Here is a 56042-nt window from a genome sequence, read left to right as displayed (position 1 = left end):
GTGCTGGGTGCGATGTGCGTACTCTCGGTGCTGGCGTTGGGGTTCTGCATCGGGCTGGGGGAGCGCAGCTACGGATTCCTGGCGCTGACCCTGCTTTCGCAGGCATTGTTCCTCGCGCTTGCGGGCGGCGAACTGCGCAGCATCGAGGTCTTCGGCCATGCGTTGGGTGCGGACCCGCGGATGTCCCGTATAGCCGGCATGCTGTCGGTGATCGCCAGCAATACCTTCCTCGCCTTCTATCTGGATCTGGCGCATTGGAGCCCCGTTCTCGCGCGCGTGCTGCGCGCGTGCAACGTGCTGCTGGGCGGCCTGATGCTCACTTCCCTGGCGAGTACCAGCCTGCTGGTTCCCCGCGCGGGCAATCTCATATTGCTGGTGGCGACAGCCTGCGTACTGCTGGCTTGCGTCCGGGGTGCGTTGCGCAACGAGCGCCCGGCGTTCTTCCTGCTGCTGTCATGGCTCCCGATGATCTCGCTTACCGCCGCGCGCGTGGGCGAACTGCTCGGCTGGTGGGTGGGGCCCGCCTGGCTGATACATGCGTTCCCGCTCGGCTTCGCGCTGGCCGGTCTGGTACTGACGGTCGGCCTGGCCGACAAGATGCAGCAGTTGCGCCGCGACCGCGACCGCGCCAGTCGCATCGCCGCCGTCGACATGCTGACGGGCGTGCTGTCGCGCACCGCGATCATCGAGCAACTGCAGCGCGAAGTGGACCTCGCACACGTGCGTGGCACGCCGCTGTCGGTGGTGTTCTTCGATATCGACCACTTCAAGCGGATCAACGACGAGCACGGCCACCCGGTGGGCGACCAGAGCCTGCGGCTCGTGGCCACCCGTACCCGCGGGAAGCTGCGCAAGCATGATTTCCTCGGGCGCTACGGCGGCGATGAAATGCTGGTGATCCTGCCCGGCACCGCACTTGATGACGCGCTGACCGTGGCCGAACACCTGCGCGAAGCAGTGAACAACCGGCCGTTGACCATCGACGGTCGCGTGATCGATACCAGCCTCAGCCTGGGCGTGGCGCAGTTGGGCGTTGGCGAAACCTTTGAACGCCTGCTGGAGCGCGTGGACACGGCGCTGTACTCCAGCAAGTCCGCAGGCCGTGATCGCGTGACAGGCGACCTTTCCCCGCAACCCGGAGATGCTTGAGTGAACCAGGAAGCCGCCGCCGTACGTTTTCCCGTGGAGCAACTGCAGATCGGCGATCTGCTGCTGATGCTGGGCAAGAGCCAGCTGTCCAAGCTGATCGCGTGGTTCGGGGACAGTCCGTACAGCCATGTGTCGCTGGTATCGGACAACGGCCTGCTGATCGAGGGCATCCGTCCGGCAGTCCAGGAAAGTCCATTGGCCGCCCGGCTGTCGCCCGGGGGACCGGTGGTCTTCGTCGACGCCTATCGGTCCTTGGCCGCCGACGGCACGCCGTTGGGCGTGGATGATCGCGCGACGGTGCTCCGCCACGCGCGCTCGTTGATTGGCACGACGTTCGCGCAGGACGACCTGGTGACGATCGGTTTGCTGGTTGCGCTGCGGGGCAAGCCGCGGCACCTGCCGGTCTGGTTGCGCTGGCTCATCCGGGAGGCCACCGAGCATGCGATCCGCGCCGATTCCGGCAGGATGTTGTGCAGCGAGTTCGCGTATCGGGCCTTTGCCGACTGTGATGCGCTGCCGGCGGGCCGCCTCGCACGCCCCATCGTGCCTGGCGAGCCCAGCGACCTGCCGTTCCCCGATGTCGACTATGGAAAACTGCAGGAAGAAGTACGGGAAATGCTCAAGCCCAAGCACAAGACGCTGGAGCAGAATGCAGTTGGCGCCGAGACTGTCGTCGGGGCGTTGCCGGTCTGGGATACGGTCGATGCATTGGAACTGGACGATCCGGCGTTGGATGCATCCATCGCCGCCCTGCGTTCGCAACTGGGCTTGACGCATGCCGGAGCGGATACGTTCAAGGCGTCTGACGCGCTGCTTGAGGCCGCCTGGCCCGATGTCGGCCGGCCGAATCCCAAGCTGGTCCGCCCGCGTGATCTGGCGGACGGTCCCGCCAGTCGTTTCCTCGGTCGACTCTAGCCGCCTCGCGCGAGGACGAGCCGGGGATCGATGCGGATGTCGAACCGCGCCCCCTGAAACAGAGGGCGACCGCCGGTCGTGGCGCGTCGCAACGCGCCCGGGTGGTGAACGTTGGCGTCTACTTTCCGCGTTCGAGGACGAGCAGGGGATCGATGCGGATGTCGAACCGCGCCCCCTGAAACAGAAGGCGACCGCCGGTCGTGACGCGTCGCAACGCGCCCGGGTGGTGAACGTTGGCGTCTACTTTCCGCGTTCGAGGACGAGCAGGGGATCGATGCGGATGTCGAACCGCGCCCCCTGAAACAGAGGGCGACCGCCGGTCGTGGCGCGTCGCAACGCGCCCGGGTGGTGAACGTTGGCGTTTACTTTCCGCGTTCGAGGACGAGCAGGGGATCGATGCGGATGTCGAACCGCGCCTCCTGAAACAGAGGGCGACCGCCGGTCGTGACGCGTCGCAACGCGCCCGGGTGGTGAACGTTGGCGTCTACTTTCCGCGCTCGAGGACGAGCAGGGGATCGATGCGGATGTCGAACCAGTTCATCCCCCAATGCAGATGCGGCCCCGTCGCGCGCCCGGTCGCACCGACGGCACCGATCACCTGGCCCGGTTCCACACGATCCCCCACCTTTACGTCGATGCGCGACAGATGCAGGAAGTTGGAGCTGATGCCATGGCCATGGTCCAGCAACAGCGTGCCGCCGGTCAGGTAGAGGTCGGGGGCGGCGAAGGTCACCACGCCACCGGCGGGCGCCTTCACGGGCGTGCCGTTGGGGGCGGCGATATCCATGCCGGAGTGCCCCGCGCCGGGTTGGCCGTTGTAGACGCGGGCATTGCCGAAACGACCGCTGATGCGGCCCTGCACCGGCCACTGGAAGGGCAGGGCGAAGTCGGCGCGCTCGTCGTCGCGTGCGCGCGCCGCGGTGACCAGTGCCTGTTCGCGCTGGATGCGTGCGGCGATCTCCGGCGGGGGATTGACCGTCTTGGGCGGCACGCCGTTGACGTTCTCCACCGGCCAGTCACGCCGGGTCACGGTGATGTCGACCGATTCGCTGCGGCCGGAGGGCGTGGTGACCGAGACCTGCAGCGGGCCGGTTTCATCGCGGCCCACGCCAAGCACCACGGTGCCATAGCCCGTCGTGCGCAGCAGACGGTCGCGATACCGCACCTGGCTGCCCGGCGGAACTTTGCCGAACACCAGGGAACCCTGCGACACGCTGGCCGGGAACACCACACGCTCTTCCTGCGACACGGGAGCGGCGGGCGCTGCATCCTGCGCTGCGACCAGGGGAATCCAGCCGGCGCAGACAGCGGCGAGCAGCGCCGCGACCGCCAGCTTCAACGCGCGAACTCGAGGCGCTGGCCTACGGGTGTGCCCACCAGGTGTTCGCCGTTCCAGACCATGCGGCCATTGACCCACGTGGCGCCGACGCGGGAACGGAACGTGCGGCCTTCGAACGGCGACCAGCCGACCTTGGACAATACGTCCTCACGCTTCACGGTGAACGGCTCGTCATCGATCAGCACGAGGTCGGCGAAGTAACCCTCGCGCAGATAGCCGCGCTCCTTGACGTCGAACAATTGCGCGGGCGCATGCGCGAACTTCTGCACCACGCGGGTCACGTCCATGCGGCCTTCATGCACCAGTTCCAATGCGGCGACCAGCGCGTATTGCACCAGCGGCAGACCGGACGGTGCCTGCGCGTACGGCTTTTCCTTTTCTTCCAGCGTGTGAGGCGCGTGGTCGGTGGCCAGCACGTCGATGACATCGTCCACCAGCGCCTTGATCAGCGCCTCGCGGTCGCTGGCGTCCTTGATGGCGGGATTGCACTTGATCAGGTTGCCCAGCGCCGCATAGTCGGCGCGGTCGAAGCGCAGGAAATGGATGCAGGTTTCGGCGGTGATGCGCTTGCGCGCGCCGTCCGCATGCACCAGCGGGCCGGGCGTGAACAACGCCAGTTCGTCGGCGGTGGAGATGTGCAGCACGTGCAGGCGGGTGCCGTGCTTGCGTGCCAGCGACATCGCCAGGCGGGTCGACTTGATGCAGGCCTCGCGGCTGCGGATGTCCGGATGGTGCTCGGCCGACAGGGCATCGCCGTACCTGGCCTGGAACGCGGCCAGGTTGGCGTCGATGGTCGGCGTGTCCTCGCAGTGGGTGATGATCGGCGTGGGCGCCTCGCGGAAGATCGCGTCCAGTGTGTCCGGGTTGTCGACCAGCATGTTGCCCGTGGAGGCGCCCATGAACACCTTGATGCCGGGCGCGGTCTTCGGGTCCAGGGTGCGGATCGCGTCCAGATTGTCGTTGCTGGCACCCATGTAGAAGCCGTAATTGCCCCAGGCGCGGCCCTTGGCGCGCTGGTACTTGTCCTCCAGCGCCGCGGCGTCCAGCGTCGGCGGGCTGGTGTTGGGCATGTCCATGAACGTGGTCAGGCCTCCCGCCACGGCCGCTGCCGATTCGGTGGCCATGTCGCCCTTGTGCGGCATGCCGGGTTCGCGGAAATGCACCTGGTCGTCGATCATCCCCGGCAACAGCCAGCGGCCGGCGGCATCGATGACGGTATCGCCGCCCCGGGGCACGATCTCGGCGGCGATGCGGGCGATGCGGCCATTCTCGAAGCGCAGGTCACCCTCGGTGACGCGGCCTTCGTTGACCAGGCGGGCGTTGACGATGACGGTGGCGGGCATCAGTGGTTTCCTGTGCAGGAGTGGGGGAGGTCGGCGCCGTCCCGGGCAGGGACCGGGTCATAGCCACCGGGGTGGAGGGGGTGGCAGCGGCCGATCCGGCGCACCGCCAGCCAGCCGCCCTTCAGCGGACCGAAGCGACCGATGGCCTCCATGGCGTACTCCGAACAGGAGGGCACGAAGCGGCAGCGAGGCCCCAGCAGCGGACTGATGAAGCGCTTGTAGCCCTTCAGCAGCAGGATGAGCAGGCGGGCGAGCATGGCCCGATGATACCGCGTCGGGTTGCCGCTGCCTCCCGGGTAGGCTATAAAAGCGCGCTTTCCCGATGCTCGGGAAGAACAAGGAAGCGCTGTTCGTGGCTGCAAAGAAACCTGCGAAGAAGGCCGCCAAGGCCGCCAAGAAACCCGCTCAGACCGTCGCCAAGAAGCCTGTCGTGAAGAAGGCTGTCGCCAAGAAACCGGCCCCCAAGCCGGTGGCCAAGAAGGCGGCGCCGAAGCCTGCTGCCAAGAAGCCAGTCGCCAAGAAAGTGGCGCCGGCGAAGAAACCGGCCGCCAAGCCGGTGGCCAAGAAGGCGGCACCGGTCAAGAAAGCGGTTGCCAAGGCAACCAAGCCCGCAGTTGCCAGGAAGCCTGCGCCTGCACCGGTCACCAAGGCGCCCGTCGCCAAGGCGGCTCCAGTGAAGGCGCCGGCCAAGGCCGCGAAGCCCGCTCCCAAACCCGCACCGAAGCCCGCACCGAAGCCGGCTCCGGCAAAGTCCGCCCCCACCGCGGCTGCGACCAAGACTCCCGTGCCGGTTCCCGCCCCCAAGGCGGCTGCCCCGGCCCCGGCGCCCGCCGCCAAGGTTCCGTCCCCCCCGAAGCCTGTGCCAGTCCCGAAACCGACTACCAAGAACGCCAAAGCCTCTACCTCCGTCGAAGCCCCCGTGAGTCCCCGTCCCGCCGCCACCCGTCCCGTGGGCAAGGTTGCGGTGGCCGTGGCTGCCCGGCCTGCGGCGCCGGTCGTGCGCGGCAAGGTGAAAGAAGTGCCCTACAAGACCGATGAAGCCACCGGTCGCCCGATCGTGCCGACCGGCTACAAGCCCTCGCCTGACGAGGAGTACATGAGCACGCTGCAGTTGGAGTACTTCCGCCAACGTCTTCTGCAGTGGCGTGCCGACCTGGTCGAGGAATCCAAGCAGACCATCGAGAACCTCAAGGATGAAGTCCGCGACATCGGCGATGAGGCCGAGCGCGCGACCCGCGAGACCGAAAACTCGCTGGAACTGCGTACCCGTGACCGCTACCGCAAGCTGATCGGCAAGATCGACAGCACGCTCAAGCGGCTCGAGGGTGGCGACTACGGCTACTGCGTCGATACCGGCGAAGAAATCGGCCTGGATCGCCTGGAAGCTCGTCTGACCGCCGAGCGCACCATCGATGCCCAGGAACGCTGGGAACACATGCAGAAGCAGCAGGGCGACTGAGCCCGGCTTCGTCCGCATACTGAAAACCCCGCTTCGGCGGGGTTTTTTGTGGTCGGCAGAAACGCTGCCGGCTACTGCAGGTCGCGCAGGTCCAGCCGCCGCAGCCTCGGCGCCTTCCACGCGGTGAACCCGGCGACGGACAGGATCGCGAAACCGCCCACGATCACGGCAGGCACCAGCCCCAGCACTCTTGCCATCGTGCCGGCGTAGAACGCGCCCAGTTCATTCGACGAACTGACGAAGATGCCATTGATCGACGACACCCGCCCGCGCATCTCGTCCGGTGTGGACAGTTGCAGGATGGTCGAGCGGACCACCACGGAAACGCCGTCGCACATGCCGTAGAACAGCAGGATCCCCGCCGACAGCCAGAAGCTGCGCGACAGGCCGAAGGCGATGACGCTCAGGCCGAAGCCGGCCACCGCGAACAGCAGCACCCGCCCCGCGTGCTTCTGCAGCGGATGGCGCGCCAGCCACAGGCCGACACAGACCGAGCCCGCCGCCGGCATCGCGCGCAGGATGCCCAGGCCCTCGGGTCCGTAGTGGAGGATGTCGTGGATGAAAGCCGGCAGCATGGCCACCACGCCACCCAGCAGCACTGAAAACATGTCCAGCGCCATGGCCCCCAGCATGATCTGGTTGCCCAGTACGAAGCGCCCGCCCTGCGCGATGCTGGCGAACACGGGCAGGCTGACCGCCGGCGGCCCCGGTTCTTCCACGCGTAACCGCGCGAGCACGGTGGCCGCCATCAGCGCGAACACCACCGCCATCGCATACGACAGCGTCTTGCCACCAAAACCGACCAGCAGCCCGCCCAGCGCGGGGCCGGTGACCAGCGCGGCCTGGAAGATCACGCTGCCCAAACCTGCGGCACGCACGAAGTCCTCGCGCGGCAGCACTTTGGCGAACAGGGCGTTGTAGACCGGACTGAGGAACGAACGCGCCATGCCGGTCAGCGCGATGGCCGCGTAGATGGGCCACGTCCCCTGGAAGGGCAGCCAACCCGCAGAGACTGCCACCAGGATCACCGCCGTGGTCGCCAGTGCGCCGCAGGCGACCATGCCGATCCGTCGTCGTGGCAGGTGGTCGACCAGATAACCGGCGAACGGCGCCACGCAGAAGAACGGCAGGACTTCCGCCAGCCCGACCAGGCCCAGCGAGAATGGATCGCGGGTCAGTTCGTAGATATGCCAGCCGACCGTGACCGCAACGATCTGGTACGACAACAATGCGCAGATGCGGTAGGCCAGTACCGCGGAGTAGCCGCGGTTGCGCAGCAGCGAAAAGGCGGAGCGGGACCCGGCTTCGCTCACTTTGCGTTGGCGGCCGTCTCGCGGATGAAGGCCAGCAACGACGCCAGGCCGTTGCTGCGCGTGGGCGAGAGATGCTTGGCCAGGCCGATGTCGGCGATGTAATCGGGCGTGGCGGCCAGGATTTCGTCGGCCGACCGCCCCGAATACACGCGCAAGGCCAGGAAGATCAGTCCGGACACGATGGCCGAATCACTGACGGCATGGAAATCGAGCTTCGCCGCGTCGCCCTCGGGCACGATCCACACCATCGACTGGCAGCCGAGCAGGCGGTGTTCCTCCCGTTTCCACTCATCCGGGAACGCAGGCAGCTTGCGGCCCAGGTCGATCAGGTACTGGTAGCGTTCGGACCAGTCGCCGAAGAAAGCGAATTCGTCCTTGATGGCGGCTTGTGCCTCGGCGGCGGTGGGTTCGAGCGGGAAGATCGTGTTGGTCATGGAGATGGAGGAGCCTGGTTCAGAAGCCCCTCTCCCATCGGGAGAAGGGTTGGGGTGAGGGTGCGGCGGCGTCCGTCAGGTGCCGGCGTCCTGACTTCGCCGGACCCTCATCCGGCGCTTCGCGCCACCTTCTCCCGTCGGGAGAAGGGAACAGCAGTTCACGCCCGCTTCCAGCGCACGCCCTGCGGCGTGTCTTCCAGCAGGATGCCTTCGGCCGCCAGCTGGTCGCGGATGGCATCGGAGCGGGCGAAGTCGCGGGACTTCTTGGCGGCCGCGCGCTCGTCGATCAGCGCCTGGATGCGCGCATCGTCATCGGAGGATGTGCCGCGGGCGAACCATTCGGCGGGGTCCTGCTGGAGCAGGCCGAGCACGAAGCCGGCGCCGAGCAGCTCGCCTTTCAGGCGCTGCCGATCCTCTGGCGTCGTCGCCTTGCGGGCATCTGCGGCGATGCGGGCGACTTCGGCCAGCGCTTGCGGCGTGTTCAGATCATCGCTGAGCGCCTCCTCGATGACCTGCGGCGTGAGCGGCACGACTTTGATCTCGCCCAGGTCGCGCAGCGTGCCGTACAGCCGGTCCAGCGTGTTCTTCGACTGCTCCACGAGTGCGTCCGACCAGTCCAGCGGTTGCCGGTAGTGCGCGGAAAGCAGCGCGTAACGCAGCGCTTCCGGCGGATGCTGCTGCAACAGGTCGTGCACCTTCTCGATGTTGCCCAGCGACTTGCTCATCTTGGCGCCGCCGAAGTTGAGCATGCCGTTGTGCAGCCAGAAACGCGCGAACGTCTTGTGCGAACCGTCGGCGTGCTTGTGCGCGCACTCGCTCTGGGCCACTTCGTTCTCGTGGTGCGGGAACTGCAGGTCCACCCCCCCCGCATGGATGTCGATGGTCTCGCCCAAGTGGGCGGCAGCCATCGCCGAGCACTCGATATGCCAGCCGGGGCGACCGATACCCCACGGTGATTCCCAGCCCGGCAGATCCGGGGTGGACGGTTTCCACAGCACGAAATCACCGGGGTCGCGCTTGTACGGCGCCACTTCCACGCGCGCGCCAGCCAGCATCTCTTCCGGATCGCGCCGCGAGAGCTTGCCGTACTCCGGGAAGCTGCCGACCGAGAACAGCACGTGGCCTTCCGCAGCGTAGGCATGACCACCCGCGATCAGCTGTTCGATCATCGCGATGATGTGCGGGATGTGCGCCGTGGCAGCCGGCTCGATGTCCGGGCTGAATTCACCCGTCACGCCCAGGCCCGCCATGTCCTGGCGGTAGGCATCGGCGTAGCGGTCGGTAATGGCCGAGATCGCCACGCCGAGTTCCTTCGCCGCCGCATTGATCTTGTCGTCCACGTCGGTGATGTTGCGCGCGTAGCGCAGCGCGCCATAGCGCCGGCGCAGCAGCGCGGCCAGCACACCGAACACGACCGGCCCGCGGGCGTTGCCGATATGGACGTAGTTGTAGACGGTGGGCCCGCACACGTACATCGTGGGGACGGGGCCGAGAGGTTCGAATTCCTCGACCCGGCGGGTGAGGTTGTTGTGCAGGCGCAGGGTCATGGAAGCGGGGCAGGGGAGAGCAGGTCGATTCTACCTTCTGTGCCGGGATGGGGGGTCGGTGAGGCTGCTTGGCGCCGATGTTCAGCCCCACTCAAGGCGCGGTCCCTAAACTGTGACACCGGGATACCACTTTCAGGCCACATGCACCGCCTCCGCTCCGCCCTTTTCCTGTCCTGCCTGCTGTTCGCCATGTCCGCCATGGCGCAGGAGCGGGTAATCCCGGCGGAGAACGTTCGCCTGGACTATGCGCAGGTATTGAGCGTGGAGCCGGTGTACCAGACCCTGCGGGCCAGCCGCACCGAGCAGCGGTGTGACGAAGTGCCGGCGCCGAAGCCCGAGCAACCGGTCGAGGAAGACAGTCGCTGGTCCAGGGTGGTCAGCTCCGTGCGCGGGTGGTTCGGCGGTGACGAGGCCGCGGAGCCGCCGGTGGCGCCGCCGGTCCCGACGGTGAAGGTCAACTGCCGCATGGTGCCCGTCGAGCGCGAGTTCCAGCGGCCCATCGCCTACGATGTGGACTACATCTACAAGGGCGTGAAGTACCGTTCGCGTCTGGCCGAGGATCCTGGCAATCGCCTGCGCATCCGCGTTTCCGTGGCGCCTTACACGTCACCGCTGCAGTCATCGGCCAGCACGCCCTGATCCTGCGCCCGCCGAAAGAAGTCTTGCGCCGCGCCGCAGCACATGCGAGCATTCGCGCCCATGAAGATGAACGCACACGCCCATGCTGACAGCGCGGCCCGCCAGGCCTCGAGCATGACGTCGCGTGCGCGTCGACCGGAATCCTGCATCTAGCTGGGTCCCCCGGACGTTTTCGCCTGTTCACCGGAACCCAGCCAGAGGCTGGGTTTTTTCGTTTCTGAAACCCGTTTTGCCACATTCCCGAAACCAGGATGCCGTAATGAAGCACTTCTTGAACACGCAGGACTGGAGTCGCACCGAGCTGGACGCACTGCTGACGCAGGCCGCGCTGTACAAGCAGCACAAGCTGGGCGACGCGCTGAAGGGCAAGTCGATCGCGCTGGTGTTCTTCAATCCGTCCATGCGTACCCGCACCAGCTTCGAGCTGGGCGCGTTCCAGCTGGGCGGCCATGCCGTGGTGCTGCAGCCGGGCAAGGACGCATGGCCCATCGAGTTCAACCTGGGCACGGTGATGGACGGCGACACCGAGGAACACATCGCCGAGGTGGCCAAGGTGCTGGGCCGCTACGTCGACCTGATCGGCGTGCGCGCCTTCCCGAAGTTCGTCGACTGGGCCTACGACCGCGAGGACATCGTGCTGAAGTCCTTCGCCAAGTATTCGCCGGTGCCGGTGATCAACATGGAGACGATCACCCATCCCTGCCAGGAGCTGGCCCATGCGCTGGCGCTGCAGGAACACTTCGGCACCTCCGACCTGCGCGGCAAGAAGTACGTGCTCACCTGGACCTACCACCCCAAGCCGCTGAACACCGCGGTGGCCAACTCGGCGCTGACCATCGCCACGCGCCTGGGCATGGACGTGACCCTGCTGTGCCCGACGCCGGACTACGTGCTGGACGAGCGCTACATGGGCTGGGCCGAGCAGAACGTGGCCGAAAGCGGCGGCTCGCTGACCGTCAGCCACGATATCGACAGCGCCTATGCAAGCGCCGATGTCGTCTACGCCAAGAGCTGGGGCGCGTTGCCGTTCTTCGGCAAATGGGAGCCCGAGAAGCCGATCCGCGACCAGTACAAGCACTTCATGGTGGACGAGCGGAAGATGGCGCTGACCAACAACGGCGTCTTCAGTCACTGCCTGCCGTTGCGCCGCAACGTGAAAGCCACCGACGGCGTGATGGACTCGCCGCAGTGCATCGCCATCAATGAGGCCGAAAACCGCCTGCACGTGCAGAAGGCCATCATGGCCGCGTTGATCAAATAGGGCCGGCCTCGGTCCGCCGCTTCGACACGACACACCCACCCGGTGGGCCAAGGCCCACCCTACGAGACTTCAAGATGACGACCCCCCACGAATCCAAAGACATCGTCCTCGCCTTTTCCGGCGGCCTCGACACCAGCTTCTGCGTGCCCTACCTGAAGGAGCGCGGCTGGAACGTGCACACCGTGTTCGCCGACACCGGCGGCGTGGATGCCGAAGAGCGCGCCTACATCGAACAGCGCGCCGCCGACCTGGGCGTGGCCAGCCACGTCACCGTCGATGGCGGCCCGGCGATCTGGGACGGCTTCGTCAAGCCGTTCGTGTGGGCGGGCGAGGGCTACCAGGGCCAGTACCCGCTGCTGGTGTCCGATCGCTATCTCATCGTCGACGCCGCGCTGAAGCGCGCTGCCGAGTTGGGCACGAACGCGATCGCGCACGGCTGCACCGGCATGGGCAACGACCAGGTGCGCTTCGACCTCGCGGTGAAGGCCAGCGGCGACTACCGCATCGTGGCGCCGATCCGCGAGATCCAGAAGGAACACACCCAGACCCGCGCCTACGAACAGGCCTATCTGGAAGAGCGCGGCTTCGGCGTGCGCGCCAAGCAGAAGAGCTACACCATCAACGAGAACCTGCTGGGCCTGACCATGTCCGGTGGCGAGATCGATAAGTGGGATGCCCCCGGTGAGGGTGCCCGCGGCTGGTGCGCGCCGCGCGCCGAGTGGCCGGTGGAACCGTTGCGTGTCACGGTCGGCTTCAAGAACGGTGAAGCGGTCAGCCTCGACGGGCAGGCCATCGGCGGCGCCGCATTGCTGGCGAAGTTGAACGCGCTGTTCGCGCCGTATGGCGTGGGCCGTGGCGTGTACACCGGCGACACCGTGATCGGGCTGAAGGGCCGCATCGTGTTCGAAGCCCCGGGCCTGATCTCGTTGCTGGCCGCGCACCGCGCGCTGGAAGAGACCGTGCTGACCAAGCAGCAGAACCGCTTCAAGCCCGAGATCGCGCGCAAGTGGGTGGAACTGGTGTACGAAGGCTTCTACCACGACCCGTTGAAGGCCGACCTGGAAGCGTTCCTGCAGTCCTCGCAGGCCACCGTCAACGGCGAGGTCGTGCTGGAAACCCGCGGTGGTCGTGTGGACGCGGTGGCGGTGAAGTCCCCGCACATCCTCAACGCCAAGGGCGCGACCTATGCGCAGTCGGCGGACTGGGGCGTCGAGGAGGCCGAAGGCTTCATCAAGCTGTTCGGTATGAGCTCGACCCTGTGGGCCGAGATCAACCGCTGACCGGAACGTGTCGATGAGCGCCATGCGCGTCAGCACGGACAAGGCGGAACTGGACCTGCCGTTGATCCATCGTTTCCTTTCGACCCAGGCTTACTGGAGCCAGGGCATCCCGGAGGAAACGGTGGCGCGCGCTGTCGCAGGCTCGCTGTGCTTCGGCGGTCACGTCGAAGGCGTCGGGCAGGTGGCGTTCGCGCGGGTCGTTTCCGACTTCGCGACATTCGCCTACCTGGCCGACGTATTCGTGCTGCCGGAACATCGTGGTCGCGGCTACAGCAAGCAGCTGGTCGCCGAGATCATGGCGCACCCGCACCTGCAAGGGCTGCGCCGGTTCATGCTGGCGACCTCCGACGCGCACGGTCTGTACGCGCCGTACGGCTTCGTGGCGCCGGCCAAGCCGCAGACGCTGATGGAAGTGTTGCACCCGGATATCTACGCCGAGACGAAAACCGCATGACTTTGCTTGCAACCACGCTCAAGCACCTGGAAGCGCTGGTATCGTTCGATACCCGCAATCCGCCGCGCGACATCGGCACGGACGGCATCTTCGACTACCTGCGCGCGCAGCTGCAGGACTTCCGCATCGAGGTGACCGATCACGGCGCTGGCGCGGTGTCGTTCTTCGCCGTGCGCGGACAGCCGAAGCGCGTGTTCAACGTGCACCTGGACACGGTGCCGTCCTCGCCCGCGTGGAGTGCGAGCCCGCACGTGCTGCGCATCGAGGGCGATCGCGCGATTGGCCTGGGCGCCTGCGACATCAAGGGTGCTGCCGCGTCACTGGTCGCTGCCGCGCAGGTGACAAAAGGCGACGCCGCGTTCCTGTTCACGACGGACGAGGAAGCGAACGACGCGCGCTGCATCGCCGCCTTCCTCGCGCGCGACCATGGCTTCGGCGAGGCGATCATCGCGGAGCCGACGCGCTGCGAGGCCGTGCTGGCGCATCGTGGTATCAGTGCCGTCCGCATGGCATTCAAGGGCCAGGCCGGGCATGCGTCCGCAGAGAACGCGCTTTCGCTCAGCGCCCTGCACAACGCCATGCGCTGGGGTACCACGGCACTGGATTTCGTGCAGGACCAGCACCACCTGCGTTTCGGCGGGCTGACCGGCCTGCGCTTCAACATCGGCCGGGTCGAAGGCGGCATCAAGGCCAACATGATCGCGCCCAGTGCGGAGGTGCGCTTCGGCTTCCGCCCGCTGCCGTCGCAGGACATGGACGAATTGCATGCGACCTTCCGCAGCTTCGCCAATGCCGATGCGCTGGCCGAATACGAAGAGACCTTCCGTGGTCCGTCGTTGCCGTCCGGCGATGTCGCCCGTGCAGAGGAACGTCGCCTGGCTGCACGGGATCTTGCCGATGAACTCGGCCTGCCGATCGGCAACGCAGTCGACTTCTGGACGGAGGCGTCGCTGTTTTCCGCCGCCGGTCTGACCGCCTTCGTCTATGGCCCCGGCGATATCGCCCAGGCGCATACGGCGGATGAGTGGGTCTCGCTGGAGCAGTTGCAGCGGTATGCCGACAGCATCGCCAGGATCCTCCAGTAACGCGTAGGGCGGCCCCAGGCCCGCCATAGATCGTCAACGACGGTGGGCCAAGGCCCACCCTACGAAAGCAAGAGACATGGAATCCAACAAGCAAACCCGCCAGACCATCATCCGCCTGCTGTCCAGCATGGCCAGCGCGAAGGAGATCTCGCAGTACGTCAAGCGCTTCTCGCAGCTGGATGCCAAGCGCTTTGCCGTGGTCAAGGTCGGCGGTGCGGTGCTGCGCGATGATCTCGAAGCGCTGACATCGTCGCTCACGTTCCTGCAGGAAGTCGGGCTGACGCCCATCGTCGTGCACGGCGCCGGCCCGCAGCTGGACGAGGAGATGAACGCTGCCGGCATCACGAAGCAGACTGTCAACGGTCTGCGCGTCACCACGCCGGAGGTGCTCGCCATCGTGCGCAAGGTGTTCCTGCAGCAGAACCTGGCCCTGGTCGAGGCGCTGCAGCAGGTCGGCGCGCGCGCCACGTCGATTGTCTCCGGCGTGTTCGAGGCCGAGTACAAGGACCAGGCCACCTACGGCCTGGTCGGCGACGTCACCCGCATCAACCAGGCGCCCATCGAGGCCAGCCTGAAGGCCGGCTCCATTCCGGTGATCGCCAGCATGGGCGAGACCATGGGCGGGCAGATCCTCAACATCAATGCCGACTTCGCCGCCAACGAGCTGGTGCAGGTGTTGCAGCCGTACAAGATCATCTTCCTCACCGGAACCGGTGGCCTGCTGGATGCGGAGGGCCGGGTGATCGATTCGATCAACCTGTCCACCGAGTACGACGAGCTGATGGCGCAGCCGTGGATCAACGGCGGCATGCGGGTGAAGATCGAACAGATCAAGGATCTGCTGGACCGTCTGCCGCTGACCTCGTCGGTGTCGATCACCAAGCCGGCGGAACTGGCCAAGGAGCTGTTCACCCACAAGGGCTCAGGCACGCTGGTTCGCCGTGGCGAGCGCGTGCTGCGCTTCGAAGGCTCCTGGGACGGCGTGGACCTGCCACGCCTGCGCACGCTGATCGAATCCAGCTTCGGCCGCACCCTGCTGGCCGACTATTTCGAACGCACCACGCCATACCGCGTGTATGTCAGCGAGAACTATCGCACTGCCCTGATCCTGACGCAGGAGGAGGGCTTCGCCTACCTGGACAAGTTCGCCGTGCTCGATGACGCGCAGGGCGAGGGGCTGGGCCGGGCTGTCTGGCACGTGATGCGCGAAGAGAATCCGCAGCTGTTCTGGCGTTCGCGCCACAACAATGCGGTCAACATCTTCTATTACGCCGAGTCCGATGGCTGCTACAAGCAGGAGAAGTGGAAGGTGTTCTGGTACGGCATCGAGGATTTCGGCGACATCGAGCGTTGTGTGGTCCATTGCCGCACGCGACTGCCGACGCTGAAGGATTGACATGGCGAACGCCTCTCTTCCCGCCGCGTGGCAGCAGGTCCCCGTCCTGATGGGGCGCCATGCGCGTCTTGAGCCGATGTCGCGTGATCACGTCGATGGCCTGCGTGCTGCATTGTCGGGCGATGCCCTGGCCGCGCTGTGGTTCACGCAGGTGCCCAAGGCGGCGGACGCGGCGGCCTACGTCGACACGGTGCTGGCGGCGCAGGCCGACGGCCGCGTGCTGCCCTTCGTGGTGCGGGATGCGGGCGGGCGCGTCGTCGGCAGCACGCGCTTCTACGGGTTGGAAGCCGACGTTCCCAAGCTCAGCATCGGCTACACCTGGTATACGCCGGAAGTGCAGCGGACCGGCGTCAATACTGAAGCCAAGCTGCTGCTGCTCACGCACGCATTCGAGACGTTGGGCTGCATCAGCGTGGTGTTCGAGACCAGCTGGTTCAACCACCGTTCGCGCGCCGCGATCGCCCGGCTGGGCGCGAAGCAGGACGGCGTGCTCCGCAACCACAAGCGCCACACCGACGGCTCGCCGCGCGACACTGTCGTCTTCTCGATCATCGATGGCGAATGGCCGGCGGTGAAACGCAACCTGCTGGCCAAGCTGGCCCGGCACGAACAGGATTCCCCATGAGTACCCCCAAGACCGTCGGCATCGTCGGCGCCCGCGGCCACACCGGCGCCGAGTTGATCCGCCTGATTGCGCGCCATCCGCACCTCGAACTGGTGTTCGTGTCCTCGCGCGAGCTCGACGGGCAGAAGGTCAGCGACCATATCGAAGGGTTCACCGGCGAGTTGCGCTACGAGAGCCTGAGCCATGAGCAGGTCGGCGCGAAGGGTGCCGACGCCGTGATCCTGGCGCTGCCCAACGGCAAGGCGGCCGAACTGGTCGCGGCCATCGATGCGCAGGCGCCCGACACCGTCGTGGTCGACCTGTCGGCGGATTTCCGCTTCGACGAGCGCTGGTACTACGGCCTGCCGGAACTGACCCGGCAGAAGTACGCCGGCCAGAAGCGCATCAGCAATCCCGGCTGCTACGCCACCGCCATGCAGCTGGCGATCGCGCCGCTGCGGGACCGGCTGGCCGGACCGCCGCAGTGCTTCGGCGTGTCCGGTTACTCCGGCGCGGGCACCACGCCATCGGACAAGAACAACACCGACCTGCTTCGCGACAACCTGATGCCGTACGCACTCACCGACCACATGCACGAACGCGAGGTCAGCCGCCAGCTCGGCGTGCCGGTCGAGTTCATGCCGCACGTGGCGCCGCATTTCCGCGGCATCACCATGACGGTCAACCTGTGGCTGCAGCAAGCGGCGAAGGTGGAAGACATTCGCGCGCTCTATCGCGAACGCTATGCACACGAACCGCTGATCCATGTCCTGGACGACGCGCCGTGGGTCAGCCGCATTGCCGGCAAGCATGGCGTGGAGATCGGTGGATTCACCCTGGCACCCGGCGGCAAGCGCCTGGTCGTGGTGGCGACGCTCGACAACCTGCTCAAGGGTGCGGCAACGCAGGCGATGCAGAACCTCAACCTCGCGTTCGGGTTCGGAGAATTGGAAAGCATTCCGCAGGAGACGATGGCATGAGCGAGCTGTTGTGGCAGAAGCCCGGCGTGGCGGTGGATGCCGAGATCCAGCGCTTCCTGGCCGGCGACGACGTGGTGCTGGATCGCGAGTTCTTCCTGCACGACATCCAGGCGAGCACTGCGCATGCGGAAGGCCTGCAGCGCATCGGCATCCTCTCGGGCGACGAACTGGCGGGGCTGAAGCGCGAACTCGCGGTGCTGGCGGATGACTTCCGCGCCGGACGCTTCGTGCTGGACGAGCGTTTCGAGGATGGTCACTCCGCCATCGAGGCGAGGCTGACGGAGCGCCTGGGGGATGCCGGCCGCAAGATCCATACCGGCCGCAGCCGCAACGACCAGATCCTGGTGGCCACGCGGCTGTGGCTGAAGGAGAAGCTGGCCCGCGTGGCGGTGCTGTCGCGCGAGATCGCCAAGGTGGCGCTGGACCGCGCGCAGGTCGAGCGCGACCTGCCGATCCCGGGCTACACGCACATCCAGCGTGCCGTCGTCTCCTCGGCCGGCATGTGGTGGGCGGGATGGGCGGAAGCCTTCATCGACAACACGACGCGCGCGCGCGACACGTTGAAGCTGGTCGACGCCAATCCGCTCGGCACCGCCGCAGGATATGGCGTCAACCTGAAACTGGACCGCGAGCACACCACGGCCGCCCTGGGTTTCGCGCGTATGCAGATCAGCCCCATCTATGCGCAGCTTTCGCGCGGAAAGTTCGAGATGGCGGCACTGGAGGCGCTGGGTGCGGCGACGCTCGACCTGCGCCGCATCGCCTGGGACCTGTCGCTGTTCACCAGCGCCGAGTTCGGTTTCGTCGCGCTGCCGGCGCAGTACACGACGGGCAGTTCGATCATGCCGAACAAGCGCAACCCCGATGTCATCGAGCTGATGCGCGCCACGCATGCCAGCGTCGCGGCGGCACGCACGGAGATCGAGCAGCTCCTGTCCTTGCCCTCGGGCTACCACCGCGACCTGCAGGCCAGCAAGGGCGCGATCTTCCACGGCTTCGGACGCGGCCTGCCGGCGCTGGAGCTGTTGCCGGCACTGCTGGCCAACCTGGAATGGCGCGAGGACCGGCTGCGTGCCGCGATCGACTCCGGCATGTACGCCACCGACGTGGCGGTCGAGGCGGCGGTCGCGGGCGTTCCATTCCGCGATGCCTACAAGGCCGCTGCTGCATCGGCGGACAGTGCAGGGCAGGGGCGTACGCCTGAGGGCAGCCTTGCCGCGCGTGTGTCGCCGGGCGCGGGCGCGGACCTGCGTCTTGGCGAACTGCTCGCGCGCTGGAACGCGCTGTGACGCGCTACCTCGTCATGGCCATGCGGCGGCCGTCCTTCGACGAATCCGTCATCGCGCCGCATCTCGCCTTCCTGGACGCGCTGCGCGCTGCAGGACAACTGGAGATGACGGGCGGGTTCAGCGACAGGACCGGCGGGACGTACGTGCTGGTGAACGTGGCGTCGCTGGAGGATGCGCGCGCGATCGCCGCACGCGATCCCCTGGCGCTGACCGGCACGTCCGATCTCACCGTCCACGAATGGAATACACGCTGAGCTGACACGATGAACCACGCCACGCCGCTTCCGTTCGCAGAACAACCGTTGCCGGCCTGGCGGCGCGCCGTGCTCAAGGTCGGCAGCAGTCTGCTGGCCGCGGAAGGCGAAGGGCTCAGCCCGCGTCACGCCCTCAGCCTGGCGCAGTTCGTGTCGTCGAGCATCGCGGCGGGCAGGGAAGTGGTGATCGTGTCATCGGGAGCGGTCGCCGCCGGGCGCGGGTTGCTGAACCGCAAGCCGCGCGCAGGCGCTGCGATGGCCGAACGGCAGGCGCTGGCGGCGCTGGGGCAGGCGCGGTTGATCGCCTTGTGGCAGCGCTTCTTCGACAGGCCGGTGGCGCAGGTGCTGCTGACCCACGACGACCTGCGCAATCGTCGCCGTTATCTCAACGCGCGCGCCACGCTGCAGGAATTGCTGGCGCTGGGCGCGCTGCCGGTGATCAACGAGAACGACACCGTATCGGTGGACGAACTGAAGCTTGGCGACAACGACAACCTGGCGGCCGTCGTCGCCGCCCTGATCGATGCGGATGCGCTGTTCATCGCCACCGACATCGATGGCTTCTATACCGCGAACCCCCGCACCCACACTGAAGCGCGGCCGATCCTCGACGTCGAGGCGTTGACCCCCGACTTCTTCGCCATGGCGGGAGGAGCCGGAAGTGGCGTGGGCACCGGCGGCATGCATACCAAACTGGAGGCTGCAGCCAAGGCGGCGGCGGCGGGCATCGAGACGTTCCTGTTCAACGGCACGCAGGCCGGTACCGTGGCGGCGTTGGAACGCGGTGCACTGGTCGGTACGCGTTTCCGACCCGCGCAGAATCGGCTGGCTGCACGCAAGTACTGGCTGCGCAATGTGCCGGTGGAGGCGGGCGCCATCGTGGTCGATGCAGGCGCGGCCAACGCAATGGTGCAGAAAGGCGCGTCGCTGCTGCCGGGAGGCGTGGCTACCGCCGAGGGTGATTTCCGGCGAGGCGACATGGTCGAGCTCGTCCTGCGCGGCGATGATGGCGACCGGCGCATCGCGCGTGGCGTCAGCCAGTATTCCGCCGTGGATGTGCGCCGCATCGCGCGCCGCCACTCGCGCGATATCGAGGCCATACTCGGCTATACCTATGGCGAAAACGTCGTGCATCGCGACGATCTGGTGCTGCTGTGAAGCGTATGCGTCGAAGAGCCCGCAAGGAGGTCGCATGACCGACATCAAGACCCTGGCCATGCAATGCCGCGATGCGTCGCAGGCCATCGCCACGTTGTCCTCCGCGTCCAGGAACGCCTTGCTGCACGCGATGGCAGATGCGCTGCTGGCAGACGAGGCGATCATCCTGGCCGCCAATGCGCGCGACATCGCGGCGGCGGAAGCGAAGGGTGTCGGCAGTGCCATGCTCGACCGGTTGCGCCTGGATGCGCAACGCCTGCACGGAATCGCCTCTGCCGTGCGCGACGTGGCCGGACTGCCGGATCCGGTCGGGCAGGTCACCCGTGCTTACGACCGGCCGAACGGCATCCATGTCGAACGCGTACGCGTGCCGCTGGGCGTGATCGCGATGATCTACGAGGCACGTCCGAACGTCACCGCCGATGCCGCCGCTTTATGCCTGAAGGCGGGTAACGCCGTGATCCTGCGTGGCGGATCGGAAGCCATCCACTCGAACACCGCCATTGCGGCGGCGCTCAAGCGCGCACTGCGCGAGGCCGGGTTGCCCGAGGCCGTACTGACCCTGGTCGAAGACCTGCGCCGGGAGACCATCCTGGAACTGATCCAGTTGAACGACATCGTCGACCTGGTGATTCCGCGCGGGGGCGAGGGGTTGATCCGCTTCGTCGCCGAACACGCGCGCGTACCGGTGATCAAGCACTACAAGGGGGTCTGCCACCAGTACGTGGATGCTGGCGCGGACGAGGATCTGGCGCTGAACCTGCTGCTGGATGGCAAGGCGTCCCGCCCGTCGGCATGCAATTCGCTGGAGACGCTGCTGGTCCATCGCGATCTCGCGCCGACGTTCCTGCCCCGCGCCGTCGCCGCGCTGCGCGGGCGGGGCGTGGAGGTGCGGGTGGACGAACGCGGGCGGACGTGGGTACCGGATGCATTGCCGGCGACCGAGGAGGACTTCGCCGCCGAATTCCTCGACCTGGTGATCGCGGTTGGCGTGGTCGACGACCTGGAGGCCGCCATTGCCCACATCCGCCGCCATACCTCCGATCACACAGAAGTCATCGTGACCCGCGATCCCGCACACGCGGAGCGGTTCCTCAACGCGCTGCGGTCTGCTGTGGTGATGGTCAATGCCTCGTCGCGCTTCTCCGATGGGGGCGAACTCGGGCTGGGCGCGGAGATCGGCATCTCGACCACCCGCCTGCATTCCTATGGGCCCATGGGGCTGGAAGCGCTCACCATCGAACGTTTCGTGGTGAAGGGCGAGGGCCAGGTCCGGCACCCGGACCTGCTTGTCGCGGCGCAGGGCAAAAAGTGACGCGAAACGTCATAAAAATGTGATGTGCGCCTCAAAAGTGAGTTAAAAGCCCGTTATCCAGTAACGTGACATGTGGCACGACAATTGCGTCATGGGGGAGCCTCCTGTCGATGCAGCCCCCCCATGTACGACGTCAAGACTTCCCTCCCGCCCCCGGACACGTCCCTCCCGGAACCCGTCTCGGAGCAGTGGATGCCGGCAAGCGCCGCGCCTGCGCGGCGGCGCTTCTATGTGCCGATCCGGTTCAAGTACACCCTCATCCTGCTGGTGTCGCTAGCCTGGGCGGCGGTGTCGGTGAAGTTGTCCCAGCCCTGGCTGTCAGAACTCTCCAAGCCGCTGGGCTTCGGGCTGGCCCTGTTCGTGATCGCGTTCATCGCGTACGTGCCGGGCTTCATGAATGCCTTCCTGATCGGCTCCATCCTGTCCGACCGCCGCCCGATGCTGCGCAAGTACGACCGCCTGCCGGACGTCTGCGTGCTGGTCGCCAGCTACAACGAGAGCGAGAACATCGCCGATACGCTCACCAGCCTCGCCCGCCAGGACTATCCCGGCAACATGGAAGTGGTGGTGATCGATGACGGCTCGACCGACGACAGCCTTGCCATCGCCCGCGCGATGGCAGCGCAGCTCGGTCGCCCCGGGTTGCAGATCCGCGTGCTGGCGCAGCCGAAGAACGGCGGCAAGTCCAAGGCGCTGAACCGGGGGCTCGCAGAGACCCGCCAGGCGCTGGTGGTGACCGTGGACGGCGACTCCTACCTGCGCGCCGATGCGCTGCGCAAGCTGGTCGAGCGCTTCCTGTCCGATCCGCCCGGCACGGTGGCCGTGGCCGGCGCGGTGCTGGTGCGCAATTCGCGCGAGAACTGGCTGACCCGTAGCCAGGAGTGGGACTACTTCCACGGCATCGCCGCGGTGAAGCGCATGCAGAGCATGTACCACGGCACGCTGGTGGCGCAGGGCGCGTTTTCGCTCTATACCCGCGAATCGCTGGAAGGCGTGGGCGGCTGGCCCGAATGCGTCGGCGAAGACATCGTGGTGTCGTGGGCGCTGCTGGAGACCGGCGCGCGCATCGGCTACTGCGAGGAAGCCTGCCTGTTCACCAAGGTGCCGACGAAGGTGGGGCAGTTCGCCCGCCAGCGGCAGCGCTGGTCGCGCGGCCTGATGGAAGCGTTCGCGCGCCACGGCCGCTTGCTGGTGAAGCCGCGTATGACCACGCTGTTCATCTGGTGGAACCTGCTGTTCCTGCCGCTGGACCTGGTGTACACGTTCGCCTTCATTCCGGGCATCGTGCTGGCCTTCTTCGGCTACTACTGGATCGCCGGCATCATGACGCTGCTGGTGCTGCCGCTGGCGGCGCTCTGGAACATCGTCATCTTCCGCGTGCAGTCGCGCATGTTCAAAAGCCAGGACCTGCGGGTGCGGCGGAACATCTCCGGCTTCGTGTTCTACACGCTGGCCTACACCATGATCCTGCAGCCGGTGTGCGTGATGGGTTACGCCGCCGAACTGCTGCGCCTGCGCAAGACCTGGGGGACCAAGTGATGAAGCCCTATCTCCTGAGCGCCGCGTTGGCGCTGGCCGCCACGGCGCCTGCTGCGCTGGCGCAGACGGAAACCGACGGGAACAAGCAGGCCGTGCGCACCGATCTGTGGGTGGGTTCGGATGCGGACGGCAACGAGGCCCGCAAGCTGGCGGTGGGTTGGGACGTGGACCACCGCGACATCGAGCACTGGTGGGGCGTGAAGGTGGAGCACGCACGCTTTTCCGGGCGTGGCTGGCGCGACGACCAGGATCGCGTGTTCGTCAGTGGCGCGGGCGATGCGGGCGAGCGGTGGCGGTGGGATGGTGATGTGGGCACGAACGGGGACGACCTGATCGGCCGTGCCTCGATCCACAGCCGCGATGCGTACCGCAAGGAGTTCTTCATCGAACGCGATGTGCTGGAGACGCGCAACGGCGTCGCGCAGGGCTGGGTGCAAACCTTCGCGGGCGCGGGCATCGATGTGCCGATGGGCGAGCGGTGGTCGGCCAGCGGCGTGGCCGGTCTGCAGGACTTCGGCGTGGGCGACAACCTGCGCACGCATCTGCGCGGCAACGTGGTGTTCGCGCTGGCGCCGGAGCAGGGCGTCAGTCTGCAGCTGCGCACGCGCTACTACCGCAACAGCGAGCCGCGCGAGGCGGACTACTATTCGCCGCGCTGGTATGGCGAGGCGCTGGGCGTGGTGGGCTGGCGCCGGCATGTGGGCGGTTACCAGTACACGGCGCGCGCGGGCCTGGGCCGGCAACGCAGCGCGGGCGATACGTCCAAGCGGGCGCGCATGCTGGAAGTGGGTGTGGAGACGCCGCGCTGGAAGGATGCGTGGCTGCGGCTTGATGCGGGGTACACGGATACGCCGGTGCTGACGGATACGGGGACGGACAGCTATTCGTACCGGTATCTGCGGTTGCAGGCGTTTGTGGCGTTCTGATTGGCCGTTACATCGTCAGGCTTGCAGGTGTCTACGAAAGGCTGGCCGGTCCACACGTAGCACCTCTAGTCAGGCATTGGAAGTTGAAAAGAGTATGCAATGGGATTCGCTCCCATAAGATTCCCGAGAAGTAGCCATTGCTTGGGATCGCTACTGAGTTTGCTAAACAGCCAAAGCTCTTTTATGTGTAGCCCGGACACGTCTATGTCTGAAGGCTTCAAGTGGACACTCTGATTGATATGCATAGCGACAATCAGGTCATGCGAGTCGACGTACTTCCTCAGCTTGGCGATCTCTTTTGAGATAGTGCTTCGCGGGTTGAGACGGCTGGGCGCGACCTGCTTAAGCTGAATCGGAAACTGGTGGACGCGTCCTCCATAAGAGAACGCGCCCACATAGTCGTAGTCCGAGCTTTCGAAGGGGGCAAATAGAATTTTTGTTCCCAGTGCTTGGCTCGCGCCGTGGCAAAAGATTGCGCAGCGCCTGTCTTCTGCTATCTCTCTGACATCTCGGTGCTGGAGAAGATCAGCCGGATTCCTGTACTTATGAAGTCCTGCGTCTGCGAAAAGACTATCTAGCCCAAGCAGCAGCTGCGTTGGGTTGAGGAACTTCAGATCCTTCCACTCGGGACGGGTCATCTTCCTAAGAGTCCTCCCTGTAGCGGATACGTTACACGGCTAGCGGGGAGATGGAAGGAGGGCAGCGCTGCCATTCCTGACAAGGCCCGGACGGTGGATAACCATTGGTGCGTCCGTTGCCGTGGTTGCAGGATGTCCACGCGGCCCTATGGCCGGCATCGGCATACCCCGCGTGGCTATGTAGGGCTTGCTCGAGTATTGGGATATGTCGGCGGGTATGCTGGTCGTAACCTTGGGAGGGGTGCGATGGACGACAAAGAGTTCTTTCAGTACCAGCGCGAGACCAACGCCGACATGTTCAACCACGGGCACGGCTATGTGCAGGGCTTGGTTGTGGTGGCTTATGCGGGCTTTTTCGTTTTATGGGATCAAGCCAAGGACATAGCGAACCCTGGCGTGTGGGTGCTGGCGGGCCTGCTACTTACCGTATCGCTAGGCTTTTACACAGCTTGGGAGGCGTTTGCGTTCCTCTTCCGGCAACGTCTAATGATGAACATGGCGCAGGCCATCACTTTAGGTGAGGCGATTCCGAGCGTAGAAGCCTACTTGGCTGCGGCAGGGGAAATGCGCGTGGGGTTGCAGCAATTCGTGCGCAGCTACAGGAAGTGGTGGCGCGCCGCGATGTTCTGCATTCTGGCTCCATTGCTGTCTGCATGGATCCTTATCATTTCGGCTTTCGTGATCAGGCTAATGCGTCTGCTGGTGGCTTGGGCAGCCTAGGCTGCTGTTGCACTTACCGTGCACTTACGAAAAAACCGCCACTAGGGCGGTTTTGTCGTAAATCCTTGAATCTATTGGTCGGGGAGACAGGATTCGAACCTGCGACCTCTACGTCCCGAACGTAGCGCTCTACCAGACTGAGCTACACCCCGACTGAGCGCGCCATTGTAGTGAACGGCCCCGGTCCCGGCAAGACCCGGAGCCGACTTTCCGCCCCGGCCGGGCCCGCACAGCCGGAAGGCTGCGGCCGATGGCGCCGGACCCGTAAAATGCCCGGTCTACGCATGTCGGAGTTGCCCGCTTGATCAAGCCCCGTACGCCGCCCGGAGTGATGGAACTGCTCCCGCGCGAACAGATCGCCTTCCAGCGCATGCTGGACACCATCCGCCGGAACTACGAGCGCTTCGGCTTCCTGCCGGTGGAAACGCCGGTGTTCGAGCTGTCCGAGACGCTGCTGACCAAGTCCGGCGGCGAGACCGAGCGCCAGGTGTACTTCGTGCAGTCGACCGGTGCGCTGGCGAAGGAAGGCGAGGGCCTGCCCGAACTGGCCCTGCGCTTCGACCTGACCGTGCCGCTGGCCCGCTACGTGGCCGAACACGAGCACGAACTGACGTTTCCGTTCCGCCGCTACCAGATCCAGCGCGTCTACCGCGGCGAACGCCAGCAGCGCGGCCGCTTCCGCGAGTTCTACCAGTGCGATATCGACGTGATCGGCAAGGACGCGCTGAGCGTGCGCTTCGACGCCGAGATCCTGGCGGTGATCCATGCCGTCTTCAGTGAGCTGGGCATCGGCGACTTCACCATCCAGCTGAACAACCGCAAGCTGATGCGCGGCTTCTTCGAGGCGCAGGGCGTCACCGACAGCGAGCAACAGGCACTGGTGCTGCGTGAAGTCGACAAACTGGACAAGCGCGGCGCCGACTACGTGCGCGAGACACTGACCGGCGAAGGCTTCGGCATGTCGGCCGAGGGCGTGGACCGCATCCTCGACTTCGTCGCCGTGCGCAGCACCGGTCATGCCGACGCGCTGGTGCGTCTGGACGCGCTGGGGCAGGGCAGCGAGATCTTCAACCAGGGCATCGCCGAACTGCGCGAGGTGCTGGAACTGGTCAGGGCGCTCGGCGTGCCGGAAGAGGCGTACTGCCTGAACTTCTCCATCGCCCGTGGCCTGGACTACTACACCGGCACGGTCTACGAGACCCAGCTGGACGGCTATCCGCAGATCGGCTCGATCTGCTCGGGTGGCCGCTACGAGGATCTGGCCAGCCACTACACCAAGTCGAAGCTGCCCGGCGTGGGCATCTCGATCGGCCTGACGCGCCTGTTCTGGCAGCTGCGCGAGGCCGGCCTGATCGCCGGCAGCGACGAGAGCAGCGTGCAGGCCATGGTCGCGCTGATGGACGATGGGCAGCTGGCCGAGTCGCTCGATATTGCCCGCCGCCTGCGCGCGGCCGGCATCAACACCGAAGTGCAGATGGAGGGCCGCAAGCTGGCCAAGCAGTTCCAGTACGCCTCGCGCGCGGGCATCCGCTTCGTGGTGCTGGCCGGCGAGGACGAACTGACGCGTGGCGCGGTGACCGTCAAGGACCTGTTGCGCGAGCAGCAGTTCGAAGTGAAGCGCGAAGAGCTTGCCAGCAGCCTCAAGGTGGAGCTTGAGCAGGCACGCGTATTGGCGGGGCGCTGACATGAAGCCGATCCTGCTGGATGGCAAATCACTCACCCGCGACCGGCTGGTCGAGATCGCGTTCGGTGCCAGTGTCGAGTTGGACAAGGGGGCATTGAAGGACGTCGCGCGCGCGGCCGACTTCCTGGCCGAACAGGTCCGCCGCGAAGAGCCGATCTACGGCGTATCGACCGGCTTCGGCAGCAACGCCGACAAGCTGCTCGGAGCGCATCCGCTGCGCGACGAACTGCCGGGCGCGGTGAAGTCCGGGCGCTCGCTGCACGAAGAACTGCAGTACAACCTGATCGTCACCCATGCCGTGTGCGTGGGCGAACCGATGGCGCCGGAGATCGTCCGCGCCATGCTCGGCATCCGCATCAACACGTTGTTGAAAGGCCATTCCGGCATCCGCGTCGAGACGCTGCAGGCGCTTGCCGCGATGCTCAATGCCGGCATCGTGCCGGTGGTGCCATCGCTGGGTTCGGTCGGCGCGTCCGGCGACCTGGCGCCGCTGTCGCATCTCGCCATCGTGCTGCTGGGCGGTGGCGAGGCGTTCTACGAGGGCGAGCGCATCGCGGGTGCGGATGCATTGAGGCGCGCCGGGCTGTCGCCGGTCTCGCTGTCGTACAAGGAAGGTCTGGCGCTGAACAACGGCACCGCGCAGATGCTGGCGATGGGCGTGCTGGCGACCTATCGCCTGGACAACCTGCTGGACACCGCCGATCTGGCTGCAGCCATGACGATCGATGCCTTCGCGGGCCGGCTCGGCGCGTTCGCCGCAGAGGTCCATGCGCTGCGTCCGCATCCGGGCCAGGTGCATGTGGCCGCCCGCCTGCGCGATCTGCTCGAGGGCTCGACGCTGGCCGACATTCCCTATCACCTGGTACCGAAGTTCCGTCCGTGGCTTCCGCGCAGCTGGGATACCGAAGAGGCGCAGGCGCTGCGTTTCGACATCGGCTGGGACTGGGTGCCGACCGACCAGCGCCATGGTCGCGAGAAGTTCTATCGGCGTTTCATGCCATTCCGCGGCGGCAAGAAGCACCAGCCCCAGGACAGCTATTCGCTGCGCTGCATCCCGCAGGTGCATGGCGCCGTGCGTGATGCCGTCGAGCAGGCCAAGCGCGTGCTGGAGATCGAGCTCAACGCGGTCACCGACAACCCGCTGGTGTTCCCCGACAGGGAAGCCGACCACGTGGAGGAACAGGTGATCTCCGCCGGCCACTTCCATGGCATGCCGCTGGCGCTGGCGATGAGCTATGTGAAGGCGGCGATCCCGACGCTCGCGTCCATCTCCGAACGACGGCTCAACAAGCTGGTCGATCCGGCCACCAATGATGGGTTGCCGGCGTTCCTGATCGGCAACGAGGACGGCACCGAATCGGGCCACATGATCGTGCAGTACACCGCTGCGGCCATCGTCAACGACCTGGCCAGCCGCGCGCATCCGGCCAGCGTGTTTTCCGTGCCCACCAGTGCGAATGCCGAGGACCATGTATCGATGGGCGCCAACGAGGCGCGCCACGTGCTGGCCATGGTGCAGGACCTGGGCAAGGTGCTGGCGCTGGAGCTGTACACCGCCGCGCAGGCGCTGGATCTGCGCCGTGACATGATCAATGCGGCTCGCGCGTTGTCGGATCGCACCGATGCCGAGGGGCTGGCGATGAAGGTGTCGGGCGGCCCGCAGGCGGGCGCCGAAGGGCGCGATGCCTTCCTGGCCGAAGTCGATGCCCTGCGCGCCGCGCTGGCGGCCAGCGACGCGTTCCATCCAGGCCATGCCGTCGCAGCCGCGCACGCGGCGATCCGCGCGAAGATCCCGTTCCTCGAGCGCGACCGTGCACTCGATGGCGAAGTGGCCACTGCCGTGCGCCTGGTGGAGTCCGGAGAGATCCTGGCGGCGATGCGGAACCGCTGAACGGTTCCCGTGTTGTAGGAGCGACGTAAGTCGCGACCGTACGAATGATGCTGCCCTGATGACAGGGCAGCAGATGCGCGTAAGGCGCTCTGTTTCAACGGTCCAATGCCGTGCCCGTGCTCTTGGGGGCCACGGTCGCGACTCACGTCGCTCCTACACGGTGGAGCGGCTATCTCACAACGTCCGCACGCAGTCCCGCCCCTCGGCCTTCGCCGCGTACAGCGCCTGGTCTGCGACCTGCAGTGCCGACTCCAGGCTGTCGCGCGCTTCCAGGTCCACGCAATGCACGCCGATGCTGGCGGAAACGGCGATTTCCAGGTCGCCGCTGCGGCACGGCTGCGCTCGCAACGCCTGGCGCAGTTCCTCCGCCACCACGCTGGCTTCCCCCAGGCCCATGCCGGGCAGGGCGGCGATGAACTCCTCGCCGCCGAAACGGGCCAGCAGCGCGCCATGCGGGCGCAGGGTTTCGGCCAGGGTGTTCGATGTGCAGCGCAGGCAGTCGTCGCCGACCAGGTGGCCGTACGTGTCGTTGATGCGCTTGAAGTAGTCCAGGTCGATCATCAGCAGCGAGATGGGGCGCTGCGAGTTGCGCGACTGCGACAGCAGGTGCTCGAACGCCTCGCGGAAATGGGTGCGGTTGTAGAGGTCGGTCAGGCCGTCGAGCCGGCTGGATTCGCGCAGTCGGTGATGGGCGGTCTCGAGTTCGGACATCGTCTGGCGGAGCTCGGCGGTACGCGATACCACCTGTTCTTCCAGCGAGTTCTTCGCGTCCCGCACGATGCGCTCGTTCTCGTTGCGCAGGGCGGCGTACCGATAGCCCAGGGCAACCGAGAGCAGCAGCATTTCCAGCGCCGAGCCGATCTGCACCCCGTACTCGGTGATGAACCGCTTCGGCAGCAGGCCGAAGGCGAGGGCCACGAAGATGCCCGTGCCCAGCAGGAACATCGCCCATGCGAGCAGGAACACCTTGGCGGGCCGGTAGCCACTGCGCACCACCACCAGCGTGATCACCGCGATCCATACGATGCTGGGGAACACCGCTGCGGACGCGATCGGTGTCGCCACGTGGTAGGGAAGCTGGGTGGCGGCGATGCCGAGCAGCACGAAGAAGGCGATGATCGCCTTGCTGATGCGGTCGCCCAGCCGCCATCGCGTATTGAGGTCGAGGAAGGTGCGCGAGAACTGCTGCATGCCGATCTGCGCCAGGCACACCGAGAGCGGCACCGACTTGTCGGCCAGCCACGTGGAATGGGGCCACAGGTATTCGAAGCCCAGTCCGTTGAGGGTGAACAGCACCAGGCCGAACGCGCTGATGTGGAAGAGATACCAGAAGTAACTGCCGTCGCGCAGTACCAGCCACAACACCAGGTTGTAGAAGAACAACGCCAGCAGGATGCCGTAGTAGATGCCGATGCCCAGTTGCCCGTCGCGCGACAGTTCGGCGAAGGCGGCAGGCGTGTAGAGGAACAGCGGGACCTGCATCGAGCTCTGGCTCTGCACGCGGACGAGCAGGTCGACCTGCTGCCCGGTGGGCAGGTCGAGCCAGAAGTTGGGATGGCGGTAGCGGATGCTGCGTTGCTCGAACGGGAAGGTGTCGCCGCCGATGTGGTGCACGGTGCGCCCGTCGGGATAGCGCGCATACACATCGATGCGGTCGCTCAGCGCGTACTGCTGCACCAGCAGCCAGCGCTGTTCGCGCGGGTTGGTGTTCTCGACGTTCACCCGGAACCAGAAGGCGCCGGTCTGGAAGCCGAACGAGGCATCACCATTCGGGAGTGGGGCGAAACCGCCTGCGGCGGCCTGCAACAACGCATCGTCGACGGTTGCGGTACCGCTGGCATCGTGCAGGTAGGTGGTCTGCGGGGCGAGCGGGAGGTAGGTGCTGTCCGGGCCGATGCGTGCGGGCGCCGAAGCGGCCGTGACGATCGGCCAGCACGCGAGCAGCAGCGCGCATATCGCCAGCCGGCAGCGCGATGCAATCGTGTTCCCTGGTGCCCGCATGCCCGTTCCCCCCCGGGTGCCCTCAGTGCCGTCGCTCTTCCCGCGGCAGCCGTCCGGCGTCCTTGGCAGTGTACTCATCGTCCCTGTCCGCTCCAGTCCATTCCGGGCCTCTTGATGCGGCGATGCCTATCCCAACGGAAAGCGGGGGACGTTCCAGACAGGCCCCGGTTGACGGCGACTGACTTCGCGCGTTAATGTATTAGCGCATTAATACATCAGCTCAATATCCTTTCCACGTCCACCGGTACCGCCCGCCCCATGAAGCGCCGCTCCCCCCACGAAGAATCCCCGGACGATGCGCCGTTGCAGGCGCTTTCCGAGGCCCTGGCTGCCTTGAGCCAGGCCGGAGAAGTGCGTGCGTTCCTGGAGGACCTCTGCACCCCGGCCGAGCTGGAGGCCATGTCCGACCGCTGGCGGGTGGTGCCGCTGCTGCTCAAGGGCGTGCCGTACCGGGAAATCCACGATCTCACCCAGGTCAGCGTGACCACCATAGGCCGCGTCGCCCGCACGCTGGAGCGGGGTGCCGGCGGTTACGCCGCCGCCATGCAGCGCCAGCAGAGCGGGACGGCAGCCGCCTCCCACTGAGTTTCCAGAATGAGTCCCTCCCTCACTCCCGCGACGCGTGAGCGCCTGCGCATCGCCATCCAGAAGAGCGGGCGGCTGGCCGAGCCCGCGCGCACGCTGCTGGCCGCCTGCGGCCTGAGCTGGCGCGAAAGCCGCGACAAGCTCTTCTGCTACGGCGAGTCGCTGCCCGTGGACCTGCTGCTGGTCCGAGACGACGACATTCCCGGGCTGATCGCCGACGGCGTGTGCGACTTCGGCATCGTCGGGCGCAACGAGCTCGATGAACAGGCCGGCGAGCGCGCGTTGAACGGCATGCCGCAGGCCTATCGCGAACTGCGCCCGCTCGGCTTCGGCAGTTGCCGCCTGATGCTGGCGATACCCGACAGCTGGGAATGGGTGGGCCCGCAGCAACTGCAGGGCCTGCGCATCGCCACCAGCTATCCATCGGTTCTGCGCCAGTGGTTGCAGGCGTGCGGCATCGACGCGGCCGTGGTGGAGCTTTCCGGTTCGGTCGAGATCGCACCGAAGCTGGGCACCGCGGACCTGATCTGCGACCTGGTTTCAAGCGGCGCCACCCTGGCGGCGAACCAGCTCAAGCCGGTGGAGACCCTGCTCGAGAGCGAAGCCGTACTTGCCGGTCCTGCGCGCGAGTTCGACGATGCCCGCGCGGGCCTGGCCGACATGCTGTTGCGCCGGCTCGATGGTGTCCTGAAGCTCAAGGACAGCAAGCTGCTGATGTTCCGCGCCGAGCGCGAAACGGTGCCGGCCCTGTCGCGCCTGCTGACCGACAGCGAGGGCCTGGTCACGCTGCCCGGCGGCGAGGAGGGACCTGTATCGCTGCAGGCGATGTGCCACGGCGCAGTGACCTGGCAGCGGCTGGAGGAGCTGCAACGTGCGGGCGCACAGGGCCTGATGGTGCTGTCGGTCGAGAGGTCGCTGGCATGAGTGCGTCGCTTGCCACCCGCTACGATTGGGACGCACTGGACGAAACCTCCCGCGCCGCATTGCTGGCGCGCCCGGCTCAGGCCGTGGCCCAGCGCACGCGGGATGCGGTCGCCGGCCTGCTGGCCGACGTGCAGGCGCGCGGCGACGTGGCGTTGCGCGAAGTGACCCTGCGCTTCGATGGCGTGGAGCTCACGGCATTCGACGTCAGCGAAGAAGAGTTCGCCGCCGCGCACACTGCCGTGCCCGCCGACCTGCGCGAGGCAATGCAGGATGCGGCCGGACGCATCGAAGCCTTCCACCGTGCCGGCATGGCGCAACCGTACGCTGTCGAAACCGCACCGGGCGTGGTTTGCGAGCGGGTGATCCGCCCGATTCCCCGGGTCGGCCTGTATGTCCCGGCGGGCAGCGCACCCTTGCCTTCCACGGCGCTGATGCTGGGCGTTCCATCGCGTCTGGCTGGCTGCCGTGACGTGGTGCTGTGCACGCCGCCGCGCAAGGACGGCACCGCTGATCCGGCGGTGCTGGTGGCTGCGCAGCTGACCGGCGTGCGCCGCGTCTTCAAGCTTGGTGGCGCGCAGGCGATCGCCGCGATGGCATTCGGCACGGGCAGTGTGCCCAAGTGCGACAAGTTGTTCGGCCCCGGCAACAGCTATGTCACCGAGGCGAAGCAACAGGTCGCGCAGGGCGGTGCGGCCGCCATCGACATGCCTGCGGGGCCGTCCGAAGTGCTGGTGATCGCCGATGCAGGCGCCGATGCGGCCTTCGTCGCCGCCGACCTGCTGTCGCAGGCGGAACACGGTCCGGATTCGCAGGTGCTGCTGCTGTCCGATGACGATGGCTTGATCGAGCGAGTGCAGGCGGAGCTGGAATCGCAACTCGTGATGCTGGATCGCGCCGACATCGCGCGGCAGGCGCTGTCGTCGTCGCGGCTGGTGAAGGTGTCCTCGCTGGAGGATGCCTTCGCCATCAGCAATCGCTACGCACCGGAACACCTGATCGTGGCGCTGCGCGAGCCGCGTGCCTGGCTGGACCAGGTCGAGGCCGCAGGCTCCGTGTTCCTCGGCGACTACACGCCGGAGGCACTGGGCGACTACTGCAGCGGCACCAACCATGTGCTGCCCACTGCGGGCGCGGCACGGGCCTACAGCGGCGTCAGCGTCGCCAGCTTCCAGAACTTCGTCAGCGTGCAGTCCGCCAGCCGTGCCGGCATTGCCGCCATCGGCGACTGCGCGTTGACGCTCGCGCGCGCGGAAGGGCTGGACGCGCACGCCCATGCCGTCGCGATCCGTCTGCGCAGGGCGGCCGCATGAGCGGCGTCGGTTCCCTGGTGCGTCCGGACCTGCGCGGGTTCGCCGGCTACAAGTCTGCGCGCAGTGAATCCGTGCGCGGCGACATATGGTTGAACGCCAACGAGTCCGCATGGGCAAACCCTGCGGACGGAGAGGGTCGCAGCCGCCGGTATCCGGAGCCGCAGCCGCCGGCCCTGCGCGCGCGGCTTGCGCAGCTCTATGGCGTGGCGCCGGAACAATTGCTGGTCGGGCGCGGCAGCGATGAAGCCATCGACCTGCTGGTGCGGGCACTGTGCGTGCCGGGGCAGGACGCCATCGTGGTGACGCCGCCGGTGTTCGGCATGTATGTGGTCTGCGCACGCCTGCAAGGGGCGCGCATCGTCGAGATTCCACTGGTCGACCACGAGGCCGGCCTCGCTGCCGACCTGGACGCGATCCGCGATGCGGCGCTGGCGCAGGGCGCGAAGCTGGTGTTCCTGTGCTCGCCGTCGAACCCGGCGGGCTCGGTCATTCCGCTGCAGGGCGTCGCGGCATTGGCGCGTGCGCTGGATGGGCGAGCGCTGGTGGTGGTGGACGAGGCCTACGCCGAGTTCGCCGACGGCGCGTCCGCGACCACGCTGCTGGACGCGCATGCCAACGTCGCCGTACTGCGGACGCTGTCGAAAGCGCATGCACTGGCGGCTGCACGCATCGGAGTGGTGATCGGCGGTGCGGAGCTGATCACCGTGCTGCAGCGCTGCCAGGCACCGTATCCCGTGCCGACACCCTGTGCCGATCTGGCGCTGGAGGGACTGTCCGATGCGGCGGTCGCGCAGACGCGGGAACGGGTCGCCGTCGTGCGTCGTGAGCGCGAGCGGCTGCTGTACGCGCTGGCCCGGATACCCGGCGTGCGCCATGTCTACCCCTCGCAGGGCAATTACCTGCTGGCGCGCTTCAGCGATGCCGAGGGCGCATTCCGCGCCTTGCTGGCTGCGGGGGTCGTGGTGCGCGACCAGCGCGCGGCCCCGCAACTCGGCGATGCGTTGCGCATCACCATCGGTTCCCCGGAGCAGAACGATCGCGTGCTGTCGGCGTTGAACATGCAGGAGGTGGCCGCATGATTTTTCCGTCTGTCACTGCCCCCCGGGCCGTCCCTGTTAGGGATGCTTCGGCCTCGATCGAATTGCCCGCAGGGACAGTCAGCAATCTGGCTGTTTCGGATATGGGCGCGCTGCGACGCGTTTATCGTCCTGGGTATGGCAGCGCTATCGGGGCGCGGGCTGAAGCCCCTCCTGCAGAGGCCGTGCCATGACGCCGATCCTTTTCATCGACCGCGACGGCACCCTCATCGAAGAGCCGGAAGACTTCCAGATCGATGCGTACGAGAAGGTCCGCTTCGTCGCCGGTGTCATTCCCGCGCTGCTGAAGCTGCGCGACGCCGGCTACCAGTTCGTCATCGTCAGCAACCAGGACGGACTGGGCAGCGAGCAGTATCCGCGCGCCAGCTTCGACGGTCCGCAGGCGTTGATGATGCAGGTGTTCGAAAGCCAGGGCATCCGCTTCCGCGACGTGCTGATCGATGAAAGCTGGCCGCACGAGAACAAGCCCACCCGCAAGCCCGGCATCGGCCTGATGGTTCCTTATCTGCAGGACCGTGGCATCGACTGGTCGCGGTCGGGCATGGTCGGCGATCGGCCGACGGACATCCAGTTCGCCGACAATCTGAAGATCCGCGGGTTCCAGTTGAAGACGGCGCAGTTCGGGGGCGAGTGGGACTGGGCCGGCATTGCGCATGAGTTGGCGGACGCACCACGTCGTGCGGTCGTGCAGCGGAACACCAGGGAAACCAGGATCCGCGTCGAAGTGGATCTCGACCGCGTCGCGGAGCCCGTCGCGAAGACCGGCCTGCCGTTCTTCGACCACATGCTGGAACAGATCGGCAAGCATGGCGGTTTCGCGCTGGACGTGCGCGCGGAGGGCGACCTGCACATCGACGAGCACCACACGGTGGAAGACACCGGCCTGGCGCTGGGGCAGGCCCTGAAGGAAGCACTGGGCGACAAGCGCGGCATCGGCCGCTACGGCTTCACGCTGCCGATGGACGAGACGCTGGCCAGCGCGGCGCTGGATTTCAGTGGCCGGCCGTACTTCGTCTTCAACGGCGAATTCAGGCGCGAACGTGTCGGCGACCTGCCGACCGAACTGGTGCCGCACTTCTTCCGCTCGCTCTGCGATGCCTCCGGGCTGAACCTCAACCTGAGCGTGCAGGGCGACAACGACCACCACAAGGTGGAAGCCTCGTTCAAGGCGCTGGCGCGCGCGTTGCGCCAGGCCGTCAAGCGCGAAGGGGCGGAACTGCCGTCCACCAAGGGTGCCCTGTGATGCGTGTCGCCCTGATCGATGCCGGCGGTGCGAACCTGGGATCGGTGCGCTACGCACTGGACCGCCTGGGCGTGGAGCCCGAGTTGACCACCGATGCGGACGTCATCCGTGCAGCGGACCGGGTGATCCTGCCCGGCGTCAGCACGGCTGCGCAGGTGATGGGCGGCTTGCGCGCATCGGCGCTGGTGGATGTGCTGCGGACGCTGGAAAAGCCCTTGCTGGGTGTCTGCGTGGGCATGCAGATTCTGTTCGAGCATTCCGAAGAGGACGACACGCCCTGCCTGGGCCTGCTGCCGGGCCGCGTGGCCAAGCTGCCCGCCACGCCCGGCATCCGCGTGCCGCACATGGGCTGGAACACGCTCGCGTCGCGGCGTGAAAGCCTGTTGACCCGCGACATCGCCGACGGCCGCCACGCGTACTTCGTCCACAGTTACGCCGCGCCTGTCACCGCCGATTGCGTGGCCTCCAGCGAGCATGGCGTGCCGTTCGCCGCCATCGTGCAGCGTGGCAACGTGGGGGGGGCCCAGTTCCATCCCGAGCGGTCGGCGGATGTCGGCGCGCGTCTGCTGGAGAATTTCCTGAAGTACGGTGTGCAATGAGCGGATTCACCGTTTATCCCGCCATCGATGTGCGCGAAGGTCGCGTGGTCCGGCTGGCCCAGGGCGACTATGCGCGCGAGACACGCTATGACGGCACGCCGCTGGATGTCGCGATGCGCTACGCCGCGCAAGGTGCGGAATGGCTGCACCTCGTCGACCTGGATGCGGCGCGGGCGGGCGGCTACACCCTCGCACCGCTGCTGGGCGAACTCGCGCAACATACGTCACTGAAGGTGCAGACCGGGGGAGGCGTGCGCCAGCGCGATGACGTGGCGCGCATCCTGGCGGCGGGCGCGCAGCGCGTCGTGGTCGGCTCGCTGGCCGTGCGCCAACCCGATACCGTCCTGGCCTGGCTGGCCGAGTTCGGCAGCGACCGCATCATGGTCGCGCTCGACACGCGCCGCGACGATGGCGGGGTCTGGCGCCTGCCGGTGCATGGCTGGACGGAAACCGCATCGGAAACACTGGATGAACTCGCGTCGCACTACGCCGAGGGTGGCCTGCGGCACCTGCTGTGCACCGACATCGCCCGCGACGGCATGCTGACGGGACCGAACCTGGACCTCTACGCGCACCTGCGACAGGTCGTGCCGTCGTTGCAGGTGCAGGCGTCCGGTGGCGTCAGCGCCGTGGTCGATGTTTTCGGGGCACGTGCCGCCGGTTGCGCCGGGATCGTGCTCGGGCGGGCATTGCTGGAAGGCAGGTTCGAACTGCCCGAGGCGCTGGCATGCTGAGCCGTCGCATCATTCCCTGCCTGGATGTGCGCGAAGGCCGCGTGGTCAAGGGCGTGAAGTTCCGCGACCATGTCGACATGGGCGATATCGCCGAACTGGCGTTGCGATACCGGGACGAAGGCGCGGACGAACTGGTGTTCTACGATATCAGCGCGAGTCCGGAGGGACGCTCCGTGGACTACGCCTGGATCGAGCGCGTGTCACGGCTGCTTGACATTCCGTTCTGCGTGGCGGGCGGCATCCGCGACGTCGAGACGGCACGGCGGGTGCTGCACAGCGGTGCCGACAAGGTGTCGGTGAACACACCTGCGCTGGAGCGCCCCGGTCTCATCGGCGAACTCGCCGAGGCCTTCGGCGTGCAGTGCGTCGTGGTTGGCGTGGATTCCATTCGGGAAGCGGACGGCGAGTGGCGTGTGCGCCGCTACACCGGTGATCCTGCGAAAATGCAGGGCGCCGGCTTGCGTACGCTGGATTGGGTGGTGCAGGCGCAGCGGCTGGGTGCCGGCGAGATCGTGTTGAACTGCATGGACCAGGACGGCGTACGGCGTGGTTACGACATCACGCAATTGCAGGCCGTGCGCGCTGTGTGTAGCGTGCCCTTGATCGCCTCCGGTGGTGCGGGCGAGGTGCAGCATTTCGTCGATGTGTTCCAGCAGGCGGACGTGGATGGCGCGCTGGCCGCCAGCGTGTTCCACAGCGGGCATATCGCGATCCCGGCGTTGAAAAGGGTGTTGGCAGAGCAAGGCATCGAGGTGCGGCGTGGCGACTGAAACGATGAGGATCGACATCGACCCCTCGGCACTGGACTGGACCAAGGGCGATGGCCTGCTGCCCGTCATCGTGCAGGATGCAGGAAACCTGCGCGTGCTGATGCTGGGCTACATGAACCGGGAGGCGCTGGACGCCACCCTGGCGAGCCGGCGCGTGACCTTTTTCAGCCGCAGCAAGCAGCGTCTGTGGACCAAGGGCGAGAGCTCGGGCCATGTGCTGGAACTGGTCTCGGTGGAGGCCGATTGCGACAACGATACGCTGCTGGTCCTCGCGCATCCGCAGGGACCGACCTGCCACCTGCAGCGGCCCAGTTGCTTCCCCTCGGCGCCGTCGGCGTTCCTGTCGGACCTGGCGGCCCTGGTGGCGCAGCGCGATCGCGAGCGACCCGTCGACAGCTACACGACGCGCCTGTTCGACGCGGGCGTGCGCCGCATAGCGCAGAAGGTGGGCGAGGAGGGCGTGGAAACCGCATTGGCCGCAGTCGCGCAGGACGAGACCGCACTGCTCGGCGAGAGCGCCGATCTGCTGTACCACCTGACGGTCCTGCTGCGGGCACGCGGCCTGTCGCTGGCCGAGGCCGTCGACGTGCTGCGCCAACGCCACGCGTCCACGTAGGGCACGCGTGTTCCTGCGAATTTCGGCGTGGCCCGCCGGGCGTGGGAGCGACGTAAGTCGCGAGCTTTTTCTGCAGACATCACGACGTCGCTACCCCGTCAGATGACCGTCGCGACTCACGTCGCTCCCACAACGGCGATGCCTTCGCTTGCGCCATAATCCTCCGGTCTTTTCGGCTGGAGTCGCCATGCGCGCTTCGTTGATCGCTCTCGTCCTGGCGCTGTTGGCGGTCCCCGCGCATGCGCTGCCGCCTCCATGCAGCGGGGGACAGGTGTATGAGGACCGCAACGGCAACGCGACCCGCGATGCGGGTGAGCCGGGTCTGCCGGGCATCAAGGTGTCCAACGGTATCGACATCGCGGTCACCGATGCGCAGGGCGAATACAGCCTCGATTACGTGGACGGCCGCACCCTCTTCATCATCAAGCCGGCCGGCTACGACCTCGCGGCGCGGCCGGACGGCCTGCCGGCCCGCTGGCGCAACCTGCAGTACCACGCCGGTCCTGCGCTGAAGCATGGCGGCATCCCGCAACGCCAGCCCGACTGCACGCACTTCGGCCTTCGACCGCAGGCGGCAGCCGCAACGAAGGGCGAACTCGATGTGCTGTTGTTCGCCGACAGCCAGACTTCGTCTGTCAAGGACGTGGACTATTACTGGCGCGACATCGTGCAGCCCCTGGTCGGGAAACACGGGGCGGCGCTGGGCCTGACCCTGGGCGATGTCACCAACGACGATCTGTCGCTGTACCCGGAGATCCTGCGCACGACGATGAGCCTGCAGGTGCCGTGGCTGTTCATCCCCGGCAATCACGACCTGGATTTCGACGCCGCAGGAGACGAAGACTCGCTGCGCACGTTCCGCCATCACCTGGGCCCGGACACGTTCGCCTGGGAAGAAGAGGCGGCGACGTTCATCGGCCTGGATGACGTGATCTACCAGCCAGGCCAGACACCGTCGTACTTCGGCGGGCTGCGCGAGGACCAGTTCGCCTTCCTGCAGGCCTACCTGCCGACGGTGCGCAAGGACCGGCTGCTGGTGATCGGTCTGCATATCCCGGTCTACGAGCCGGGTGCTCGCGGTTTCCGTCCGGCAGACCGCGAGCGCTTGTTCGCCATGCTGGAGGATTTCCCGCACGTGCTGCTGCTCAGTGGGCACACCCATACGCAGCGGCACTGGTACCACGACGCTTCCACTGGTTGGCACGGACTGCAGCCGTTGCACGAGTACAACGTCGGCGCCGCCTGCGGTGCCTACTGGTCGGGAGTGAAGGATGCGGAGGGCATCCCCGATACGACGATGGCCGACGGCACGCCCAATGGCTACGCGCGGCTGCGCGTGCGCGCGGGTGGCGAGTACGCGCTGTCGTGGCACCCGGCGCGCGGCACGGACGACAGCGGCATCGGGTTGCATGTGCCGCGCGTGTTGCGGAAGGGGGCGTATCCGGCATGGGGCGTGTTCGCCAATGTCTACATGGGGGATGCCGAGACCCGTGTCGAGTACCGGATCGATGGCGGCGAATGGAAGCAGATGAAGCGCGTCGAACTGCCCGATCCGCGCCTGCTGGTGGAAAACATGCGCGACGACGTGGCCGATGCGTTGCGCGGCTACGACCGCTCGCCGGAGGCCGAAGCTTCCCCGCACCTCTGGCGGGGCGCCTTGCCGACGGACCTGCCCGAAGGCGAACATGCGGTGGAGGTGCGCGCGTTTGACCGCTGGCGCGGCGAACGATCGGCTCGCACGTCGTATCGCCTGCAGCTCGCGGAGCCCTGATCATGGCCATGACGGAACTTCCCATCGAACACTTCGTGGACGCCGCCGCCTGGGAACGCTGGCTGGAGCGCCACCCCGCGTCCGATGGCGTGTGGCTGAAAATCGCGAAGAAGGATTCGGGCCTCGCGTCGGTCAGCTATGCCGATGCGCTCGACGTCGCGCTGTGCCACGGCTGGATCGACGGGCAGAAGAAGGGGTTCGATGCGCAGTGCTTCCTGCAGCGCTTCACGCCGCGTCGCCCGCGCAGCACCTGGTCGAAGATCAATGTCGGCAAAGTCGACGCGCTGGTCGCGGCGGGGCGGATGCGGCCCGCCGGATTGCGCGAGATCGAACAGGCGAAGGCCGATGGCCGCTGGGATGCCGCCTACGATGGCGCGCGCTCCATGGAGGTACCCCCCGAGCTCGCGCAGGCACTGGCGAAGAACCGGAAGGCAAGGGACTTCTTCGAGGCGCTCGACAGGACCAACCGTTACGCCGTGTGTTGGCGCGTGCAGACCGCGGTGAAGCTCGAAACGAAACGGGCGCGGGTGGAGAAGCTGGTCGCCATGCTGGCGCGCGGCGAGAAGATCCACGCCTGAAGCCATGAACGGAAACGCCTCCCGATGGGAGGCGTTCTATGTCCTTGCGGGCGAGCGGAGGCTGGCGGGCGAGGCATGCGTGGCTGGCTGGCGTTGGGCTGGCTTGCGACGTGCGCGCAGTCTAGGGAAACACGTCCTGGCATGTAGAAACGCGAATCGCTCTCATCGCTGGGCGCGGCTCGCATGGACGCTGAGCCAGGCCCCGGCCAGCAGCAATACGATGGCGACGCCCTGTATCCAATGCGCCTGCGCGCGCCCCGACGCCACCAGCAGCAGGGTCGATAACAACGGCGCAAGGTAGGACAGGCTGCCCAGCAGCGCGATATCGCCGCGCTTGGTGCCGTGGTCCCACAGCCAGAACGCGGCACCTACCGGGCCGATACCCATGAGCACCAGCACGACCCACTGGTTTGCGGTGGGAGCGACCGTGTCCTCGCCCAGCAGGTGCGCGAGGGTGCCCAGCACCGCGACGCCCGCGCAGGCCACGGTGATCGCCGCGCTGGGCACGTCGGCATGGCGTCGGTTGAGCACCGAATACATGGACCAGATCAGGGCCGCGCCCAGCGCGGCGAGATAGCCGGGTACATGCGATGGCTCGACCTGCAAGCTGCGGCCGCGCGTCACCAGCAGTATCGCCGCGACCAGGCCCAGTCCGGTGCCCAGCCACTGCCCGGGGCGCACGGAGACGCCGCCGAAGATGCCCGCGAACACCACGATCAACAGTGGCCACAGGTAGTTGAGCAGGTTGGCTTCCACGGCCGGTGCACGCTTCAGCGCGATGAAGTACAGCGCGTGGTAGCCGAACAGCGCCAGCGTCGACAGGGCGAACGCGGGCAGCGGCTGGCGCAGTTCGCCCCAGCCGGCGCGGCCGCGCACTCCTGCGCGCAGAAGCCCCAGTGCCGCCGCGATGCCGAAACCGATCGCCAGCACCTGGAAGGGCGGCAGGTCGCCCGTCGCCGTCGTCAACAGCGCCAGCGACGCCCACAGCAGGATCGCGACCAGCCCGACCAGGGTGGCACGGCGCTGCGAAATGGCATCGCTCACGCGGTGGGCAGCGCGATGTCAGCGAAGGATTCGACGCGCACGTGGCCATGCGCCGCGTCGCCTGCGCGCGGCGCAGGGTAGTCGTCCAGCCGGTCGATCAGGCGCGTCTGCAGGCCTGCGTCGCGCGCGGCATCCAGTTCTTCCACTACGTCGGACAGGAACAGGATGTCCCCCGGGTCCACATCGATGCGGTCGGCGATCGTCCGGTAACTGGCTGCTTCGCGCTTGCCGCCGACTTCGGTATCGAACCAGCCCGAGAACATCGGCGACAGGTCGCCGGCGTCACTGTGGCCGAAGAACAGTTTCTGCGCCGGTACGGAACCGGAGGAATACACATACAGCGGATAGCCCTGCGCGTACCACTTGCGCAATGCCGGCGCGGCGTCGGGATAGATGTGCGCGGTGAAATCCGCATCGCGGTAGCCGGCTTCCCATATCAGGCCTTGCAGCGCTTTCAGTGCGGTGTGTTTGCGGTCCTGGTCGATCCAGCCCTGCAGCGTCTCCACGATGACGTCATCGCTGCAGATACTGCCGTGCTCCGTGGCGACCACGTCGAGCCAGCGCCGCACCTCGGGTTCCTGCCCATGCTCGCGGACGAAGCCGGGCAGGGCGCGGCGCGCGTACGGGAACAGCACGTCCTTCACGAATGAAATGCTGCTGGTGGTGCCTTCGATGTCGGTGAGGATGGCGGAAACGGGCATGTGGTTCTTCTGGTTCGCGGTAGAGCGGAGCTTGCTTCGCTACGCTTTTCATGGGGAGCAAAGGGAGGGCAGCAGGAGCCGATCCTTGGTGCGACGGTTCATCCCCCTCGTTTCGCCGGACCCTCACCCCAACCCCTCTCCCGACGGGAGAGGGGCGTCAGCGTTCGGTCAGGCCTTCGTAGCGCGGGAACTGCTGCGCCAGCGTGGTACCCGTGAAGTGGCCCACCCAGCCGTCCGGCTCGGTGAAGAAGCGGATGGCGACGAAGCTCGGTTCCGGCCCCATGTCGAACCAGTGCAAGGTGCTGTCTGGCACGCCGATCAGGTCGTCCTGCACGCACTCCACCTCATAGACCTTGTCGCCCACGTGCAGCGTGAACAGGCCGGAGCCGGCGACGAAGAAACGCACTTCGTCTTCCTTGTGGTAATGCTCATCGAGGAACTTCGCGCGCATGGCCTCGCGCTGCGGGTTGTCGGGCGCGATGCTGACCACATCGACGGTCTTGAAGCCGCGTTCGGCGACCAGACGGTCGATGTCGGCGCGATAGGCGTCGATCACATCCTCCGGCGGCGCGCCGGGCTCGATGGCCTTGGTCGCCTTCCAGCGCTCGAAGGTCACGCCGAGCTTCTTCAGCTCGGTGGCGATGAAGTCGGGATCGTAACTGGCGAACTCCGGCGTGGCCGGGTCGGATTCGCTGAAGATGCGCAGGCGGCTCATGGCGGTATGGCGTGAGGCGACAGAGGGGGCCGTTAGGGTACCAGACCGGTCCGCGCGGCCTGGTAGGGAAACGGAACGCCCGGATAACCGCCGGTTATCAGCGGCGGCAGCCCAGCTTGCGCAGCTCCAGCTCGGCCGCGAACAGGAACTCGAAGGCCTCCAGGTGGCGGCGGGCTTCGGCCATCGTGCGGCCCCACGCGTACAGGCCGTGGCCGTCGATCAGGTAGCCCCACAGTGGCCGGTCGTCGAGCAGCGCGTCCACCTGCGCGGCGAGCGTGGGCATGTCCTGGGTGTTGGCGAACACGGGCACGTCGATCGCCATCTCGTGCGTGCTGTTGCCGTGGAATGCCTTCAGCAATTCGAAGCCTTCCAGGCGCACATGGCCGGCACCGGCGAACAGCCGCGATGCCACCGTCTGCACCAGCGAATGGGTGTGCAGCACGCACCCGATCTCGGGATAGCGGCGATACAGCTGGGTATGCAGCAGCGTTTCGGCGGACGGACGGTGGTCGCTGCCGACGGCCTTGCCGTCGAAGTCCACCACCATGATGTCCGCCTCCACCAGCCGGCCCTTGTCGCGGCCGGAGACCGTGATGGCCGCGTGCCGGTCATCCAGTCGCTGCGAGAAATTGCTGCTGGTGGCCGGTGTCCAGCCCAGCTGCGACAGCTCGCGCACGTTGGAGATGATGGACTGCGCGCGGTCGCGCAGCTGGTCGGCGTGATAGGGCAGGGGCGTGGCGTTCATGCCGCCATTCTACCGCCTGCCCGGAGGTGGAGCTCAGCGCTGCGCGCGCATGCGGCTGTGGCGATATCCGTAGAGGAAATAGATGAGGAAACCCACGGCCGTCCACACGGCCATCAGCATCCAGTTGTGGGCGGTCATCGCCGACAGCAGCGCCAGGCAGCTCAGCACGCCCAGGGTGCAGATCAGCCATGCGGCGGGGATGCGGAACGGACGCGGCAGGTCGGGCTGGGTGCGGCGCAGGACCAGCACGCCAACGCAGACCGAGGCGAAGGCGATCAGGGTCCCCATCGACGTCAGTTCGCCCAGGACATCAAGCGGGAACAGCGCCGCCAGCAGGGCGATGCCGATACCCGTGATGACGGTGTTGATGTGCGGCGTGCGGTACTCCGGATGGATCCGGGTGAACACCGGCGGCAGCAGGCCGTCGCGGGCCATGATCATGAAGATGCGCGGTTGGCCGATGATCATCACCAGCACCACCGAGGACAGGCCGATCAGCGCGCCGATCTCCACCGTGACCCGCAGCCAACCCAGTTCGGGATGAGCCGCTACCGCGGTCACGACCGGTTCGGCCGTGCCCAAGGCGGTGTACGGCACCAGGCCCGTCATCACCGCCGCCATGGCGATGTACAACACGGTGCAGATCGCCAGCGAGGCCAGCATGCCCACGGGGAGATCCTTCTGCGGGCGATGCGATTCCTGCGCCGCCACCGAGACCGCCTCGAAACCGATGTAGGCGAAGAACACCATCGCCGCGCCGCGCAACACGCCATCCCAGCCGAACTTGCCGGGGCCTTCGTTGGCAGGAATGAAGGGCTGCCAGTTGGAGGGGTCGACGTACTGCCAGCCAGCGATGATGACCAGCACGATCAGGCCGGTCTTCAGCACGACCATCGCCATGTTCATGGCCGACGACTTGCGGATGCCCACGTAGCACAACCAGGTCAGCAGCAGCACGATGACGGCGGCCGGGACGTTGGCGATGGCGCCGGTCGGTCGAAGCTGCGCATCCAGTGGCGCGCTGACGAGCGCCTTGGGCAGGAAGATGTCGAAGTGTTCGAGCAGGCTCAGGAAATAGCCGGTCCAGCTGACCGCGACCGCCGAGGCTGACACGCCGTACTCGAGGACCAGCATCCAGCCGATGAACCACGCGGTGAGTTCACCCAGCGTGGCGTAGGTATAGGTATAGGCGCTGCCGGACACCGGCACCATCGCGGCGAATTCCGCGTACGCCAGCGCACAGAACGTGCAGCAGATCGCCGCCAGCACGAACGACAGCATGATGGCCGGACCGGCATGGTTGGCCGCCGCCTGGCCGGTGATGACGAAGATGCCGCCACCGATCACCGCACCGATGCCGAGTGCGGTCAGCCCCCAGGGGCCGAGCGTGCGGCGCAGGCTGAGCCCTTCGGCCTCTTCATGGGCGGCATGGGGGTGCTTGGTGGCGAGGAGCTGTCGGAGCATCGTGCGTGTTCCTGGAACGGGTTCGATGAGGGCAACCAAAAAGGCCGGCGGTGCGCCCGCCGGCCTTGAAGAGGATCAGGCCTTCTGCCTGAGTTTGCTGTTCCGGAAGCCGTACGCGAAGTAGATCAGCTGGCCCAGCACGGTCCAGGCCACGAAGATCTGCCAGTGCTCCATGAACGACTGCAGGAACAGGAACAGGCAGGCGAGCACGCCCACCGGGCAGATCAGCCAGAACATCGGCACGCGGAACGGCCGGTTGAGGTCAGGACGGGTGAAGCGCAGCACCAGCACGCCGAGGCACACCGTGGCGAAGGCCAGCAGCGTCCCCATCGAAACCAGTTCGCCGAGCACGCTGAGCGGCATGAAGCCCGCGAGCAGGCAGGCCAGCACGCCGACGATGATCGTGCCGACATAGGGCGTATGGAACTTCGGATGCACCTTGCCGAAGATCTTCGGCATCAGCCCGTCCTTGGCCATGCTGTAGAAAATGCGTGGCTGTGCCATCAGCATGACCAGGATCACCGACGACAGGCCTGCAATGGCGCCGATTTCCACCGCGGTCTTGAGCCAGCCCACGCTGGCGCCGGGATCGGCCTTGAGGACCTCTTCCAGCGCCGTGGCCACCGGCTTGGCGGTGCCCAGCAGCGTGTAGTGGGTCATGCCGGTCAGCACCGCACAGACGGCGATGTAGATGACGGTGCAGATGGCCAGCGAGCCGAGGATGCCCTTGGGCATGTCGCGCTGCGGGTTCTTGGCCTCGCCGGCGGCGGTGGAGACCGCGTCGAAGCCGATGTAAGCGAAGAACACGATGGTCGCCGCGCGGAACACGCCATCCATGCCGAACTGGCCGGGGCCGGTGTTCTCGGGAATGAAGGGGGTCCAGTTCGCCGGGTCGACGTACTGGACGCCAAAGCCGAGGAAGGCCGCAATCACGACCACCTTGATCGCGACGATGATCGAGTTGACGAAGGCCGACTGGGTGATGCCGACATAGCACAGGCCGCTGACCGCAGCGACGATCAGCACCGCAGGCAGGTTGATGATGCCCGCGGTGGCGACGAATCCGCCATCGGCCCACGTGATCGGCGCTGTCGCCAATTGCTCGGGGAAGGGCACGCCCAGCGTGCCGGTGAGGAAGCTCACCAGGTAGCCAGACCAGCCCACCGCGACGGTGGACGATGCGAACAGGTATTCCAGCACCAGGCACCAGCCGATGAACCAGGCCACGGCCTCGCCGAGGGTGGCGTAGGAGTACGAATACGCGCTGCCGGACACCGGCATCATCGAGGCGAACTCGGCGTAGCAGAGGCCGGCCATGGCGCAGGCGAAGCCGGCAATCACGAAGCTCAACATGATCGCGGGGCCGGCGTGGTTGGCCGCGGCCTGGCCGGTCAGCACGAAGATGCCCGCACCGATGACCGCGCCCACGCCCAGCAGCACGAGGTGTTTGGCGGTCAGGGTTCGCTTCAGACTGCTTTCGCCGTCCAGGCTGCCTTCGAAAGGTTCACCGGCATCGATATGTCCCGCCGGTGCAACCGGCTTGACCCTGAACAGAGCTTTGAGCATTCGCAGCGTCCCCTTGCAAGACTGGATGCCGGCGGAAAGATCCGCCAGGCGGTGGCAACTGTCATGGGGAAGGCGCCCCCACGGAAGGCCGTACCTTGCCAAAGCGGGCGGGGGATCACAAGCGCGGTTGCAGCATGCCGGGCGATAATCACGACACCACCGACCTGCCCGCAAGGAAAAAACACGCCGTGTCAGTCGCTTACACCGCCCTTCGCGCACATCTGGCCGATTACGGACACCGCTGGCCCGACGAACAGGCGGTGGTCGCGCAGTTTCTCGAGCTGCTGGACGATCCAGCCAATCCGCTGCTCCGCGAGCGACTGGAAGGACACCTCACGGGTGGCGCCTGGCTGGTCAGTGCCGATGGCCGGCGCACGTTGCTGACCCACCACCGCAAGCTGGGCCGGTGGCTGCAGCTGGGAGGCCATGCCGATGGTGACGAGGACATGGCGCGCGTGGCACTGAAGGAAGCCGAGGAGGAATCCGGCCTGTCCGATCTGTCCGTGGAAGGCGGCATCTTCGATCTGGACCGCCACTGGATACCCGAACGCAAGGACGTGCCGGGCCACTGGCACTACGACATACGCTATGTGGTGCGTGCCAATGGCAGTGAGGACTACGTGGTCAGCGAGGAGTCGCTCGACCTGGCCTGGCGCGATATCGGACCGATTGCCGCCGAGCCGGATGAATCCCTCAGCCGCATGGCCCGCAAGTGGCTGGCGCGCAACACGGCGTAGGGTGGGCCTTGGCCCACCGCACTGCGGATATCAATACAGGACGCGCACCCGCAGCGTGCCGTCGATCGCCGCCATCGCGTCGCGCAGGCTGGCCGTCTGTTCTTCATCGGCAGTCACATCGATGACCACGTAGCCGACTTTCGGGTCGGTACGCAGGAACTGGCCGTCAATGTTGATGCCGCGGTCGCGGAAGATGTCGTTGATCTGCGACAGCACGCCCGGCACGTTGCGATGGATATGCAGGATGCGTCGGCTGCCTTCGTGGCCGGGCAGGGTGACTTCGGGGAAGTTCACCGCCGACAGCGTGCTGCCGTTGTCGCTGTAGCGCACCAGTTTGGCCGCCACTTCCACGCCGATGTTGTCCTGCGCCTCCAGCGTGCTGCCACCGACATGCGGGGTCAGGATCACGTTGTCCAATCCGCGCAACGGCGACTCGAAGGCATCCGCATTGCCCTTGGGTTCCACCGGGAACACGTCCACCGCGGCACCGCCGACCTTGCCGGACTTCAGTGCTTCCGCCAGTGCATCGATGTCCACCACGGTGCCGCGCGAGGCGTTGATCAGGTGTGCGCCGGGCTTCATCCGGGCGATCTGCGCCGCGCCGAACATGTCTTTCGTCGCGGCCGTCTCCGGCACGTGCAGCGTGACCACGTCGCTGAGTTCCAGCAGGTCGTCCAGGCTGACGGCGGCGCGAGCGTTGCCCAGCGACAGCTTGGTCTCGATGTCGTGGAAGAGCACCTGCATGCCCAGCGACTCGGCCAGCACGCCCACCTGGGTGCCGATATGGCCGTAGCCGATGATGCCCAGGGTCTTGCCACGCACCTCATGACTGCCGGCAGCGGACTTGCTCCAGCCGCCCCGGTGGCACTCGGCGTTCTTCTGGGGGATGCCACGCATCAGCAGGATGGCCTGGGCGACCACCAGTTCCGCCACGCTGCGGGTATTGGAATACGGGGCGTTGAAGACCGGAATGCCGGCCAGTTCCGCCGCGTCCAGGTCCACCTGGTTGGTGCCGATGCAGAAGCAGCCCACCGCGATCAGCCGGCGTGCCTGCGACAGCACATCGTCGGTCAGGTGGCTGCGCGAGCGGATGCCGACGATGTGCGCCTCGGCGATGCGGCGCTTCAGCTCGTCTTCCGGCAGCGACTTCTCGTGGTATTCGATCTGCGTATAGCCCGCCGCGCGGAACGTCTCCACGGCGGTCTGGCTGACCCCTTCCAGCAACAGCACGCGGATGTCCTGCTTCGGGTACGAGGTCTTCTTGATCGACATTGCCGGAAAGGTCGCAGCGGAGGGGGAAGGGGCGTCACTATGCCAGATGCACGCCGTCGATGGTGCGGCGCGGAATGGAAAGCTCGGTTGCCGTTTTCCAGGCTTTGTTGCCCTTGCAACCAAGCGCATCGCTCGCTGGACGCAGCGCAGCATCGCTGGCACGCTGGGCGCCCCCGAAAGCCTGCCCTCCGCAATGAGCGATCCGCGCCTGGAAGCCCTGCTGCACGCCGTCCCGGCGCTGCGCCTGAAGACCGATCCTGCCGATCTCGAGCACTACGGCCGCGACTGGACCCGGCGCTGGACACCGGCACCGCTGGCGATCGCATTGCCCGCCACGGTCGAGGAAGTGCAGGCCGTCGTGCGTTGGGCGAACGAGCATCACGTGGCCGTGGTGCCCTCGGGCGGGCGCACCGGCCTGTCCGGTGGCGCCGTGGCCGCGAATGGCGAACTGGTGCTGAGCCTTGAGCGCATGAACCAGGCGCTCGACTTCAATGCCGTGGACCGCACGCTGACCGTGCAGGCCGGTATGCCGCTGGAGGCCGTACATAACGCGGCGCGTGAGCACGGACTGGTCTATCCGGTCGATTTCGCCGCACGCGGTTCCTGCGCCATCGGCGGCAACATCGCCACCAACGCCGGCGGCATCCGGGTGATCCGCTACGGCAACACGCGCGAATGGATCGCCGGTCTGAAAGTCGTCACCGGTGCCGGCGACGTGCTGGAGCTCAACAAGGCGCTGATCAAGAACTCCAGCGGCTACGACCTGCGCCATCTCTGGATCGGCTCGGAAGGGACGTTGGGCATCGTGGTGGAAGCCACCGTGAGGCTGACCGATCCGCCGCCGCCGACCAATGTCATGCTGCTGGCACTGCCGTCGTTCGATGTGCTGATGCAGGTGTTCGCCGCGTTCCGCGAGCGCCTGCAGCTGGAGGCCTTCGAATTCTTCACCGACCGCGCGCTGCACCATGTGCTGGCGCATGGCGCACAGAAGCCGTTCGAGGAAATCCATCCGTACTACGTGGTCACCGAGTTCGCGATCGGCGACGAGGCGAGGGAAGCCGCGGCAATGGCGGCCTTCGAGGCCTGCATGGAGCAGGGCTGGGTCAGCGATGGCGTGATCAGCCAGTCCGATGCCCAGGCCGCGCAGCTGTGGCGCCTGCGCGAGGGCATCACCGAGGCGCTGGCGCGCTATGTGCCGTACAAGAACGACGTGTCCGTGCGCATTTCCGCCATGCCGGCGTTCCTTGCCGAGACGCAGGCGTTGCTGGGCGAGGCGTACCCGCACTTCGAAGTGGTGTGGTTCGGCCATATCGGTGACGGCAATCTGCATATCAACGTGCTGAAGCCCGACGGAATGGAGAACGCGGAGTTCGTCACCCAGTGCGAGCAGGTCACCAAGCTGCTGGCCGAATCGCTGCGCCGCCACCAAGGCAGCATTTCCGCCGAACACGGCATCGGCCTGGTGAAGAAGGGCTATCTGGAAAGCACGCGCAGCGCCGACGAGATCGCGGTGATGCGCGGCATCAAGCGCGTGCTGGATCCGAATGGCCTGATGAACCCGGGCAAGCTGTTCGACGCGTGATGCGGATTCATCCAGCCATCGCTGATTGCAGGTAGTCTTGGCGCGCCGCGATGCGCGCGGTGTCCGTTCATTCCCTGGAAGTGTCCATGTCCCGAATTTTCCTGGCTGGCGTCCTGCTGGCGTTCTCCGTCCCGGCACTGGCCGGCAGCTTCGCCGGCAGTTCGGCCGGTGCGTCGTCCGCCGGCTCGTCCGCCTCGTCCGACAGCTCATCCGGCGACGACAAGATCGTCGTGCAGGCGCGCGAGGACGCCGCCAGCTTTGTCGCCAGCGACGGCCGTATCCGTGGCGCCCAACTGGAAGCCGCGCTGCGTCACCTGCGCGAGAAGGATGAAGCCGCTCGCAAGGCCAGCGACATGCAGCTGGCGCAGGCCATCCTGGCCCGCTGATGCCACCGCGTCGGCCCCGCGGCCGGCGCTTCGTCGCGCTGCTCGCATGGGCATGGCTGGGGCCGGCCGTCACGGCGGCCGCGCTCGACATCGATCCGACGGGCCTCGGCTCCGATGACATCGTTGCAACGCAGGCGCTGCTCGACGATGTCCTGCCACGCCTGCCGCAGGCATGGCGCGATGGGCTGCCGTCCGATCTCGTCCTGCAATGGCGCGACGATCTTCCGGCGCATGTCGCCGGCCGGCGGGTCGGTGATCGCATCCTGCTGCCGCGCCATCTGCTGCAGGCATGGCAAGCCCGCGATGGCGTGCCTGCGGACGATGCTTCGTTGCGCGCCGTCCGTCATGCGCTGGTGCACGAACTTGCGCACAGTTACGATCGTGCACGACGCAACGTCCTGTCGCGCGATCCGGGCCTGCGCGATCTCGCGGGATGGCAGCGCAGCGTGTTTGCCATCGCAGGGCGCCGTTCGCGCAACGATTTCGTCGCGCGGACGCCCGATCCGTACGAGCGGGAGCGTCCTTCCGAATTCGTGGCGGTGAACCTCGAGCATTTCGTACTCGACCCGGCCTACGGCTGCCGGCGTCCGGCGTTGCACCGCCATTTCGCGGCGCACTTCCAGGTGCCGGCGAAGCCGGAGGCGTGCGCGCCCGGGTTGCCTTTCCTGGACGTGGATGCCGAAGCGGGCGCTGCCTCGCTGCTCGCGCTGGACCCGGCGCGCATCTACGCGGTCGACTATCTGCTGGCGGAAGGCAACACGCAGGCGATGAGTCGCTGGGGCCACAGCATGCTGCGGCTGGTGGTCTGCGCGCCCGGTCGCGCACCGGGGCCCGACTGCCGCTTCGACCTGGCCCATCACCGCGTGCTGTCGTTCCGCGCGTTCGTGGGCGACGTGCAGATCTCAGGGTGGCGCGGCCTGACCGGCTCGTACCCGTCGCGCCTGTTCCTGTTGCCGCTGGACCAGGTGATCGAGGAGTACACCCGGGTGGAACTGCGCGGCCTGCAGTCCATTCCCCTGAAACTGGAGCAGGGTGAAATCGCGTCCATGGTCGAGCGGGCCGCGCAGCTTCACTGGAGCTATGACGGACGCTACTACTTCATCAGCAACAACTGCGCGGTGGAGACCTGGAAGCTGCTGCACGACGGTGTGCCACGACTGGCCGGGGAGCCGCTCGCCAGCATCACGCCCACCGGACTGCTGAAGAGGCTGGAGCGTCGTGGCATCGCCGATACCCGCGTGCTCGACGACGCAGGGCAGGCGCGACGACTCGGTTATTACTTCGAGCCGATGAGCGCGCGCTATGACGCGCTGTTCGCCGTGGCGCGCGAGGCGCTCGCGCTGCCGCAGCAGGACCTGCACGCCTGGCTGGCGCTGTCGCCTGCGGAGCGCGCCACCTGGCTGCCACGGGCCGACCTGCGTGCGAGCGCGGCGCTGCTGGTGCTGGAGAATGCGGCGCTCCGTCGCCAGCAACTGCTGTTGCGCGACGAACTGAAGCGACGCTACCTGGGCCGCAATGCGCCCGCCGATGTCGCGCGGGCGCTGCAGGCCTTGCGCACGTGGCTGGGCGATACCGGTTTCGCCAGTCGCCCCTCGGAACTGCTGCCGGAGGGCTACGGACTTCCGCAGGCCGATGAGCGCGCGCGCGTTGTGGAGGAAGCAGGAGCCCGCGTGGCGCGCTTGCGTGAGCAGGATGGTGTGCTTCGTGGCGAACTGGAGCGCTGGCTGCCTGCCGACCGGCGCGAGGTCCTGCAGGGCATCGAAGCAAACCTGGAAACGATCGGCGCGCGCCTGCGCGCACTGGATGCGGCAGGCGCGTCGTGACAGAAGACCTCAGTCGGCGCGACCGCCGAACTCGCCCGTCGTCGTGTTGACGAGGATGCGCTCGCCGTTGGTGATGTACTCCGGCACCATGATCTCGATGCCGGTGTTGAGCTTGGCCGGCTTGGGGCGCTTGGTCGCGGTGCCGCCCTTCAGTTCCGGCGGCGTTTCCACCACTTCCAGCGTCACGTGCTGCGGCAGCTGCAGCGCGACCGGCAGTTCGTCGATGACCTGCACGTAGCAGCCGGCGAGGCCTTCGGTGATGTAGCCGGCGTCATCACCGATGACGTTGGCGTCCAGTGTATAGGGCGTGTAGTCCTCATCGTCGAGGAAGACGAACGCATCGCCATCCATGTACGAGAATGTCGCCTGCCGGCGCAGCAGTTCGACTTCCGGCAGGTTGTCGTCGGCGTCGAAGCTGGCATCCAGCTTGTTGCCGCCCGGCACGCTGTACATGATGAAACGGAAGCGCACGTTGCCGCCGCGCCCTTGCGGCGAGCTGCGCTCGATGTCGCGGATCTGGTATACGCCGCCGTTGTGTTCGACGACGTTGCCCTTCTTGATGTCGAAAGCTTTCATGGTGGTGATTTGTAATTGGTGATGGGTGATGGGGTGGGTCGGCGTGATCATTCGGGAAGGCGGCTCTTGCGAATCACCACTCGCGAATGACGAATCACGGCCCTATTTCGGTGCGAGGCGCACGGCGCCATCCAGCCGGATGGTCTCGCCGTTGAGATACGTATTGCCCAGGATATAGGCGACCAGGTCGGCGAACTCCCCGGGCTTGCCGAGGCGGGACGGGAAGGGGATAGAGGCGCTGAGCGACTGCTGCACGGCCTCGGGCATGCCATCGACCATCGGCGTCCAGAAGATGCCGGGCGCCACGGTCATCACGCGGATGCCGAAGCGGGACAGTTCGCGCGCCATCGGCAGCGTCATGGCGACCACGCCGCCCTTCGATGCCGAGTACGCCGCCTGGCCGATCTGGCCTTCGTACGCCGCCACACTGGCCGTGTTGACGATCACGCCGCGTTCGCCGTCGGCGTTGGGCACGTTGTGCTGCATCACGTCGGCGGCGGCCTTGGCCACGTTGAAGCTGCCGACCAGGTTGACCATCACCGTGCCTTGGAACGTGGATAGCGGCATCGGTGCTTCCTTGCCCAGCACGCGACCGGCGCCGAGGATGCCGGCGCAGTTGATCGCTGCATTCAAGCCGCCAAGGAATTCCTTCGCTGCCGCCACGTTCGCCGCGACGCCGGCCTCGTCGGTCACGTCGGTACGGAAGTAGCGGACGTTGGCCTCGCCCAGCTCGGCGACCGCGGCGGCGCCCTTGTCGTCGTTGACATCGAACAGCGCGGCCTTGCCGCCATGGGCGATCACGTGGCGGGCCACGGCCAGGCCCAGGCCGGAAACGCCCCCGGTGATGACGGCGCGGGTGTCGGGAAGCTGCATGCGGTCAACCTGGTGCGGAAAAGCCGGCATTTTACGCGATGGTGGGCGCCTGGGAGCCCGGAGCCTGCTGTAGGAGCGACGTGAGTCGCGACCGCGAGCCAAGGCGGGCAATGCCCTTTGGCGAGGCGCGAACCATGGCGATTCATTGCGGACCTGCGAAGGAGGACGATGGAGCAGACGGCTCCCGGTCGCGACTCACGTCGCTCCTGCAAGGATTGCCGCCTCTCAGGCGTGCACCCGCTCCAGCGGGGCGTCGGCAAGCCGGCGCGCGAATTCGTCCGGCGACAGGCCGGGCGCGAACAGGAATCCCTGGCCCACCGGAACCCCGAGGTTGAGCAGGAACTGGCGCTGCGCCTCGGATTCGACGCCCTCGGCGACCAGTCCCAGTCCCAGGCTGCGTGCGATCGCGGACACCGCCTGGCAGACGGCCACATCGGACCGGTTGCTGGGCACGCCCTCGGTGAACAGCGGGCTGAGCTTCAGGCCGTGGATGGGCAGGCGGCGCAGATAGTTGAGCGCGCTGTAGCCTTCACCGAAATCGTCGATCGTCAGCACCACGCCCAGCTGCCGCAGGTCGGCGAAGGTACGCAGCGTGGCGGGGGCATCCTCGATCAGTACGCGTTCGGTGAACTCCAGCTCCAGCGCTGCGCCGGGCAGGTCGAACTCGGTCAGGATCGCCCGCACGCGATCGGCCAGGTCGTCACCGGCGAACTGCCGGTACGACACATTGACCGCCACGCGCACGATGCCCAGCCCCTGGTCGCGCCAGGCGGCCACCTGCCGGCATGCTTCGCGCAATACCCAACTGCCGATGCGCACGATGTCGCCGGTCGTCTCCGCATGGCTGATGAACACGTCCGGGCGCAGTTCGCCCAGCTGGTGGTTCTGCCAGCGGATCAGCGCTTCGCCGGCGATGATGCGGCCGTTGCGCAGGTCCACCTGCGGTTGGTAGACCAGCCGGAACTCTTCGTTGTCCACCGCGCGCCGCAGCTGCGTCTCGATCTGCAGACGGTCCTGCTGCCGCTGCGCCAGTTCCTGGGTGAAGCTCTGCCAGCCATTGCGCGCGCGGTGCTTGCTGTCGTACATCGCGATGTCGGCGTTCTGGATCAACTGTTGCGGGCGCAGGCCGTCGCCGGGTGCGATGGCCAGTCCGATGCTGGCGGTGATGGCGAACTCGTCCTTGCCGAAGCGGAAGGCGTCCGCGAACGCGCCGAGTACGGCGTGCGCCAGTTGTTCCGGCAGGTGCGGGTTCTCGCCCGCATCGCAGATCACCAGGAATTCGTCGCCGCCGAAGCGGGCGATCATGCCGTCGGTGCCCACCGCGCCGCGGATGCGGTCCGAGGCCTGCACCAGCAGCTCGTCGCCTGCGTTGTGGCCCAGCACATCGTTGACCATCTTGAAACGGTCGAGGTCGATGTAGAGCACGGCGGCGCGCGCGCGCTCGGGGTCGGCCAGCCGCGTGCCGAGTTCGGTCAGCACGGCATCGCGGTTCATCAGCCCGGTCAGCGGATCAGTGCGCGCCTGGATGCGCAGCATCTCCTCGGCCTGCTTGTCCTGCGAGATGTCCTGCATGGTGCCGGTGATGCGCGACGCACCCGGGTCGCCGGGCTCGGCGTCGCCGATCACGCGGATCCAGAACGGATGCCCGTCGGCCTGCGTGCCCTGGAGTTCCAGGTCGAAGCCCTTGCCGCCGGCGGTGACCAGGTCCAGCGCGCCAC

General features: G+C 66.8%; 53 protein-coding genes and 1 tRNA gene (2 of these 54 cut by a window edge). 35 read left to right on the top strand and 19 right to left on the bottom strand.

Translation table 11 applies throughout. The features are described 5' to 3' along the window. Together ACIPRS_RS01565 and ACIPRS_RS01560 are read left to right on the top strand one after the other, a co-directional pair. Positions 1-1149, top strand: partial view of a sensor domain-containing diguanylate cyclase gene (locus ACIPRS_RS01565; protein ID WP_446537287.1) — the 3' portion only. Its footprint begins 522 nt before the window's first position; the window shows 1149 of its 1671 coding nt (coding positions 523-1671); its start codon lies beyond the left edge, outside the window; its stop codon occupies positions 1147-1149. Next, entirely contained in the window at positions 1150-2064 is a 915-nt protein-coding gene (locus tag ACIPRS_RS01560; RefSeq protein ID WP_446537286.1) for a hypothetical protein, read from the top strand. A 484-nt stretch (positions 2065-2548) separates the two neighbouring features. Here ACIPRS_RS01560 and ACIPRS_RS01555 read toward each other — a convergent pair whose 3' ends face one another. From ACIPRS_RS01555 to yidD, 3 genes are read right to left on the bottom strand one after another with little or no spacing between them, the layout of a single operon-like run. Further along, entirely contained in the window at positions 2549-3355 is an 807-nt protein-coding gene (locus ACIPRS_RS01555; protein ID WP_446537985.1) for a M23 family metallopeptidase, read from the bottom strand. A gap of 44 nt (positions 3356-3399) precedes the next feature. Further along, positions 3400-4746, bottom strand: a complete 1347-nt coding sequence (locus ACIPRS_RS01550; protein ID WP_446537285.1) for a dihydroorotase — start codon at positions 4744-4746, stop codon at positions 3400-3402. Next, positions 4746-5003, bottom strand: a complete 258-nt coding sequence (gene yidD, locus ACIPRS_RS01545; protein WP_192200907.1) for a membrane protein insertion efficiency factor YidD — start codon at positions 5001-5003, stop codon at positions 4746-4748. Before yidD ends, ACIPRS_RS01550 begins: the two co-directional genes overlap by 1 nt. Before the next feature lie 95 nt (positions 5004-5098). On the opposite strand from yidD, the gene dksA reads away from it, so the two are divergent. Further along, positions 5099-6205 carry an RNA polymerase-binding protein DksA gene (gene dksA / locus ACIPRS_RS01540; protein WP_337730855.1) on the top strand — a complete coding sequence of 369 codons (1107 nt, stop codon included), beginning with the start codon at positions 5099-5101 and terminating at the stop codon, positions 6203-6205. A gap of 71 nt (positions 6206-6276) precedes the next feature. Here dksA and ACIPRS_RS01535 read toward each other — a convergent pair whose 3' ends face one another. From ACIPRS_RS01535 to cysS, 3 genes are all read right to left on the bottom strand, one after another. After that, a complete protein-coding gene (locus ACIPRS_RS01535; protein WP_337730033.1) occupies positions 6277-7518 on the bottom strand; it encodes an MFS transporter in 1242 nt (413 codons plus the stop codon). Continuing rightward, the gene (locus tag ACIPRS_RS01530; RefSeq protein ID WP_192200909.1) at positions 7515-7952 is read right to left on the bottom strand and encodes a SufE family protein; all 438 of its coding nucleotides are present in this window, start codon (positions 7950-7952) and stop codon (positions 7515-7517) included. Before ACIPRS_RS01530 ends, ACIPRS_RS01535 begins: the two co-directional genes overlap by 4 nt. Before the next feature lie 158 nt (positions 7953-8110). After that, positions 8111-9499: a cysteine--tRNA ligase gene (gene cysS / locus ACIPRS_RS01525; RefSeq protein ID WP_446537284.1), complete on the bottom strand. Its 1389-nt coding sequence runs from the start codon at positions 9497-9499 to the stop codon at positions 8111-8113. 141 nt (positions 9500-9640) lie between these two features. On the opposite strand from cysS, the gene ACIPRS_RS01520 reads away from it, so the two are divergent. The 14 genes from ACIPRS_RS01520 (at position 9641) to ACIPRS_RS01455 (ending at position 23679) form a co-directional block, all read left to right on the top strand. Further along, the gene (locus ACIPRS_RS01520; RefSeq protein WP_337730031.1) at positions 9641-10138 is read left to right on the top strand and encodes a hypothetical protein; all 498 of its coding nucleotides are present in this window, start codon (positions 9641-9643) and stop codon (positions 10136-10138) included. A gap of 259 nt (positions 10139-10397) precedes the next feature. After that, entirely contained in the window at positions 10398-11399 is a 1002-nt protein-coding gene (locus ACIPRS_RS01515; protein ID WP_446537283.1) for an N-acetylornithine carbamoyltransferase, read from the top strand. A gap of 74 nt (positions 11400-11473) precedes the next feature. Beyond that, complete coding sequence (locus ACIPRS_RS01510; protein ID WP_446537282.1) at positions 11474-12679, top strand: argininosuccinate synthase; 1206 nt, start codon at positions 11474-11476, stop codon at positions 12677-12679. A gap of 13 nt (positions 12680-12692) precedes the next feature. Continuing rightward, positions 12693-13133, top strand: coding sequence for a GNAT family N-acetyltransferase (locus ACIPRS_RS01505; protein ID WP_446537281.1), 441 nt, complete (start codon positions 12693-12695; stop codon positions 13131-13133). Then, positions 13130-14218, top strand: coding sequence for an acetylornithine deacetylase (locus ACIPRS_RS01500; RefSeq protein ID WP_446537280.1), 1089 nt, complete (start codon positions 13130-13132; stop codon positions 14216-14218). Before ACIPRS_RS01505 ends, ACIPRS_RS01500 begins: the two co-directional genes overlap by 4 nt. A gap of 76 nt (positions 14219-14294) precedes the next feature. After that, positions 14295-15614, top strand: a complete 1320-nt coding sequence (locus ACIPRS_RS01495) for an acetylglutamate kinase (RefSeq protein WP_337730026.1) — start codon at positions 14295-14297, stop codon at positions 15612-15614. Position 15615: 1 nt separating this feature from the next. Continuing rightward, a complete protein-coding gene (locus tag ACIPRS_RS01490) occupies positions 15616-16239 on the top strand; it encodes a GNAT family N-acetyltransferase (RefSeq protein WP_446537279.1) in 624 nt (207 codons plus the stop codon). Continuing rightward, complete coding sequence (gene argC / locus ACIPRS_RS01485) at positions 16236-17198, top strand: N-acetyl-gamma-glutamyl-phosphate reductase (protein ID WP_337730024.1); 963 nt, start codon at positions 16236-16238, stop codon at positions 17196-17198. The genes ACIPRS_RS01490 and argC overlap by 4 nt, the downstream gene beginning before the upstream one ends. Next, on the top strand, positions 17195-18487 hold the full coding sequence (gene argH / locus ACIPRS_RS01480; RefSeq protein ID WP_337730023.1) for an argininosuccinate lyase: 1293 nt from the start codon (positions 17195-17197) through the stop codon (positions 18485-18487). The genes argC and argH overlap by 4 nt, the downstream gene beginning before the upstream one ends. 14 nt (positions 18488-18501) lie before the next feature. After that, the gene (locus tag ACIPRS_RS01475; RefSeq protein ID WP_446537984.1) at positions 18502-18741 is read left to right on the top strand and encodes a YciI family protein; all 240 of its coding nucleotides are present in this window, start codon (positions 18502-18504) and stop codon (positions 18739-18741) included. Positions 18742-18750: 9 nt separating this feature from the next. Then, positions 18751-19899: a glutamate 5-kinase gene (proB, locus tag ACIPRS_RS01470; RefSeq protein ID WP_446537278.1), complete on the top strand. Its 1149-nt coding sequence runs from the start codon at positions 18751-18753 to the stop codon at positions 19897-19899. A 34-nt stretch (positions 19900-19933) separates the two neighbouring features. Beyond that, positions 19934-21214 carry a glutamate-5-semialdehyde dehydrogenase gene (locus ACIPRS_RS01465; protein ID WP_446537277.1) on the top strand — a complete coding sequence of 427 codons (1281 nt, stop codon included), beginning with the start codon at positions 19934-19936 and terminating at the stop codon, positions 21212-21214. Between the two features lie 192 nt (positions 21215-21406). Continuing rightward, positions 21407-22753 (top strand): glycosyltransferase family 2 protein, encoded by a 1347-nt coding sequence (locus tag ACIPRS_RS01460; RefSeq protein WP_446537276.1) that lies wholly within the window; start codon positions 21407-21409, stop codon positions 22751-22753. Further along, positions 22753-23679, top strand: coding sequence for a hypothetical protein (locus ACIPRS_RS01455; RefSeq protein ID WP_446537275.1), 927 nt, complete (start codon positions 22753-22755; stop codon positions 23677-23679). Before ACIPRS_RS01460 ends, ACIPRS_RS01455 begins: the two co-directional genes overlap by 1 nt. 65 nt (positions 23680-23744) lie before the next feature. Here ACIPRS_RS01455 and ACIPRS_RS01450 read toward each other — a convergent pair whose 3' ends face one another. Next, entirely contained in the window at positions 23745-24317 is a 573-nt protein-coding gene (locus tag ACIPRS_RS01450; RefSeq protein WP_446537274.1) for a hypothetical protein, read from the bottom strand. Positions 24318-24563: 246 nt separating this feature from the next. Here ACIPRS_RS01450 and ACIPRS_RS01445 point away from each other — a divergent pair, with 246 nt between their 5' ends. Beyond that, entirely contained in the window at positions 24564-25037 is a 474-nt protein-coding gene (locus ACIPRS_RS01445) for a hypothetical protein (protein ID WP_446537273.1), read from the top strand. A 75-nt stretch (positions 25038-25112) separates the two neighbouring features. On the opposite strand, the gene ACIPRS_RS01440 is transcribed toward ACIPRS_RS01445, so the two are convergent. Beyond that, a tRNA-Pro gene (locus ACIPRS_RS01440) sits at positions 25113-25189 on the bottom strand. A gap of 149 nt (positions 25190-25338) precedes the next feature. On the opposite strand from ACIPRS_RS01440, the gene hisS reads away from it, so the two are divergent. After that, positions 25339-26721, top strand: a complete 1383-nt coding sequence (hisS, locus tag ACIPRS_RS01435) for a histidine--tRNA ligase (protein ID WP_446537272.1) — start codon at positions 25339-25341, stop codon at positions 26719-26721. A 1-nt stretch (position 26722) separates the two neighbouring features. Next, the gene (locus tag ACIPRS_RS01430; protein WP_337730011.1) at positions 26723-28612 is read left to right on the top strand and encodes an HAL/PAL/TAL family ammonia-lyase; all 1890 of its coding nucleotides are present in this window, start codon (positions 26723-26725) and stop codon (positions 28610-28612) included. Positions 28613-28786: 174 nt separating this feature from the next. Here the strand turns inward: ACIPRS_RS01430 and ACIPRS_RS01425 are convergent, their stop codons facing one another. Then, complete coding sequence (locus ACIPRS_RS01425; RefSeq protein ID WP_337730010.1) at positions 28787-30613, bottom strand: sensor domain-containing diguanylate cyclase; 1827 nt, start codon at positions 30611-30613, stop codon at positions 28787-28789. A 258-nt stretch (positions 30614-30871) separates the two neighbouring features. On the opposite strand from ACIPRS_RS01425, the gene ACIPRS_RS01420 reads away from it, so the two are divergent. From ACIPRS_RS01420 to ACIPRS_RS01370, 11 genes are all read left to right on the top strand, one after another. Continuing rightward, complete coding sequence (locus ACIPRS_RS01420; RefSeq protein ID WP_337730009.1) at positions 30872-31198, top strand: YerC/YecD family TrpR-related protein; 327 nt, start codon at positions 30872-30874, stop codon at positions 31196-31198. Positions 31199-31207: 9 nt separating this feature from the next. Next, complete coding sequence (gene hisG / locus ACIPRS_RS01415) at positions 31208-32122, top strand: ATP phosphoribosyltransferase (RefSeq protein WP_446537271.1); 915 nt, start codon at positions 31208-31210, stop codon at positions 32120-32122. After that, the gene (hisD, locus tag ACIPRS_RS01410; protein WP_446537270.1) at positions 32119-33432 is read left to right on the top strand and encodes a histidinol dehydrogenase; all 1314 of its coding nucleotides are present in this window, start codon (positions 32119-32121) and stop codon (positions 33430-33432) included. Before hisG ends, hisD begins: the two co-directional genes overlap by 4 nt. Continuing rightward, positions 33429-34511 (top strand): histidinol-phosphate transaminase, encoded by a 1083-nt coding sequence (hisC, locus tag ACIPRS_RS01405; RefSeq protein ID WP_446537269.1) that lies wholly within the window; start codon positions 33429-33431, stop codon positions 34509-34511. The genes hisD and hisC overlap by 4 nt, the downstream gene beginning before the upstream one ends. A gap of 187 nt (positions 34512-34698) precedes the next feature. Beyond that, positions 34699-35772 carry a bifunctional histidinol-phosphatase/imidazoleglycerol-phosphate dehydratase HisB gene (gene hisB / locus ACIPRS_RS01400; RefSeq protein WP_337730005.1) on the top strand — a complete coding sequence of 358 codons (1074 nt, stop codon included), beginning with the start codon at positions 34699-34701 and terminating at the stop codon, positions 35770-35772. Further along, positions 35772-36371, top strand: coding sequence for an imidazole glycerol phosphate synthase subunit HisH (gene hisH / locus ACIPRS_RS01395; RefSeq protein WP_446537268.1), 600 nt, complete (start codon positions 35772-35774; stop codon positions 36369-36371). Before hisB ends, hisH begins: the two co-directional genes overlap by 1 nt. Next, a complete protein-coding gene (gene hisA / locus ACIPRS_RS01390; protein ID WP_446537267.1) occupies positions 36368-37105 on the top strand; it encodes a 1-(5-phosphoribosyl)-5-[(5-phosphoribosylamino)methylideneamino]imidazole-4-carboxamide isomerase in 738 nt (245 codons plus the stop codon). The genes hisH and hisA overlap by 4 nt, the downstream gene beginning before the upstream one ends. Then, positions 37099-37875 (top strand): imidazole glycerol phosphate synthase subunit HisF, encoded by a 777-nt coding sequence (gene hisF, locus ACIPRS_RS01385; RefSeq protein WP_446537266.1) that lies wholly within the window; start codon positions 37099-37101, stop codon positions 37873-37875. The genes hisA and hisF overlap by 7 nt, the downstream gene beginning before the upstream one ends. Before the next feature lie 4 nt (positions 37876-37879). Next, complete coding sequence (gene hisIE, locus ACIPRS_RS01380) at positions 37880-38491, top strand: bifunctional phosphoribosyl-AMP cyclohydrolase/phosphoribosyl-ATP diphosphatase HisIE (protein ID WP_446537983.1); 612 nt, start codon at positions 37880-37882, stop codon at positions 38489-38491. Between the two features lie 187 nt (positions 38492-38678). Next, positions 38679-40262 carry a calcineurin-like phosphoesterase C-terminal domain-containing protein gene (locus tag ACIPRS_RS01375; RefSeq protein WP_446537265.1) on the top strand — a complete coding sequence of 528 codons (1584 nt, stop codon included), beginning with the start codon at positions 38679-38681 and terminating at the stop codon, positions 40260-40262. 8 nt (positions 40263-40270) lie between these two features. After that, complete coding sequence (locus ACIPRS_RS01370) at positions 40271-40840, top strand: YdeI/OmpD-associated family protein (protein ID WP_446537264.1); 570 nt, start codon at positions 40271-40273, stop codon at positions 40838-40840. Positions 40841-41002: 162 nt separating this feature from the next. Here ACIPRS_RS01370 and yddG read toward each other — a convergent pair whose 3' ends face one another. The 6 genes from yddG to ACIPRS_RS01340 all read right to left on the bottom strand — a co-directional run bounded on the left by yddG (position 41003) and on the right by ACIPRS_RS01340 (position 47075). Then, positions 41003-41884 carry an aromatic amino acid exporter YddG gene (yddG, locus tag ACIPRS_RS01365; RefSeq protein WP_446537263.1) on the bottom strand — a complete coding sequence of 294 codons (882 nt, stop codon included), beginning with the start codon at positions 41882-41884 and terminating at the stop codon, positions 41003-41005. Then, positions 41881-42585, bottom strand: a complete 705-nt coding sequence (mtnC, locus tag ACIPRS_RS01360; RefSeq protein WP_446537262.1) for an acireductone synthase — start codon at positions 42583-42585, stop codon at positions 41881-41883. Before mtnC ends, yddG begins: the two co-directional genes overlap by 4 nt. Before the next feature lie 157 nt (positions 42586-42742). Then, the gene (locus ACIPRS_RS01355; protein ID WP_192200941.1) at positions 42743-43300 is read right to left on the bottom strand and encodes a 1,2-dihydroxy-3-keto-5-methylthiopentene dioxygenase; all 558 of its coding nucleotides are present in this window, start codon (positions 43298-43300) and stop codon (positions 42743-42745) included. Between the two features lie 97 nt (positions 43301-43397). After that, positions 43398-44045, bottom strand: coding sequence for a methylthioribulose 1-phosphate dehydratase (locus tag ACIPRS_RS01350; RefSeq protein WP_446537261.1), 648 nt, complete (start codon positions 44043-44045; stop codon positions 43398-43400). A 33-nt stretch (positions 44046-44078) separates the two neighbouring features. Beyond that, positions 44079-45509 carry an amino acid permease gene (locus tag ACIPRS_RS01345; RefSeq protein ID WP_192200943.1) on the bottom strand — a complete coding sequence of 477 codons (1431 nt, stop codon included), beginning with the start codon at positions 45507-45509 and terminating at the stop codon, positions 44079-44081. Between the two features lie 75 nt (positions 45510-45584). Then, on the bottom strand, positions 45585-47075 hold the full coding sequence (locus ACIPRS_RS01340) for an amino acid permease (RefSeq protein ID WP_446537260.1): 1491 nt from the start codon (positions 47073-47075) through the stop codon (positions 45585-45587). 134 nt (positions 47076-47209) lie between these two features. On the opposite strand from ACIPRS_RS01340, the gene ACIPRS_RS01335 reads away from it, so the two are divergent. Continuing rightward, positions 47210-47812 (top strand): NUDIX hydrolase, encoded by a 603-nt coding sequence (locus ACIPRS_RS01335; protein WP_446537259.1) that lies wholly within the window; start codon positions 47210-47212, stop codon positions 47810-47812. Between the two features lie 30 nt (positions 47813-47842). On the opposite strand, the gene serA is transcribed toward ACIPRS_RS01335, so the two are convergent. Beyond that, positions 47843-49084 carry a phosphoglycerate dehydrogenase gene (serA, locus tag ACIPRS_RS01330; protein WP_192200946.1) on the bottom strand — a complete coding sequence of 414 codons (1242 nt, stop codon included), beginning with the start codon at positions 49082-49084 and terminating at the stop codon, positions 47843-47845. A 193-nt stretch (positions 49085-49277) separates the two neighbouring features. Here serA and ACIPRS_RS01325 point away from each other — a divergent pair, with 193 nt between their 5' ends. From ACIPRS_RS01325 to ACIPRS_RS01315, 3 genes are all read left to right on the top strand, one after another. Continuing rightward, on the top strand, positions 49278-50666 hold the full coding sequence (locus tag ACIPRS_RS01325; protein WP_446537258.1) for an FAD-binding oxidoreductase: 1389 nt from the start codon (positions 49278-49280) through the stop codon (positions 50664-50666). 86 nt (positions 50667-50752) lie between these two features. Then, positions 50753-51052 carry a DUF2388 domain-containing protein gene (locus tag ACIPRS_RS01320; protein WP_446537257.1) on the top strand — a complete coding sequence of 100 codons (300 nt, stop codon included), beginning with the start codon at positions 50753-50755 and terminating at the stop codon, positions 51050-51052. After that, on the top strand, positions 51052-52875 hold the full coding sequence (locus tag ACIPRS_RS01315) for a DUF7844 domain-containing protein (protein WP_446537256.1): 1824 nt from the start codon (positions 51052-51054) through the stop codon (positions 52873-52875). The genes ACIPRS_RS01320 and ACIPRS_RS01315 overlap by 1 nt, the downstream gene beginning before the upstream one ends. Before the next feature lie 9 nt (positions 52876-52884). Here the strand turns inward: ACIPRS_RS01315 and yeiP are convergent, their stop codons facing one another. The 3 genes from yeiP to ACIPRS_RS01300 all read right to left on the bottom strand — a co-directional run. Further along, on the bottom strand, positions 52885-53451 hold the full coding sequence (gene yeiP / locus ACIPRS_RS01310) for an elongation factor P-like protein YeiP (protein ID WP_192200950.1): 567 nt from the start codon (positions 53449-53451) through the stop codon (positions 52885-52887). 102 nt (positions 53452-53553) lie between these two features. Then, the gene (locus ACIPRS_RS01305; protein ID WP_446537255.1) at positions 53554-54324 is read right to left on the bottom strand and encodes an SDR family NAD(P)-dependent oxidoreductase; all 771 of its coding nucleotides are present in this window, start codon (positions 54322-54324) and stop codon (positions 53554-53556) included. A gap of 225 nt (positions 54325-54549) precedes the next feature. Continuing rightward, positions 54550-56042 carry the 3' portion of a sensor domain-containing protein gene (locus ACIPRS_RS01300; protein ID WP_192200952.1) on the bottom strand. 1066 nt of this gene lie beyond the right edge of the window, so only the last 1493 of its 2559 coding nucleotides appear in the window; the start codon falls outside the window, past its right edge; the stop codon is at positions 54550-54552.

Source organism: Pseudoxanthomonas sp. LARHCG66, from assembly GCF_052871755.1.
Note: the sequence above shows the minus strand (reverse complement) of the source record. Positions and strands in the feature narration are given on the sequence as shown.

What these genes read in the sequence shown, in the direction of transcription:
- ACIPRS_RS01550 (WP_446537285.1), bottom strand. Translation starts at nt 4,746, where the DNA reads ATGCCCGCCACCGTCATCGTCAACGCCCGCCTGGTCAACGAAGGCCGC.
- yidD (WP_192200907.1), bottom strand. Translation starts at nt 5,003, where the DNA reads ATGCTCGCCCGCCTGCTCATCCTGCTGCTGAAGGGCTACAAGCGCTTC.
- ACIPRS_RS01530 (WP_192200909.1), bottom strand. Translation starts at nt 7,952, where the DNA reads ATGACCAACACGATCTTCCCGCTCGAACCCACCGCCGCCGAGGCACAA.
- cysS (WP_446537284.1), bottom strand. Translation starts at nt 9,499, where the DNA reads ATGACCCTGCGCCTGCACAACAACCTCACCCGCCGGGTCGAGGAATTC.
- ACIPRS_RS01520 (WP_337730031.1), top strand. Translation starts at nt 9,641, where the DNA reads ATGCACCGCCTCCGCTCCGCCCTTTTCCTGTCCTGCCTGCTGTTCGCC.
- ACIPRS_RS01515 (WP_446537283.1), top strand. Translation starts at nt 10,398, where the DNA reads ATGAAGCACTTCTTGAACACGCAGGACTGGAGTCGCACCGAGCTGGAC.
- ACIPRS_RS01510 (WP_446537282.1), top strand. Translation starts at nt 11,474, where the DNA reads ATGACGACCCCCCACGAATCCAAAGACATCGTCCTCGCCTTTTCCGGC.
- ACIPRS_RS01505 (WP_446537281.1), top strand. Translation starts at nt 12,693, where the DNA reads ATGAGCGCCATGCGCGTCAGCACGGACAAGGCGGAACTGGACCTGCCG.
- ACIPRS_RS01500 (WP_446537280.1), top strand. Translation starts at nt 13,130, where the DNA reads ATGACTTTGCTTGCAACCACGCTCAAGCACCTGGAAGCGCTGGTATCG.
- ACIPRS_RS01495 (WP_337730026.1), top strand. Translation starts at nt 14,295, where the DNA reads ATGGAATCCAACAAGCAAACCCGCCAGACCATCATCCGCCTGCTGTCC.
- ACIPRS_RS01490 (WP_446537279.1), top strand. Translation starts at nt 15,616, where the DNA reads ATGGCGAACGCCTCTCTTCCCGCCGCGTGGCAGCAGGTCCCCGTCCTG.
- argC (WP_337730024.1), top strand. Translation starts at nt 16,236, where the DNA reads ATGAGTACCCCCAAGACCGTCGGCATCGTCGGCGCCCGCGGCCACACC.
- argH (WP_337730023.1), top strand. Translation starts at nt 17,195, where the DNA reads ATGAGCGAGCTGTTGTGGCAGAAGCCCGGCGTGGCGGTGGATGCCGAG.
- ACIPRS_RS01475 (WP_446537984.1), top strand. Translation starts at nt 18,502, where the DNA reads ATGGCCATGCGGCGGCCGTCCTTCGACGAATCCGTCATCGCGCCGCAT.
- proB (WP_446537278.1), top strand. Translation starts at nt 18,751, where the DNA reads ATGAACCACGCCACGCCGCTTCCGTTCGCAGAACAACCGTTGCCGGCC.
- ACIPRS_RS01465 (WP_446537277.1), top strand. Translation starts at nt 19,934, where the DNA reads ATGACCGACATCAAGACCCTGGCCATGCAATGCCGCGATGCGTCGCAG.
- ACIPRS_RS01460 (WP_446537276.1), top strand. Translation starts at nt 21,407, where the DNA reads ATGCCGGCAAGCGCCGCGCCTGCGCGGCGGCGCTTCTATGTGCCGATC.
- ACIPRS_RS01455 (WP_446537275.1), top strand. Translation starts at nt 22,753, where the DNA reads ATGAAGCCCTATCTCCTGAGCGCCGCGTTGGCGCTGGCCGCCACGGCG.
- ACIPRS_RS01450 (WP_446537274.1), bottom strand. Translation starts at nt 24,317, where the DNA reads ATGACCCGTCCCGAGTGGAAGGATCTGAAGTTCCTCAACCCAACGCAG.
- ACIPRS_RS01445 (WP_446537273.1), top strand. Translation starts at nt 24,564, where the DNA reads ATGGACGACAAAGAGTTCTTTCAGTACCAGCGCGAGACCAACGCCGAC.
- ACIPRS_RS01430 (WP_337730011.1), top strand. Translation starts at nt 26,723, where the DNA reads ATGAAGCCGATCCTGCTGGATGGCAAATCACTCACCCGCGACCGGCTG.
- ACIPRS_RS01425 (WP_337730010.1), bottom strand. Translation starts at nt 30,613, where the DNA reads ATGCGGGCACCAGGGAACACGATTGCATCGCGCTGCCGGCTGGCGATA.
- ACIPRS_RS01420 (WP_337730009.1), top strand. Translation starts at nt 30,872, where the DNA reads ATGAAGCGCCGCTCCCCCCACGAAGAATCCCCGGACGATGCGCCGTTG.
- hisG (WP_446537271.1), top strand. Translation starts at nt 31,208, where the DNA reads ATGAGTCCCTCCCTCACTCCCGCGACGCGTGAGCGCCTGCGCATCGCC.
- hisD (WP_446537270.1), top strand. Translation starts at nt 32,119, where the DNA reads ATGAGTGCGTCGCTTGCCACCCGCTACGATTGGGACGCACTGGACGAA.
- hisC (WP_446537269.1), top strand. Translation starts at nt 33,429, where the DNA reads ATGAGCGGCGTCGGTTCCCTGGTGCGTCCGGACCTGCGCGGGTTCGCC.
- hisB (WP_337730005.1), top strand. Translation starts at nt 34,699, where the DNA reads ATGACGCCGATCCTTTTCATCGACCGCGACGGCACCCTCATCGAAGAG.
- hisH (WP_446537268.1), top strand. Translation starts at nt 35,772, where the DNA reads ATGCGTGTCGCCCTGATCGATGCCGGCGGTGCGAACCTGGGATCGGTG.
- hisA (WP_446537267.1), top strand. Translation starts at nt 36,368, where the DNA reads ATGAGCGGATTCACCGTTTATCCCGCCATCGATGTGCGCGAAGGTCGC.
- hisF (WP_446537266.1), top strand. Translation starts at nt 37,099, where the DNA reads ATGCTGAGCCGTCGCATCATTCCCTGCCTGGATGTGCGCGAAGGCCGC.
- hisIE (WP_446537983.1), top strand. Translation starts at nt 37,880, where the DNA reads ATGAGGATCGACATCGACCCCTCGGCACTGGACTGGACCAAGGGCGAT.
- ACIPRS_RS01375 (WP_446537265.1), top strand. Translation starts at nt 38,679, where the DNA reads ATGCGCGCTTCGTTGATCGCTCTCGTCCTGGCGCTGTTGGCGGTCCCC.
- ACIPRS_RS01370 (WP_446537264.1), top strand. Translation starts at nt 40,271, where the DNA reads ATGACGGAACTTCCCATCGAACACTTCGTGGACGCCGCCGCCTGGGAA.
- mtnC (WP_446537262.1), bottom strand. Translation starts at nt 42,585, where the DNA reads ATGCCCGTTTCCGCCATCCTCACCGACATCGAAGGCACCACCAGCAGC.
- ACIPRS_RS01355 (WP_192200941.1), bottom strand. Translation starts at nt 43,300, where the DNA reads ATGAGCCGCCTGCGCATCTTCAGCGAATCCGACCCGGCCACGCCGGAG.
- ACIPRS_RS01350 (WP_446537261.1), bottom strand. Translation starts at nt 44,045, where the DNA reads ATGAACGCCACGCCCCTGCCCTATCACGCCGACCAGCTGCGCGACCGC.
- ACIPRS_RS01345 (WP_192200943.1), bottom strand. Translation starts at nt 45,509, where the DNA reads ATGCTCCGACAGCTCCTCGCCACCAAGCACCCCCATGCCGCCCATGAA.
- ACIPRS_RS01340 (WP_446537260.1), bottom strand. Translation starts at nt 47,075, where the DNA reads ATGCTCAAAGCTCTGTTCAGGGTCAAGCCGGTTGCACCGGCGGGACAT.
- ACIPRS_RS01335 (WP_446537259.1), top strand. Translation starts at nt 47,210, where the DNA reads ATGCCGGGCGATAATCACGACACCACCGACCTGCCCGCAAGGAAAAAA.
- serA (WP_192200946.1), bottom strand. Translation starts at nt 49,084, where the DNA reads ATGTCGATCAAGAAGACCTCGTACCCGAAGCAGGACATCCGCGTGCTG.
- ACIPRS_RS01325 (WP_446537258.1), top strand. Translation starts at nt 49,278, where the DNA reads ATGAGCGATCCGCGCCTGGAAGCCCTGCTGCACGCCGTCCCGGCGCTG.
- ACIPRS_RS01320 (WP_446537257.1), top strand. Translation starts at nt 50,753, where the DNA reads ATGTCCCGAATTTTCCTGGCTGGCGTCCTGCTGGCGTTCTCCGTCCCG.
- ACIPRS_RS01315 (WP_446537256.1), top strand. Translation starts at nt 51,052, where the DNA reads ATGCCACCGCGTCGGCCCCGCGGCCGGCGCTTCGTCGCGCTGCTCGCA.
- yeiP (WP_192200950.1), bottom strand. Translation starts at nt 53,451, where the DNA reads ATGAAAGCTTTCGACATCAAGAAGGGCAACGTCGTCGAACACAACGGC.
- ACIPRS_RS01305 (WP_446537255.1), bottom strand. Translation starts at nt 54,324, where the DNA reads ATGCAGCTTCCCGACACCCGCGCCGTCATCACCGGGGGCGTTTCCGGC.